Consider the following 57,671-nt stretch of genomic DNA (forward strand, 5'->3'; position numbering starts at 1 on the left):
GCCCAACCACCTAATTGTTTTGTCCATAAGTCTTGTTGTATACATTCGCTTTAGTAAGAAATAATCCCTTTTTCTAGCTATATTTTCTATTTAATATGCTACTCTTTTTCTCAATAATAATAAAAGAAGGAAGTCATTTGGACTTCCTTCCTTTATTATACTAATTCTTGTTGCTTTGTTTCCTGTCCAAGCACAACCACTGCAAGCACCCCTATTAAAATGGAGCTGCAAAAGATTGTAAAGATTAAAGAAAGAGAAGCTTGCGAGGCAACAAGGTAACCTACTAATAACGGACCGAGAATACCGCCAATACGACCAAATGCGGCAGCCATACCTGCCCCAGTACCGCGAATTACTGTCGGATACTGCTCAGGTGTATATGCATATAACGCTCCCCATGCTCCTAAATTAAAGAAGGACAATAGCATTCCTGCCACCAGCAATATCGTAAGCGATTCAGCTACTCCAAAGACGTAAGCACTACATGCTGTACCAATTAAATACGTAACTAATACAAACTTACGGCCAAGTCGTTCAATAAACCATGCAGCAGTAAAATATCCTGGTAGCTGCGCTAATGTCATAATTAATACGTACTGGAAACTTTTTATTAAACTAAATCCTTTTAATACCATTACACTTGGTAACCAAAGAAACATGCCATAATAAGAAAAGACAACACAGAACCATAAGATCCATAGCATAATTGTTGCTTTTCGATATTCTCCAGACCAAACTGCTTTTATATTTGTAATAACAGATTGTTGTTTCTCGACTCTCTCAAACCTTGGTGAATCTGGTAAATTCCATCGTAAATATAGTGCATAAAAAGCTGGAACTGCACTTAATACCATCGCTACTTGCCAGCCATACTTAGGAATTACAAAATAAGAAATAAGAGCTGCAATTAACCAGCCACCAGCCCAAAAACTTTCTAATAACACAACAATTTTCCCACGCTCATGCGCCTCGACGCTTTCAGATACAAGTGTCGAAGCAACCGGTAACTCTCCGCCAAGTCCCATGCCGATTAAAAAACGCAATATAAGAAACATGGCTAATGTTGTTGTTAATGCTGTTAAGCCACTACAGATAGAAAATAATAATAATGTCATAATAAAAACGGACTTACGCCCCATCTTATCTGCTAATATTCCAAATACAAGCGCTCCAACTGCCATTCCGATAGAATTTACACTTCCAATCCATCCCATTTCTTGGCTACTTAATCCCCATTCTTTTTGCAATGCAACGATGACAAATGAAAGCATGCCGACATCCATTGCATCAAATAGCCAACCAAGACCCGCTATTCCAAGAAGCTTGCGCTTTGAAATTTCTTTTATATCCCCCACTAAAAATCCTCCTTACACAGGTGTCTTTACACATCATTTTACACATGTGTATTGTATAAGTAAAATACTTTTATTTCTACACTTACTGTAAAGTTTTATTTTAAAATTCCCATAAGACGATGGCTTTATTAGTGAGAAATACTGTATAAAGTGGAAGTTGCTCGTCCAGAATGTGAGGGTGATGGAGCTTCTGACGTAGAGGTGTTTTTTTACCTCGCAGGAAGAAGCGAAGCCACCGAACATTCTAGCCACTGGAACTGGACAATGCTTTCGCTCAATTTTGAGGTGAGAGTATTACTACCCGCAAATAGCGGGATAAATTTTTACAAACAAAAAAGCAGCGATATTTCGCTACTTTTTCGAACGCATTACTTCTTTTAGAAATTCAGCTAATACAAGCTGACGACGCCAACGCGTCGGATTGCTACATAGCCGGTAAAACCATTCGAGATGAATGGCCTGAATCCATTTTGGCGCACGTTTTACTTCCCCTGCCCAAACGTCTAAACTGCCACCTACACCAACAGCTACCTTTGCTTGCAAACGATGCTTATTATTTTGAATAAAATTTTCTTGTCTTGGGAATCCGAGTGCTACAAGTAAAATATCAGGCTTTGCTTCTTGAATACGAGAAATAATATCTTCTTCCTCTTCTTGTTTAAAGTATCCATCTTGAGTCCCCACAATAGATACAGCTGAATATGTTTGTGTTAAATGATCAGCAGCACCTTTCACAACATGTGGTTTTGCCCCAAGTAAGAAAACCGATACAGGTTTATTTTCTTTCGACAACGCTTCAAATAAATCACTCATTAAATCAAAACCTGCTACTCGCTCTTTTAATGGTGTTCCTAGCATACCACTTGCTTTTACAACACCGATACCATCTGGTGTAATTAAATCTGTTTTCAAAAGTGTTTGATAAAAACTTGGGTCTTTTTTCGCACACATTACGATTTCCGGATTTGCTGTTACAACTTGGAATGTATGAGTTCGTTCCGCCTCTAACTGCTTCATGATATATTGAATTGTCTCTTCCATTGTCATCGTAGAAAAAGGGACACCTAAAATATCAACTGTTTGCACTGCCATAATGATAATCCTCTCTATTTCAATAAAAGTTTTTTATATGCTTTATGAGTATCTTCATATAGATTTCGTAATGAGAAACGCGAAGAAGCATGCTCATACAAGCGTTCACCCATCGATGCTAATTCACCATTCTCCCATTTCTTATATCCTTCCTCTAGTGCACTTACTAATGCATGTGTGTCACCAGTCGGTACAATCCATCCATATGTAGGATTAACAATCAACTGTTCCATATCACCAACATTTGTTGCAATAGACGTTAAACGCTGATTTGCGGCTTCTAATAGTACAAGTGGGAAACTTTCACTATAAGAAGTTAATAAATTTATATGAGCGGATGCATATAATTCTTTTACATCCGAACGATGTCCTAAAAATAGTACTTTATCTTCTAAATTTTTCTTCCTTACTACCTCTTTCAACTCTGCTTCAATTGGACCATCGCCAACTAACAACACTTTTATATTTGGGATCGTTATTTTTTGCAAGGCATCAAATAAAATATTATGTCCCTTTACAGGGTGAAGACGAGCCACTTGAATAGCTATAAATGACTCTTCTTGTATACCAAATTTATCTTTCAAATTATAAGGTTTCGCTGGGATACCATCATACTCAATCCCGTTATAAACAGTACAAATTTTATCTTCTGGCACCCCGAGTGCTACAGTATTTTTCTTAAAACGTTCTGTAATCGCAAAAAACAAATCCACTTTCTTATAAGAATGTAAATTTAATTTTGTAAAAACCCAACCTTTTAATCCACGCTTCATAAAATCAAGGGTTGGATCACTATGAACCGTTGTAACCCATTTTGCACGTATTTTCCTTTTTAGAAGAGATAGATAAAAGTTTGCGCGTGCACCATGTGTATGTACAATATCAAAGTATCCTTCATTAATAAACGTACGTATTTTGGAAAGAATCGATATGTCATAACGAGATGATTGGGAAAAAACATGGACCTTAATTCCGAGCTCTCTTGCTTCTCTAGCGATCGCACCTTCTTCAAATACAGCTAGTTCAACTTCATCTTTTGGAAATTGTGACAAAAGTGAAATAATGTGAGTTTTCCCGCCACCTTCTTCTGCTCCAGCATTCATATGCAACACTTTCATCTCTTTCCTCCTCCATCTTTATGTTCTCTTATCGTTTACTATAGCAAAAAATAAAAGCTAACGTGGCGCTAGCTTTTATTTTTCTATCATTCAATTTCTAAATCCACAATTAAATATGCAAAAATTACAGCAAAATAAATACTTACTCCAGGAGCAGTTAATACATGACCTGCTATAAACGCAATACTTAAACCTAATGCTAGCGAGGTTGCTAATAATCCGTATTTTACTGTAAATACCTCTCTAAACCTAGTTATTAGTATGAGGAGAATCTTTATACCAAAGTATAAAAATGGAATTAAAAGCAAAGCAAAACCGATAATTCCAAATGCATAGAACCAATCATGGAAATCTCTTTCAATTAGCTTCGGTTCCCCTTTGAAATTCCCAGAATACCCCATGCCCAATAATTTTTGAGATGTTGGAGCTTCTGCATAGTAGTCTTTATACACTTTCTCAAACAGCTCACGTCCGCTGAAAATAAGCGCTTGTGTTTCCTCTTGTTTCTTTACTTCTTTTTCCTCTTGTGTCACAGGAGGTTTATGTTGTGGTTTATCTTCTTTCTTTTCCTCTGCCTCTTTCATCTCTTGTTTATTCTCAAGAAATTGGAAATGAAATCCTATATTTTTGAGGAATGGAGAAAACGGTGTATACGCCACTACTCCAGCAAAAACAACCGTTGCAATGATACCATTCAGTAAATATGCTTTCTTTTTTCTATCTTTACGCTGTAAAAATGCTTGAACATAACACATAAACACAGCAACAATCATTGTACCAACAATGGCTCCAAATCCTACCTTTGTACCAATAGCAAATAATGAAAAAATCATTAAAAGAGAAGGAATCCAAAAATAACTCTTTGCTATACTTGTTGTTTTTTCAATTGAATATAGAAAAACAATTGGACATATCACTGCTAAAATGGAACCTAATTCATTTCCTGCATAGAACCAACCACGTGAACCGGTTTTTATAGACGTGTAACTATTATAATCCGTTCCTGTCGCAATCGAAATAACCATGATGGCATTTATAATTAATGTTGAATATACGATATAATTACGCATTTTTGAATATGTATTTACTTTATTTTTTAATGATTTAAATACAAAGATGTAACAAGTCAGCATAATGATTGGGTATAAAGATTTTGCTATAAATTTAATTTCTTCTCCCAACATGATAGGACTTTTAACGAATTTATTATTTACAAAACCTGCCGCACAAACAATCCCGACTACTATTAAATATATGATATATTTACGATTTCCTTTTTCTTTTGCTTGCAGCAAAATATAGATTCCACCAAGAGCCATTACAAATAAACGCGTAATAACTCCAATTGTTGTATCAATTTTTAAAACCATAATACAGAATGATGTGAGTAAGTCTAAAATCGGCTGTAACATAATGAAAATCAATAAAAAGTTTTCAAATTTATTACTTAAACTATTATTTTTTACCATCTCAAACCCCCATAAATAACTATCATTACCTTATCTCACTTTATACAATTTACAATGAAACTCTAACTCATCTCAAATATTCATTATAACATAATTTTTGAGTTAAGCTCTTTCAATTTATATAGAGAAAAGATAACAAATCCCCTTCTTATATGTCAGATATTTCGTATCTTCAAACGCTTTCTTTCCCCATTTTTTCTTTTTTTCTACATGTAACGAAAAGTAATTGTTATTTCTAAAACTTTAGTGTATATTTTGCTCTGGAACATCTTTAAAGGGAAGGAATTAGAGCTATGTTATTAATCGAAATATTTACGTTTCTTGGCATTGTTGCCGCTGCCATTTCTGGTACATTAGTGGGTTTAAAGAAAGATTTAGATTTATTTGGTGTCCTTTGTTTAGCTGTAGCTACTGCACTCGGTGGCGGAATTATTCGTGATGTTATGATTGGTAACCTCCCTCCCGTTGCATTTGTACAACCAATTTACTTTTTTGTCAGCGTATTAGCCGCTCTTTTTACTTGTATGTTTTTTGAACGTATTAACAAACTTCAAGTTGTAATTATGCTTTCAGATGCTGTCGGTTTAGGCGTTTTTACTGCTATTGGTGCAAACGCAGCAATGTCGCATCACGTTGATGCTTCATTTTTAGTTGTTTCAATGGGTGTTATTACAGGTATTGGCGGAGGAATTTTGCGTGATATTTGCGCTCAAGATATTCCCTACGTATTCCGTAAAGAAATTTATGCCATTGCTTCTATTTTGGGTGCAATTAGTTTTCTTATTACGCATGAAATGGGTGCACACGTATTAGCCTTTTATATTTGTTTACTAGTAACGTTCACCATACGTGTAGTTACTGTTATATATAATGTACATTTTCCAGTTTTCTTTAAAACACATTCAAAGGCAAATGCTAATAAAAGTCATTAAGAGAATTCAAAGCGAATTCTCTTTATTTTATACTCATTGCCTAAATAAAAAAACTCACCATTTTTATGATGAGTTTTCTTTTCATATATACCTCAGTATGCTCCCGGAAGATATAGGATAAAACGATCCTGTTACGAATGGCTTTATTTTTTGAAAAATAGCTTTTGACAATAGAAAGACAGCATATAAACACCTAAACTTTGTAAAATAAAAATGCTCGGTATAATTAAACTACCGTATACAATATCCTTATTCAAAAGTTTCATTCCAATGTATCCTGTTATAAGTAATAGGAATAACATATAGCTTTCGCTCTTTTGTTTTTGAATAAGGAAATGTAAAAGTGCAATTATCATAAATAAAGTTACAACCATAAAGAGAAGATTTTCACCCTTTAACAGTGCTCCATTCATTCCTTCTGATGATAGTTGATCTATGTTTGACTTAAGAGAAGCTGACCTTTCTGTTTCAAACGCCTTTAATGTTTCATCCATACGTTCTTTCCAACTTTGCGTTTGAACCGTTTCTTGTTTATTGTGCTGTTCCCCAATTAAAACCGATTGCACATATGCATTGTTAGAAATCGTATACTGTTTTATTCCCATTGCTTGAATCCCATAATTCACACTAAAATGTGTCGCATAAAATACAACTAAAATCCCTATTGCCTTTAACAATATATTTTGTTTATCTGCACTTTGGAATATTTCTACTAGTAAAATATACGTAAGTACTAAAATAAGTATAAATACTCCTACTGGATTAATTATATTACTAAAAGCAAATAATACCGCAGCACACACCCATATGTAAGAATGGCTCAATCCTTTATGTAGTAATATATAACTCGCACAGTAAAATAAAAATACAGAGAGTGATTCTCCTGTTAACAATGAGCAAGAGAGAATATTAGGCAAATATAACGCGTAAAATACTGCAGTAATCCGACCACATTCCTCTTGAAATAAAATGGTAGCAATTCGATAAATGAAAAACGCCGTGCCCATGCAATACAAAATATTACATAATTGTAAAACAAATGTAGCATCGCCAAACACACGAATCAATATTGACTCATATATAATGAAAGGTAATTGACTAATCACCGTTATATTACTGCTTCCTAGCGCAACTTGTTTTGCAGTCTCATACATGGCTCTCACATCACCTATAACTGGTGTATCCAAAAAGAGAACTGCCCCAAGTCTAACGAGTACTGTCATACTCATTAGAAAAATGAGAAACTGTTTATCCGTAAATCGATATTGCAAAATAGAAGCGAGAAGTAAAAAGAGTATAACGAAAATGGATAGTACAATCGTTACGCTCGTGGCACTTCCTCCTAATAATTGCTTGCTCCCCTCAAAAGCGTTCCAGCAAGAATAAGCAAAAAAGGCAAGCATAGTTCCAATAATCATTTTACTAAATCCTGTTTGTATGTGATTCATATGTATATTGCACCTCTATTTCCATTTATAACACAACGATTCTATCACGAATAGACACATGACAGTTAGAAAATTTATCTCTCTATTCGCGGGCAGTAATACCCCCGCCCTAAAATTTAAATGGAAATAGAGGGATTAAATGAGAGATAAACTGTCCTTAAAAACCCAATTGAAAAGGATTCATAATCAATTGAGAATGAAAAAATCCTAACTGATTAAAGTTTCACTATATATGACAAAAATAGCACACTCTTTTTTTTACTTGCAATGTAAGCGAAACCTCTTTTACACTACAATCTATACAAAACAAATTTTCTTTCAGTTACCCGCATAGAAATGCAACATTATTCTATTTTAATAAGATCAACTTCTTATCGAATATCGATTGTCTAAATAACAAATAGTATTCAATAGAAGAGATCAATCTTTTTTATACAGGAAATGAGCGTACCACTCTGATTGAAAACGTAAATAGGAGTAGATTATATGGATAAGAAATTTATGAGAGAATCAAAAGCAATTAAAACAACGCGTGTTTTCCCAAATGATTTAAACAATCATCACACCTTATTTGGCGGAAAATTATTAGCAGAAATTGATAGCATTGCATCTATTGCAGCAGCAAGACATAGCAGAAAACATTGCGTAACAGCTTCCATTGATTCTGTTGACTTTTTAACTCCAATCCATCAAACGGATTCCGTTTGTTATGAGGCATTCGTTTGCTATACTGGAAAATCCTCTATGGAAGTGTTTGTGAAAGTCGTTGCAGAAAATTTATTAGAAGGAGAACGTCGTATTGCTGCAACTTGCTTCATCACATTCGTAGCACTAGAAAATGAAAAACCCTCTTCTGTTCCTCAGGTGCTACCAGAAACAGAAGAAGAACATTGGTTATATAAAACAGGCAAAGAACGTGCACAAAACAGAAAAAATAATCGTTTAAAAAGTAAGGAAATGGCTGCCGTATTAACATTGAATAAACCTTGGAATGTATAAAACTTCTTCCCAAAAGACCATGACTCCCTTAGCGAATATAGTTCCACTATATTCGCTATTTTTTTTAACTATATCTATAAACGTTCTGTCTTACAAAAAAACATATAATTCCTCCTAATCTACATCATATATCTTCCTAGCCAATAGTTGATTTACAAAGTTTATGTGCGGTACACTTATATCCGACGTTATGAATTACCAATATTAATTTATTCAATATGGGGGACATTTCTTGAAACTTATACAATGTATTAAAAATCATTCACTTTATAGAAAAGTAAAATCAATCCCTGTTATTCAAAATTATTCTCAGAATAAAACACTTCGTATTAGAAGAGCAAACATGGAGCAGCATGGATTAAAATCACTCATTCTAATGCAAGAAGCATTTAAATCGGCAGGGCATACATTTTGGTTAGATTATGGGACTTTACTAGGTGCTGTACGTGAAAAAGACTTTATTGGACACGACGATGATATTGATGTTGGAACTTTTTACGTAGATGAACAAATGAAACAAGCTATTGAGGATCAAATGAAAAAAAGAGGTTTTATAAAAGAAAGATCATTTGTAATCGACGACAAGACTGTAGAGGAAACATATGTCTATAATGGCGTATACATTGATATCTTCTACTACTTTAAAGAAGAAAGTCATAAAATATGGTGTTATTTCTTTGAAGGTGGTAAAAATGTAAAGTTTGAAAATTCAGGAACCACTCGTATTTCAACTGGTTGGAAAACAAAAAAAGCCATCTCTACATTTACAGGCATGAGAACAATTCCGTTCAAAGGTGAAACGTTTACTGTTCCTAGTAATTATGAAGAATATTTAATAGACAACTATGGTCCAAATTATATGATTAAAAATGCAAATTGGGATTCTTCTAACGCTGCTTCCAACATTGAATTACTTCCAATAGAACATGCAAAAGGAATCTATTTTAATAACTAATATAATTTATTATGAAAGATACTGACGTAACTTTCATGTATGTAGAAAGGTGAAATCATGCAAAAGTCACTTGTCTCAAATATTTTCTATAAAATATTGCTCAATACCTTTAATATCATACTTCCCATTTTAGTTGGTCCATACGCATATCGAACGCTCGGAGTCGATTCAATGGGAACCGTTAATTTTTCTGAAACTATTTTTAATTACTTTTTCATTTTTGCTGTATTTGGTGTATATCAATATGGATTACGTGAAATCAGTTTAGTGAAAAACGATAAGAAGAAAGTTTCACAATTGTTCACGAATCTATATGTGATTAACTTTACAACCAGTATCCTGGCTTTAACAGCCTTTTTATTATTTAGTTATATTGGATACGGGAACCAGGATTTATTCCCTGTACTTCTCATTTTCGGATTCAACTTTATCTCAAATTTATTTTATGTAGAATGGTTTAATGAAGCACATGAAAATTATGATTTCATTACGAAGAAAACCGTTGTTGTTCGTTTGATTTATGTTGTGCTTCTTTTTATTTTTATTCATGGAGCAGACGACTATAAGCAATTTGCCGGTTTATTAGTTCTATCAACATTTTTAAACCATACTATTAGTTTTATATATGTGAAGCGCCAAGTTAAGTTTGATTTTTCCAATTTAACAATTATTCCACATTTAAAGCCTTTATTTTTAGTTGTCATTTTTTCAAATGCTAATATTCTATACACACAACTAGACCGCTTTGTTTTAGGAGAATATGCTGGAAAAGCTGAAGTAGCTTTCTATGTAATGGCCTTTCAAATTATGACCATTATTAATACACTTATGTTAAGTGTTGTACAAGTTACAATTCCAAGACTTTCTTATTTGTCAGGAAACGCAACTGAAGAAGCATATGAATCGCTACTAAATAAAATTTCAAAAGTATATTTTATTACGCTATTTCCTGCAGCAATTGGATTAATGCTTATTGCTCATGAAGCTGTTGTCATTTACGGTGGAAAGGAATATGCTGGAGCTGGTAACACATTAATTATTTTTGCATTTTATATGATTTCAGTAGGGATCGAATCAATTTTATCAAACCAAATTATTTACGTAAAAAAGAAAGAAAGCATTTTAGTGCGCTTTTTATTCATTTGCGGGTTCATAAACCTTGCATCCAATATCGCACTTATATATTTCCACGTACTCACACCAGCAACAGCAATTTTCACAACAACAATCGCTAACTGTTTGTTAATTACACTTGAGTATATTTATGTGAAAAAGAAATTAAAAGTCAATTACACATTGTTCGATATACAGAAACTAAAATACATGTTCTATTCACTGACATTTTTACCAATAGCGTTCTTAGTTGATACGGTAATTTCGGAACAAATTCTACAAGTTATCATTACAATATTAGGATGTGCATTAGCTTATGCACTTATCCTATTCATAGTGAAAGATGAAATTCTCTATATGCTATTAAACAAAATGAAGACAAGATTTAAAAGAGCTTAATGTAGATGAAATAAGAAAACAAACTATTTTTCTTCATATGAACAAATGAACCTTCTTGAAGGAGCTGTTATAATTGAAATTCTCTTTAATCATGGCCACTTGTGGCAGACGTGATGATATTCTTGACTTACTAAAATCGTTAGAAAAACAAACTTATAAAAACTTCGAGCTCATTGTAGTTGACCAAAACGATACACCAATTTCTGATCTCTTTGAAGATTATAAGGAAAAGTTCGCAATCAATTATATTTACACCCCTATTAAAGGATTATCTCGTGCCCGTAATACAGGGTTAAAAGTGACTGATGGCGATATTATTGCTTTTCCAGATGATGACTGTGTTTATGAAACAAACGTGTTAGAAAGTATACTCGAAACATTTGATGCTAATAAAAATATTCAGTTTGTCTCGACAAACACTACAAATGTTGAAAAAACCGGATCATTAATACATGCTCCAAAAACAAATATTATGTTAAATAATAAATATGGATTCATAGGTCCTTCTTTTGCACTATTCTTTACGAAACAATTTGTACAAGATGTTGGTACATTTGATGAAGACTTAGGTGTTGGATCTGGAACAATTTATGGAGCTGGTGAAGAAACCGACTTCGTACTGCGTGGTATGAAAAATGGATATACCGGACTATTTAGAAAAGACTTATTCGTATACCATCCCGTAAAAGAAGAAGTGATTAATGAGCAATCATTAAAAAGAGCCATTTCCTATGCCGGCGGTTTCGGGAGAGTTATTCGTTTACATTATGGCTTCCCTTACTTTTTACGTGCAGTTGCAGCTGCTGCATTCCGTATAACACAAAACATTTCAAATGATAAACGTAAATTCCATGCAAATCGCTTAAAAGGAATCGTTCGAGGATATTTTAAATAGAAAAAAAGAAGAGCGCCGTTCAATATTAGAACAGTTTACTCTTCTTTTTTTTATCTAGTTTCCCTCTTCAAAAACGAAATAGTCTCCTTTAATCCATCGCAATAAGGTGTCATTGGTATTTTACCAATATAGTTCTCATATTTTTCTCCACTCAATATAACTGGCTCTTCTATCAAATACAGCATTTCTACAAACTCCTTCATTTGTTTATCAAATAGGCCAAGCATTCTAATCATACGTTTTTTTACAGTCATTATAGGCTTTGTGTATCCAGTTAATTCTCTTATATACCCAATCATCTCTTCTCCTGTAATTACGCCACATCCTGGTATATTCCAGTTTTGTCCGTATGCATCATCACATAATGCTAGTTCAACAATAGCATTAGCTCCATCTGGCGTATAAATATATTCCCTTGCAATCCCTTTATCCCCAACAAAGCTAGATATTTTATTTTTAAGAACACTTTGTAGTGTATGATGAACAAGTGTACTTTCCGCATTCGGACCATAAAAATCTGGAAAATGAGCAATAAGTACTGGTACCCCAGCCTGTTTCGCCATCAATTCAAGTTGCAAACGAATTTTCCCCTTCTTTGTATGTGGATTCTTTTCATCCTCTTCCGTTACCTTCTCTCGCCCCTGCCTTCCATACCCATAAATGTTATCTACCATCGCTAATTTAGCACCGTAATATTTCGTTGTTTCTAATATATTCTTTAGTAACTCCGGTTGTTTGGTCTCCCAGTCTGAATATGGAATATTTACAGCATGAAATATAACATTTACACCTTTTGCAGCTTCCATTATATTTGCTCGCTTAAATACATCTCCCGCTATTATGTGTACTCTTTCCTCATCGTAAAACAGCTTTTCTAGTTTCTCCTTATTTCTCGCAAAAGCAACTACATCAATCCCTCTACTACATAACTCCTTTGTAATTGCATACCCCATTGCTCCAGATGCCCCCAATACTAACGCCTTTTTCATCATCATATCCTCCTTTTAATTAACCATTGTTCAATTAATGTTAAAAAGAAAATCACTTACATAAGAAGCGATTTTACAATGAAGTCCACATGTGCATTAGCCAAATTTCGTACATCTTCAAACGTTTGAACATTTCTACAATAATGTGAAACAAACCCATGTAATGATAAAAAAACAGACCATATAGTCATTATACTTACCTTCTCATTACATAAGGAAGATACAACATTAGCAAACTTGTTATAACTGGCATTTGGCTCATTTGCTAGACATTCTTTTAATTCTTCATCTTTAATCAAAAACATAATTTCATAATGACTTTGATTTCGTAGACCAAATTCAATAAAACCCAATAAAACTGCTTTTAATTGTTCTTCTCTCTGTAAATTTTGAGCAATCGTTTCATCCAATTTTTGATCCAATAATTGAAAATCTTGCTCAACCATCGCATAAAAAAGTTCTGCTTTATTTTTAAAATGATAATAAATTGAACCATGGCTATACCCTAGTTCCCCCGCAATCTTACGCATTGAAGTATGCTGATACCCTTGTTTTATAAATAAATCTCTCGCTGCATTTATAATCATTTCTCTTGTTAACTCTTGTTTAACCGCTCTTCTTGGTGACATTTTTTATACCTCACACTTTAATTAACCACTGTTCAATTACATTATATTCCTTTTTTAAAAATATGCAACCCTATTCTTGTAAAAATATACATTTCGAAAGGATAGCATTATATACAAGAATTTAGTATCATGATTCAAGATACTATTTTGAAATGGACGGGGGACAATATGAGCTTATTAACAGTTGAAAATTTAGGTCATACATTTGGTGATCGCACACTATTTAAAGACGTATCAATGCGTTTATTAGCAGGTGAACATGTTGGATTAGTTGGCGCAAATGGCGTTGGTAAATCAACATTTATGAATATTATTACTGGACAACTTATCCATGACCAAGGACGCGTAGAGTGGACACCTGGTACAGATTACGGATATTTAGACCAGCATACAATCTTAACACCTGGCAGAACAATTCGTGATGTTTTAACAGATGCATTCCTACCTTTATTTGAGAAAGAAAAAGAACTCAATATCGTTACAGAAAAAATGGGGACAGCTACACCAGAAGAATTAGAAGAACTTCTTGATCAAATGGCAGAAATTCAAGATGCACTTGAAGCAGGCGGTTTCTATTTACTAGATATTAAAATCGAAGAAGCAGCACGAGGCCTTGGAATTGATGCAATTGGTTTAGATCGTGATGTTTCTGCACTAAGTGGTGGACAACGTACAAAGGTATTGCTTGCAAAACTTTTACTTGAGCAGCCAGAAGTATTATTACTGGATGAGCCGACTAACTATTTAGACGTTGAACACATTCAATGGTTAACAAATTATTTAAAAGAATATCCACATGCGTTCCTTTTAATTTCTCATGATACGGAATTTATGAACAAATGTGTTGATGTTATTTTCCATCTAGAATTCTCAAAAATGACGCGTTATACAGCGACGTATGAGAAGTTTTTAGAGCTTGCAGAAATCAATAAAAATCAACATTTAAACGCTTATCAAAAACAACAAGAATTCATCAAAAAGCAAGAAGATTTCATTGCGAAAAACAAAGCTCGTTATTCTACGACAGGCCGCGCAAAAAGCCGTCAAAAACAGCTTGATCGTATGGAGCGTATTGATCGCCCAGAAACAGCGATTAAACCAGAGTTCTCTTTCAAAGAATCTCGTGCAAGCAGCCGCTTTGTCTTTGAAGGAGAGAACGTAGAAATTGGTTACACACATCCGTTATTACCAAAATTAACAATGACAATTGAACGTGGTGAGAAAATTGCAATTGTTGGATGTAATGGTGTTGGTAAATCAACATTACTAAAAACAATCTTAGGTAAAATTAATCCATTAAGTGGGAAAACAAGCCTTGGTGACTTCTTAACACCAGCCTACTTTGAACAGGAAGTAAAAGCTGATAACATAACGCCTATTGACGCCGTATGGAATACATTCCCAAGTTTAGACCAACATCAAATTCGTGCTATGTTAGCGAAATGTGGTTTAAAAAATGAACATATTACTCGTCCACTAAACCAATTAAGTGGTGGAGAACAAGCCAAAGTTCGTTTATGTAAATTAATGGGTGAAGAAAGTAACTGGCTATTATTTGATGAGCCGACAAACCACCTTGATGTTACAGCGAAAGAAGAATTGAAAAAAGCAATGAAAGCATACAAAGGAACAATCCTTCTTGTATGCCACGAACCAGACTTTTACCAAGATTGGATAACGAAAGTTTGGAACGTAGAAGAATGGGCGCAAGCTAGTAATTAATAAAAAGGTGAACCACAGTGGTTCACCTTTTTATTACTATGGATGGATTTATCCATTTCATGTGATTTTTATATGATAATACCCTGCTAACCTCAACCGAAAATCTTTGAAATTAGCATATGATTTCAAGTTCGCTAGCATTCCTTGAATCACTGGTATTCTTGGATTTGGCAACCTCATTTCGGCTTCCAAAACATCTAGTGTAACTAACAATTCATCATTTTCTAACTGATCTGCCAATGTGCGTTTAAACATAATAATTTCCTGTAAAAAATGTTCCTTTGCTTGCTCTTTAATAAGCTCCGAGTTACAAAAGAATTGTTCTAACTTTTCCTCATTCAAAACAGGTGCATCTGAAGAGTCTATAAGTCCTGTTACAAGATTATCCATTCTCTTTAAAATAAATGATGAAACATAAAATAAATCTATTTCAGTTGCATTTAAAACAATCAACTCTAAATAACCCCTGCATATCCCTTCTACCATAATAACTAGGTCTAAAAGATATGGGGTAACCTGTTCACCATAAATCGATAATAAACTATTTCGATAAAATGCATGTGACTCGAGCTTCACTCTCATCATAAACGCTTCTACTTCTTTATTAAAAGGAATTGCATTTTCCCTCGCGTGCATAATAATGAATTCCTTATGTTTTTGTACATCATTAAATTGACAGTGCAGTTGTTTTTCAAACTTTTCACGTGGTAGTAACGATTCTCCATCAATAGTCATCATCTTGTTGTGGATTTTGTCATAGTAATATCTAAGTGTCGCTAATAACAATTCATCTTTCGACTTGAAATATAAATAAAAAGCCCCTTTTGATATGCCACAAGCTGTTACAATCTCTTGTACTGAAGTTGCGTTTACACCTTTAGTTGCAAATAACTTCATTGCCATCTCTATAATTAAGCGTTCTTTTTCTTTCATAATTTCTCTCCTAATTTAATCTCGCATCTTAAAGTTTTAACTTAAATTTATTATACCATCCCTTTTCATTGACGACTGACCACGCGGTCAGTTATATTATGTATTAGACTGACCATTCGGTCAATACACGTTAAAAAGGGAGCGCAAACATGAACAAGATTATTAACTTTTCGTTAAAAAACAAGTTCGCAGTTTGGCTATTAACCATTCTCGTTACCGTGACAGGGATTTATTCTGGACTTAATATGAAACTAGAAACAATTCCTGACATTACAACACCTGTTGTAACAGTAACAACGGTTTATCCTGGTGCTACACCAGCGGAAGTAGCCGATAAGGTATCGAAACCGATGGAACAGCAACTGCAGAATTTAAGCGGCGTCAATGTTGTCAGTTCTTCCTCTTATCAAAATGCCTCTTCTATTCAAGTAGAATATGACTTTGATAAGAATATGGAGAAAGCTGAAACCGAAATTAAAGAAGCACTTGCGAATATAAAATTACCAGAAGGCGTGCAAGATCCAAAAGTTTCCCGAGTAAACTTTAATGCCTTTCCTGTTATTTCATTAAGCGTAGCAAGTAAAGATGAATCTTTAGCTTCCTTAACTGAAAAGGTTGAAAAAAATATTGTTCCAGGATTAAAAGGACTTGATGGCGTTGCATCTGTTCAAACTTCGGGACAACAAGTAAATGAAGTACAACTTGTCTTTAAAACAGATAAAATGAAAGAATTAGGGTTAAGTGAAGATACTGTTAAGAATATCATTAAAGGCTCTGATGTATCTCTACCACTTGGACTCTATACATTTAAAGATACGGAGAAATCCGTTGTTGTAGATGGTAATATTACAACAATTAAAGCTTTAAAAGAAATGAAGATTCCTGCCGTCCCTTCAGCGGCAAGTGGTCAGGGTAATCCAGGGGCTAGATCTCAAGCACCACAGATGAATCCAGCTACAGCTAATGGGATCCCTACTGTTGCATTAGAAGAAATTGCTGATATTAAGGAAGTCGGAAAAGCCGAATCTATTTCGCGTACAAATGGTAAGGAAGCCATCGGCATTCAAATTGTCAAAGCAGCTGATGCAAATACAGTTGATGTCGTAAATGCCGTAAAAGACAAAGTAAAAGACTTTGAAAAGAAATATAAAGACTTAGAAATTATCTCAACATTTGACCAAGGTGCACCGATTGAGAAATCAGTTGATACAATGCTGAGCAAAGCAATCTTTGGTGCCATCTTTGCTATTGTCATTATTATGTTGTTCTTACGAAACATCCGAACAACATTGATTTCTGTCATTTCTATACCACTTTCTTTATTAATGGCTATTTTAGTACTAAAACAGCTGGATATTACACTTAATATGATGACGCTTGGAGCAATGACCGTTGCCATTGGACGCGTTGTCGATGATTCAATCGTTGTTATTGAAAATATTTACCGACGTATGTCCCTATCAGAGGAGAAATTACGAGGAAAAGACTTAATTCGTGAAGCAACAAAAGAGATGTTTGTTCCAATTATGTCTTCAACAATTGTAACAATTGCTGTCTTCTTACCACTTGGACTTGTAAAAGGTATGATCGGCGAAATGTTCCTACCATTCGCTTTAACAATTGTGTTTGCCTTGTTAGCTTCATTACTTGTAGCGATTACAATTGTGCCGATGTTAGCTCATTCCTTATTTAAAAAGGAAAGCATGAAAGAAAAACAAGCACATCATGAAGAAAAACCAAGCAAATTAGCAAACGGCTATAAACGTGTGCTTGGTTGGGCATTAAACCATAAAATCATTACATCTAGCATCGCTGTTCTTTTATTAGTAGGTAGCCTTGCACTTGTACCAATTATCGGTGTAAGTTTCTTACCATCTGAAGAAGAAAAAATGATTATTGCAACGTATAATCCTGAACCAGGACAAACATTAGAAGACGTTGAAAAGATAGCAACAAAAGCTGAAAAACACTTCCAAGATAAAAAGGATGTAAAAACAATTCAATTCTCATTAGGCGGAGAAAACCCAATGAGTCCTGGTAAAACAAATCAAGCTATGTTCTTCGTCCAGTATGATAATGACACGAAGAACTTTGAAAAAGAGAAAGAACAAGTCATTAAAGACTTGAAAAAGATGACAGGAAAAGGTGAATGGAAAAGCCAAGACTTCGGGACTAGTGGCGGTAGCAATGAAATTAAGCTATACGTATACGGGGATAGTTCAGAAGACATCAAACCTGTCGTTAAAGATATTCAAAGTATCATGAAGAAAGAAAAAGACTTGAAAGATGTCGACTCTAGTATTGCAAAAACATACGCAGAATACACATTAGTCGCAGATCAAGAAAAACTAAGTAAAATGGGGCTAACCGCTGCCCAAATTGGAATAGGACTTTCTAATCAACATGATCGCCCTGTTCTTACAACAATTAAAAAAGATGGTAAAGATATTAACGTTTATGTAGAAGCAGAAAAACATGATTATGAAACAATTAATGATTTAACGGACCGCAAAATTACAACACCACTTGGCAACGAAGTAGCCGTTAAAGATGTTATGACTGTAAAAGAAGGTGAAACTTCCAATACAGTAAAACATCGCGATGGACGTGTTTATGCTGAAGTAAGTGCAAAATTAACATCCGATGACGTTTCAAAAGCATCTGCTGCCATTCAGAAAGAAGTCGATAAAATGGATCTTCCCTCTGGTGTAGATGTTACCATGGGCGGCGTTACAAAGGATATCCAAGAATCATTCCAGCAACTTGGTTTAGCGATTTTAGCTGCGATTGCCATTGTATACTTCGTTCTTGTCGTTACATTTGGCGGTGCCCTTGCACCACTCGCAATTCTATTCTCGCTACCATTTACAATTATCGGTGCCCTTGTTGCACTCTTAATCTCTGGTGAGACATTAAGCGTATCAGCGATGATTGGTGCCCTTATGTTAATCGGTATCGTTGTAACGAATGTTATCGTGCTTATCGACCGTGTTATTCATAAAGAGCGCGAAGGCCTATCAACGCGCGAAGCATTATTAGAAGCTGGCGCAACACGCTTACGTCCAATTCTAATGACTGCAATCGCAACAATTGGCGCCCTTATCCCACTTGCACTAGGATTTGAGGGCAGTGGATTAATTTCTAAAGGCCTTGGAGTAACGGTAATTGGTGGATTAACAAGTTCAACATTATTAACACTCCTTATCGTTCCAATTGTGTATGAAGTACTCAGCAAATTTAAAAAGAAAACTGTAGAATAAAAAAATAACCTCGCGCGCAGCGAGGTTATTTTTTATTTCCAAACAAAATGAGAAAATCTCCATAGCCTTCTTTTTCTAATTCCTCTTTCGAAATAAAGCGAATTGCCGCTGAATTAATACAATAACGGAGACCATTTGGACCTGGTCCATCTGGGAATACATGACCAAGATGAGAATCTCCTTCCTTACTTCTTACTTCCGTACGCGTCATATTGTGACTAACATCCAGTTTCTCTTTTACACTAGCTGACATAACCGGCTTTGTAAAACTTGGCCATCCGCATCCGCTATCAAATTTATCTAAAGAAGTAAATAGTGGTTCACCAGAAACAATATCTACATAAATGCCTTCCTCTTTATGATCCCAATATTCATTTTGAAAAGGCGGTTCTGTACCATTTTCTTGCGTTACATAAAATTGCATATCTGTTAATCGTTCTTTTAAGTGCGCATTATCTTTTGGCCAATGTTTTTTAATAAAAGCATCCCGTCCTGATCCTTGACGGTATAATTCATAACGGAAAGCATTCTTCTTGTGATAATCTTGATGATACTCTTCAGCTGGGAAGAACGTAGTAGCCGGAAGAATTTTTGTAACAATTGGTTTAGAAAAACGACCGCTCTCAGCAAGTGCCGTTTTTGAATCTTCTGCTTGTTCACGTTGCTTCTCACTATGATAAAAAATTACAGTTTCATAAGAATGTCCGCGATCATGAAATTGACCACCGACATCTGTTGGATCAATCTGTCTCCAATACATGTCTAGTAATTTTTCATATGGCATTTTATTTGCATCGAATGTAATTTGTACCGCTTCATAGTGCCCTGTCGTTTCTGAGCATACTTCTTTATATGTTGGATTCTCTTTATGCCCGCCCGTATAACCTGAAACAACCTCAATGATTCCTTCCATCTCTTCAAATGGTGAAACCATACACCAGAAACACCCTCCAGCAAATGTAGCAAGCTCTACTTTTTTATTTATAGTCAATTTGCATCACCTCACTATTTATTCCGCCTTAACGGGCAGTAAGTCCCCACCTCAAGGTTCAGATAGAAATAAGGAAGGTAGGTGGCTGATCAACTGCCCGTAAAGGTCCGATTGGTTCAACTAATAATCAGTGGAGGATGAAGAAAATCCCCACTGATTAAAGTTTCACTTTATTCTTTCTACAGTATGGCATATAAAGGTAGACAATATGAAAGAAAAAGCATCGGCGCCCGATGCTTTTTCTACTTTATTATTCAGCAAGATCCATTTCTTTTTCATCACTCGTTACATCCAACACATCTAATAAAAACATAAAGATTGGGATACCGATGATCAGTCCCCATACACCTAAAAAGTGTTCTGAGAAAATTAATACCATAAATGTATAGAAAATCGGTAAATTAGTTTTTTGCGACATAAATTTAGGATTTAAGACATAACTTTCAAGTGCATGAATAACACCAACAATTATTAAAATATACACTACATAAGTAATGCTACCAATATTATAAGCAATCATACAAAGTGGAACGAGCGAAATGATTACACCAGCTACCGGAATTAAACCAAGTAAGAAAATCATTAGCGCTAATCCGAGTAATTGTGGAAATCCTAAAATCCATAACGCAATCACTGATAAGATACAATTAACAATTGCAATTAGAAATTGCGCTTCAATTACTTTTCCAAATGAACGAGCAAACTTCTTTCCAAAATATTCAATTTCGTTATAGAAAATTGCAAGTCTACTCTCTTTAAATTTCGCAGTAAAAGCTACAATACGAGCTTTTTCAAGTAAGAAGAACAAACTTAAAATGAGTGAAAGTAAAAATTGCAAACCAAATTTCCCGACATTGGCAATGGACTTATAAAGAATATCTACACCTTGCCCCACATATTTGGAAAGCTCCATATGGTTAATAGCATTAATTGAAGCCTTTATAATCTCATTATCAGGTGGATTTTTAAGGAACACATTGAACTGGTAGATCAATTGTGAAATTTGTACCGTTAATACTGGTAGATATTTAAATAATGTAATGGAGATCCCACCAACTAACAGTACATATAAGAATGCTATAATAATTTTCCGATTAATCGGCATAAAGTTATTTAATTTCCGAGAAATAAACTTTTGGAATCGATCCATTAAATACGTAAAAATGAACGTAATTAAAATTAAATTAAACATACTTTTTAGCCCGTATAACATAAGGGCTAGTAAGAGTAATACAAGTAACCTCTGAAATCCTTTGCTTTGAAACAGGTTTTTCATTTGCATAATCGACGAGTGATCTCTCCTGTCCTATAAAGTGAAACTTTAAAAAGTGGGTTTTCTCTATCTTCCCCCTATTATCCTCCCTCATAAATCGGGCTTTCCCAGGCAACTTATTCTCTACTTAAATTTTTTGCTGACGCTAGATTTAAGCTCTAGATATTACTGCCTGTTAACGTGTAATAAATCCTGTTACTTTCTATTTTACAATACAATCATCCTTTTCAGAACGCATTCTATAAAGTATTAATGAAGATTTAAGGAAAATTCTTTTTTTCTCGTATAAAAATAGGTCTTACCATTACTGTAACACAAAAAGCGAGCTATCAATAGAAATCTGTTCTACTAACAACTCGCTTTTATACTTTTTATAAATTATATTCCGTTAACCGATAAATGGCATAACTATCGGAATAACAACTACTGTTACAGCAATGCTTGCCATCGCTGCTTCTTAAATACGAAGCAGCTTTTTGAGTTCCTTTGCATATGTCCGACTTACCGGTACTTTGGAAGTATCTTTCATAATCAGATTATAAGTGGAATTAAACCAAGGCTGTATTTCTGAAATATGATTGATATTCGCAATAAAACTACGATGAACGCGCATAAAACTTGTTTGTGGTAATTTTTTTTCTAAAATAACAAGTGTATCATGTGTTACATATGTTTCTCGAATCGTCTTTACAGTTACTTTCCCATCAACGAGCCCTACATAAACGATGTCTTCAATATTCACAAGTACAATAGATTCCTCTATTGGCAACGCAAGCTTATGCATCTCAGCAGTTACGTCTGGTACCTTCACGTCTTGCTTTTTCTCTGTTTCACTTTGCTTTCGTTTCTTATATTTTTTCAGCGTCTGTGCAATTCGCTCTTCATCAAATGGTTTTAAAATATAGTCTAACGCATCCACTTCGAATGCTTGCAGCGCATATTGATCATACGCTGTTGCAAAAACAATGGCCGGCGGGTTCTTCATTTTCTTTAATATATTTGCAATCTCAAATCCATTATCATCTGAAAGCTGAATATCTAAAAAAACAAGATCCGGTTTGCTACCCATCAGCTGTTCTAATGCATCTTCTACACAATCTGCTTCCTCAATTACGTCAACTTCCTTTGTTCGTTGTAATAGATACTTCAACTCATCTCTTGCTAACATCTCATCATCTACTACTAATACCTTTAACACTACTTCCTTCCTCCCTTACACTTTGAATCGGAATTGCAAAGAAGATCTCTGTTCCTTTTTCTAGTTCACTCTTAATATGAAGTATTGTTCCCTTCCCAAATAACCCTATTAATCGCTCATTGATGTTATATAAAGCTGTTCCCGTTCCTTTTTTTGATGGTACAACAGCTTTTCCTAATTGCTCTAAGCGCTCTTGTTCAATTCCCTGACCATTATCTTTCACTGTAAAGTGAACCATGTTCCCTTTAGCATGAGCATAAATCTCTACCTGACAAATAGGTTGTTTTTTCGGAAAGGCGTGACGAAGTGCATTTTCCACTAATAACTGTAATACAAATGGTGGCAATAAAACTGTCTGTAATCCTTCTTCAATATACGTTTTCACCTCATATTTATTTGGGAACCGTGCTTGTTCTAATGATAAATATGCATGTACATGATTCAGCTCTTGCTCTAATGGAATAAGTAACTGACGTGCTCCCTGTAAATTACAGCGAAAATAAACGCTAAGTTGTAATAACAGCTTCCTTGCCTTTTCTACATCTGTGCGGCATAAAGCTGATACTGTATTAATCGCATTAAATAAAAAGTGCGGATTGATTTGTGCTTGCAATGCCTTTATTTCTGCATCTTGAAGTAATTTACTTTGTAGTTCTGCCTCGCCTAACTCAAGCTGTGTAGAGAAAATCTTTGCTAATCCTTCTGCTAATTCCTCTTCTACACGACTTAATCGGTTCGGGTTTTTAAAATACAGCTTTAATGTCCCAATTGTATTCCCATGTGACGTTAACGGAATAACCACCGCTGCTTGTAATGGGCAACCTTCATGCTGACACTTAATAGCCACCCTCGATTTCGCTTTCATTATTTTCCCTGTGTTTAACACTTCTTTTGATAGTCCTGTAATTAGACTATGAGAAGGAATATGATGATCGGATGCTAGCCCAATATGCGCTAATATTTTTTCAGTATCGGTTAAAGATACCGCATCTGTCCCTGTAAAGCGATGGATAATTTGTGCCACATGTTTACACGATTCCTCCGTTAAGCCTTGCCGAAAATAAGGAAGGGTCTTATCTGCGATACGTAGTACTTTATGTGTTTGCAACGCTCTCGCATTTTCTTCTTGGCGCAAAATAGCTTGTACCATCGAAAGTAAAATATAACTACCGAAACTGTTTACAAGAATCATAGGTAATGCAATCGTTTTTACAACATTAAAACCATCTTCTACAATAAACAAAATCATAACCATTTCTAAAGTAACAATAAAAACACTTAAAATAGCTGACATTTTAGGTGTAATGACACGATTATATTTTTGGAAAATATATCCAATATAACCAGTAATAATTCCTGCCAAAATAGATGAAATTGCACAGCTAAGAGCTGTCGTTCCCCCAAGCATATAACGATGAATACCAGCAATAAATCCGACGCCTATTCCGATAATCGGGCCGCCTAATAATCCACTAATTCCAACACCCATAATACGCGTATTGGCAATCGTACTTGATGAAGAAACACCTTGCAGCCAATTTTCATTCATAATTGTATTCCCTGCAATCTCAATTCCCGTGTAATTGCTTAGAATTGCAAATAACGAAAAAATACAAATAAGCATCAGCTTGTCTTTATATCCATCCTGTTTATGAAGAATGCGCCGAAATGTTTTAATATGTGAAAGTAAAAAACCCAATATAACAATTAATCCAACGCGCTCAATCATCATAAGTACTAAATCTAGCATCCGTAATTCATCCTCTGTTTGTTTAGTTAGTTTTATTATCGGAAAATAGTGAAGGTACCGTCAAGGAGAACACCGTATATTTCATGTAATTTTATAATATAAGGCATTTAAAATAACACATATTATTTATCTGACAACAAAACTCAAGAATACTAAAACTAAAGCAATATAATTACAGTCCTTTAACACAGCCCCGTGAGGTTGAGAAGGAAGTCGGAATATAAGAAAGAACTACTCCAAAAGGAACGAAAGGGCACTTTAACAGTTGCTGAATTTGAAACACTGAAGCATATAAAAAAGTTCCCACTTTGCAAATTATTTTCAAATAACAAAGTAACAATGACAACATTCGGGCTCATTATTATGTCATTTATTCAATTGGGCTTATCACAATGCTAGTATGTGTACCGGAGGCAAAAGGAAAAGTACTAGACTAAACCTAATCAAAAAAGCATTGAAATTCTTCATTTCAATGCTTTTTTATTATTTATGAAAAAAATTTGGAGTTAGAATATCATTGGGATAAGGTTTGTGATAAATATGAGTTGTAGCCGGCGATAATGGTGGAATGAGCCAGACCCAGTTTCCCGTCACAACGCGTCCACAAGCAGCTTCTTGCTTTTCAAATTGTGCAAATTGCTGCGCTGCTGTATGGTGATCAACAATACTTACTCCCTGTTTCTTGAACGAATGTAAAACAGCTATATTTAACTCTACTAACGCTTTATCTTTCCATAGTGTACCGTTTCTAGATGTATCCAGGTTCATCATTTCTGCAACAGCAGGTAGTAAATTATAACGATCATGATCTGCCAAATTACGTGCACCAATTTCTGTTCCCATATACCAGCCATTAAAAGGAGCAGCGGTATAAGAAATACCCCCAATCTCTAGACGCATATCTGAAATCATTGGTACTCCATACCATTTTGCCCCTAAAGATGCAAATGGATATTCCGGATGCTCAATCTCAACCTCTTTGACCTCTTCTTTAGGAATTCCTCTATATACAGGTTCTCGTCCATCAATAGAAAATACGAGTGGCAATACATCAAAACCTGTATCTTCCCCATGCCAACCCAGCTCCTGACAAAACGCAGTAAATGGAACTGAATGGGAATCACCAATCACTCCCATTTCTGTTTCATATCCCGCATAACGAATCAACTGATGATTATAAATTCGAATATTATTTTGTTCGCCATTATACTGCTTAAAAATTGTAATTGTTGGTTTAATTTTCCCGTTATTCGTTGCATATCGAATATGATGAATAAGTGCATTATATACACCTTCCTCATCATTCACTTCACGGGCATCTAATATATGCATTTTATTCCAAAACAATCTTCCAATACATCGATTACTATTTCTCCATGCCATACGTGCACCATGGACAAGTTCCTCAAAAGTATGCTCATACGTTCCTGTCGCTTCTACTTCCGATGCAATTTGAGTGAGACGTTCTTCTATTTGCCGCTCTCTACCTAACTCTTCATAACAAGTCGTAATAAACTTCCTTGCCTCATCTATTAATTCTTTCACTTTATTCATAAGCAATCTCCTTCTATTTCAACAAGACACTATTACTTTACAGTATAAGCAAAAAGAAGTGTAGTAACAAACCAAATCAAGCTACACCTCTAGAAGATTTAACAGCACTATTAAATGAATCTTTCGTAAGTCCCCGCGTTACAATTGTCACATCATATCCACCTCGCAAGAGGGTTTCTACTAATCTTTTCCAAAAATCCTTGTTTCGCCTAATACTAATATCTTTTTCACATTCATCATTCCTCAGTTATTTTCATTTCTATGGCGACTGAATAAATGATTATACTTAAATTTATTACCACATAAAAAAAGAAGAGAATCCGTATAAATTCTCCTCTTAGTGTAAAACAATTATTGTACTCTATATTTAAAAATGCAATAACAAAAATATAAAATGGAAAGCACTGAAACATAAATCCATACCTGATATACAAGTTGCGTTCCCCATACTCCCATAAAATAAAGAAGAGACGGAAACGTAAGTGTTACCCAAGATTGTACAAATGCTATTCTTCCAAGGTATTGATTTATATTCTTTTTTTGTACGTTTAATACAAAAAATAAATACCAAAGAAGTGCCCACATAAACCAAGTTAGTGCATTAACGATGTCTTGAAATTGAACAAACGATACAACCATATAGAATAATGCAACAATTGCTACCCATAAGGAAAACCATCCTAGCCCATTACCACTCATACCTGTAATAAATGTGATACCTACATATAAATAAGTCAATCCAAATAAGAAAGTGGCTGCATATGAATACACAGTCCAATTACTTTGATCAGAGATCATAATAAGATAAAACGGAATTACAATTTGTAGCACTCCTACAAATAAATTAAAAACCCCTGCACTTTTTTCCTCTGCTTTTCCTAATATAACGAGACTATTTAAAAACAACACCGCACCCGAAAGTAATAATCCAACGTACCCCATATATATTCGTGTGAAAATCATATTTTTCCACACCTTAACCTCCTTATAACGTAAAATCCTACTAGTGATATTGTCCTACCCATTTCAAATTGCATACACAGGACACAACTATTATTTCATGTGTACTAACTTTTTTTATCTAAAAATAAGTCAGACTTCCTACCTTAAAACAGAAAGAAAGCCAAGGAATGCAATCACTGTATCATATAATTAAAACGTTTTCAAAATAGTATATTTCTTTCTAACAGTAACTAAAATCCAGTTCATATAACACACTCTGAAAACAATAACATCATCATAACAGCATTACCTCTAAAAATAAATGTCAAAGACACTGGAATAAAATTCAAAAACCTATATTATTCTCCGCCCATTTCTTTTAGAAATAAGTAGAATCAATCATTTTCCTTATAGCAAACTAACATCTCTATCATAAAATATCGTAAGCTAAAAATTTATGTTTTATGAAAGGGGAGATCATATGCCTAAACAAGTAGTCCACTCAACAGGTGTATTAACACGTGAACCACAAACAGCTTCTATCCAAATAAATATTGTAAACTTGGATAGAAATTATGCACATTCTATTAATGTAGAGATATTAGATTGGTCCAACCATTCTAATCCAGTACAACTACCAATTCTAGTTGGAGAAAATAAAGTGGTAACTTTCCCATACTACTTGGATTGTGGAAATTTAGCAGTTTTATATGCAGATTTAGATGATAAAATTAATCTTTATGAAATTCGTATCACTCACTTCGATCATTCCAATATTATTACAAATTGCTTCGGACGCAGCTCATCTTCATCTACAGGTCAAGAAGGTGATAAAGTATATCATAAGCAACTCGTTCGAGTTCATCAAGGATATATTCCTCATCAAATCCTGTAATGAACGCGCACTTAATTGAGCAAACTTAGCATCACCTTATCTTCGGTTGATTCTAAGTTTGCCGTCCCCCATACCCTTCCTACTAAAAAGGCCACATACCTCTCGATATGTAACCTTTACATAAATAAAATTTATTAATTCAACTAAATAACATAACAATATACACATATAAAGTGGGCAAGACTACCTAATAGCACAAAAACATGAAAAATTTCATGATGCCCCATATATTTAAATTCTAGCCATTTTGGTTTTGCTCCGTAAATAAATCCACCAATCGTATAAAAAACGCCACCAATTACTAAAAACAACATACCCTCTATACTTAGATTTTCCGATAGCGGTGCAAAGAATAAAACGATTAACCATCCCATCATAAGATAAATTGCTGTTGATAACCACCTTGGACAATTAAACCAAAACATTTTAAAAACGATACCACACACAGCGGTTACATAAACTAAGACGAATAATAGCAAACCATTTGCAGTTTCTAATGTAATTAAACAAAAAGGTGCATATGTGCCTGCAATTAAGATGAAAATCATAGAATGATCCAGTTTTCTAAAGAAATAAATAACACGTTCACTTGCTACAACACTGTGATACACGGTCGAAGCTGCGTAAAGAATCATCATCCCTACTCCAAATAGAATCACCGCTGAAATTGTAGAAACAGATGGCATTTTTACAGAGACTTTTACAAGCATAGCTAGTAAAGCAACAAATGATAAAACGGCACCCCCTAGATGGGTAAACGCATTAATCGGCTCCCTCACATAAGTATTCACATTAACAACTCCTCATATAATTACATGTAGTTTTGATAACTACATGTAATTATATACACAATATATATAAAGGTCAACATTTACAATTCATTTGTTTCGTAATACCATATTAAAAGATAAAGTGTACATTATTCCTACAAAAGTGAGGGTTTATATGGAAAACATAAAGAACTTACTCGAAACATTACATTTAGAAAAAAACATTACGCTTGAAGATATCCCTAATGTGGATTTATATGTAGATCAAGTGGTCCAACTATTTGAAAACAGCTACGGTAATACAACACGAACAGAAGATGAAAAAGTGCTTACAAAAACGATGATTAATAACTACGCAAAAGGAAAATTGTTCATCCCCATAAAAAATAAAAAATACTCAAAAGAACATATGATTTTAATTAGTTTAATTTATCAATTAAAAGGCGCCCTCTCAATTAATGATATTAAAAGTGCTTTGGCAAATCTCAACGAGAAAATAATAAACGAAGATACTTTTGAACTAGACACCCTCTATAAAGATTATCTTGAACTTACAAAAATAAATGTTGAAAACTTTAAAAAAGACGTAGATAACCGATTAGCTGAGTTAAAAGCTACTACTCCATTTGAAGATAAAGAGTTGGAAAAATTCTTACTGCTAACCTCATTTGTAACAATGAGCAATATGTATAGACGCTTAGCAGAGAAATTAGTTGATGATTTAAAGAACTCTTAAACATAAAGAAGAGCCATCTATTTCGATGGCTCTTCTTCATAGAATTTTTACTGATAGCGATCTAAAAATTCAGATACATGACGATGCACATACATTTCATTTTCTTTCTTTGTAAATCCTTTTTAATGGTCTCTTTTCGAATGGATCTCTCTATCAAAATACTTAGCTATAACATCTCTATCTGAGTTATTAATAACCATATTAATTCTTCCTTGTAAATACCCATACAACATCCAGCTCGAACATTCTCTTAATTGATTATACTTGTCCTTTTTAGCTTTAAAACATAATACCGTATAGTCTTTTCTTATTTTGTAATAGTATTTAAAGATATCATCATAATCAATAATATATGCCCTTTGAATTTGATAAAGCTCCTTTACTTCATAAATCATAATTTTATGTCTTGTTCCAAAAACGACGAATCGACTTCCTACATCCATAAGCGCTAATGGCATTACAGCGTAGTCTGCTGAACACATAATTGCGCCCAAATGATGGCCGCCTGTAGCTTGTGCTTGAAATTGTAATTCGATAAATTCGTTTTCTTCTAATTCATTATTTGCCTTTTCTTCTATCTCTTTAAAATTTTCTCTAGCAATTCGTTTTCTAATATCTTTTTTCTTATTCTCCAAATTCCCAATAAGGCGCTCCCCTATTGCTTCAAATTGGGATATTTCTTGTTCATCCCACTGCTCGAAAACAATTTGATCGATACTATAGTTTTCACAATTCATAATACCCCTCCATTACTCTTTTTAATTTTTGCTTTCCCCTTGATAATCTTGTATACACTGCACTTGTACTCATATGTAGTTCTTTTGAAATATCCTCTATACTCTCATCAGCAATATACCTTCGATAAAAAATATTATGGTCTACATCATCTAGCTGATGAATTGCTTGTAAAACAAACTCTTTTTCCTCTTCTTTGAGTAATACTTTTTCTACATCTCCATCATCTTGTAGAATCAGTTGCTCTATTGTTTGTTCAATATGCTTTTGCTTAAGTTTCCTTTTATAATCTAGCGCCTTAAACTTTGCAATAGAAATAATCCAGTTCTTAAGCTGTCCTTTTTTAATTTGAAAGCTGTCTATTTTATACCAAAGTATGAGGAGAACATCGTTATAGCACTCTTCAATTTCTACTCTTTCATGGCGCTCCCCTAATACACTTCCAATTACTCCATAAATCAACTTACTATATTGAAGAATCAATTGATCCAATGCTTCTGTATTTTGTTTTTTTATTTCATCTACTAATTCCCTATCATCCATATTCGCTCCCCCTTCACTTATATATACGAATGTAATAAATATATTCTTACATGATTTCCTTATTTTTCATAAAAAAACTACCCACCTGTTAGATGGGTAGTTCCATTTACTTAATCGCCTCGTGAACTTTTAACTGCTTACCTTTTATCGTCGTATTCTTCATCACTTTTAAGACAAGAGGACCTTTACCATTTAATATATCAACATAAGAAACATTATCTTGTATTGTAATAATTCCTATATCATCTGCTGTGACACCTGGGATTTTAGCAATTGTACCGACAAAATCTATCGCTCGAATCTTCTTTTTCTTCCCACCGTTAAAGTACAGCTTCATAATATCTTTATTTAATCCTACATTCTTCTCTTTTTTCATAATTGGTTTAGCATTTATTTTTTCTTCAAAAGCTATCTTTCCTTTTGTAACATCCTCTTTTGATGGAGCATCTATTTGTAGAATCTCAAAACCAATATATTCTTCAATTTCAGTCAAGAATCTATCTTCATAAGGCGTTACGAATGTAATTGCTTTTCCACTATTACCAGCACGTCCTGTTCTTCCTGTCCGGTGTACATAACTTTCTTTTTCTAATGGAATATCATAATTAATAACATGAGTAATATTCTCAATATCAATTCCTCGCGCCGCTACATCTGTCGCAACTAAATAACGGAATTTCCCTCTTTTAAAGTCATCCATTACTGCAAAGCGATCTTCTTGTACCATGCCGCCATGAATCTTATCACAAGGGTATCCAGAGCGTTTTAACTGTCTAAATACATGGTCTACGTTTTCTTGTGTACGACAGAAAACAATACAGCTATCTGGATTTTCAACTATAGTTATATCTTTTAAAAGTGAAAACTTTTCTTCCTCTCTCACATTCAAAAGACTATGTTCAATTTTATCTGTCGTAATACCAGATGCTTTAATCTCAATGTTAATTGGCGACTTCATATATGTACGAGATAAATTTTCAACGTCTTCTGGTAATGTAGCAGAAAATAGCATTGTCATTCGATTTATAGGTAATTCATCAATGATTGCTTCTACTTGATCGATAAATCCCATATTTAGCATCTCATCTGCCTCATCAATCACTAAATATTTCAGACGCTCTAAAGAAAAAGTTCCCTTTTCAATATGATCTAACACACGTCCAGGAGTTCCAACAACAATATGTGTTTTCTGCTTTAATTCTAATTTTTGACGTGCAAAAGGTGATTTTCCATAAACAGCTGTTGCCTTAATCCTTTTAAACCTTCCTATATTCGTGATATCCCCTTTTACTTGCACAGCAAGTTCCCTCGTTGGTGTAAGTATTAATGCTTGCGGCTTATTTTCTTCCCATTTGACCATTTCACAAAGTGGGATACCAAAAGAAGCTGTCTTCCCGCTTCCCGTTTGTGATTTCACAACAAGATCTTTCTTTTCTAGTGCAACTGGGATGACTTTCCCTTGAACTTCTGTTGGTTGCTCATATTTCAAGCTAGTAAGTGCTCTTACAATTTCCTTACTTAATGCGTAATCTTTAAAACTTCTTTTACTCATGTACTAACCTCATTTTGTTATATAGTATATTCTTTTATGTATTTTTCACCATTGTGTAAATATCATATGCATTATTTCATTATACTTGAATCCACCCTCAAATCGGGATTAATATATATTTCAAAATAAAAAGCAGACTTATTATTAAGTCTGCCTTCCTATCCTATACAGCTTCCTTCGTCTCCTTCAATACTTTCATATCAGAAATTGCCTCTGCATGCCTTGTTTCATCAAATTCATTTTCACTTTTTGCCACAACGATTGTAGCAATTCCATTCCCAATTAAGTTTACAATCGCTCTTCCCTCACTCATAAAACGATCGACACCAAGAAGTAATGCCAATCCTTCTAAAGGAATAACCTTTAGTGCCGCTAAAGTAGATGCTAACACAATAAATCCACTTCCTGTTACACCAGCAGCGCCTTTAGACGTTAACATAAGTACTAAAATAATAGTGATTTGCTGCCCAATTGTTAAATCGACACCAAATACTTGTGCTAAAAAGACAACTGCCATGGATAAATAAATAGACGTACCATCCAAGTTAAAAGAATAACCAGTCGGAATAACAAGGCCAACAACAGATTTTGAACAGCCATATCGCTCCATCTTATTCATCATTCTAGGAAGTACAGATTCCGAAGAACTTGTTCCTAATACAATTAATATTTCATCTCGAATAAATTTCAAATAATTCCATAAGCTAAAACCATATATCTTACAAATAATATTTAAGACAACAAACACGAATAGAAACATCGTTATATATACTGACATCATTAATTTCCCCAGTGGCACAAGCGAAGCTAGCCCAAAGTGACCGATTGTATATGCCATAGCACCAAATGCCCCAATTGGTGCTGCCTTCATTACATAGCCAATAATGTTAAAAAATACGTGGGAAAGCTTGTCTAGGAAATCAATCACCGATTTTCCCTTTTCTCCAAGTGCAGCTAGCCCAACACCAAATAAAATCGAAAAGAATAATACCTGTAAAATATCACCCTTAGCAAACGCATCAACCATATTCGAAGGAACAATATGAGTAATAAAATCAATCCAATTAATACCCTGTCCCCCGCCTTGTGTATATTTAGATACGTCTCCTTTTGCAAGTTCATTAAAGTTAAGGCCTGAACCTGGCTTCATAACATTTACAACGATTAATCCAACAATAAGTGCAAATGTTGTCACAACCTCAAAATAAATAAAAGCTTTTCCCCCAACCTTACCAACCTTCTTCATATCTCCCATTTTGGCAATACCAAGTACAATTGTTAAGAAAATAATTGGCGCAATTACCATTTTTACAGCATTAATAAACGTATCGCCTATCGGCTTCATTTCCTTCCCAACACTTGGCCATATAAGCCCAACTAATACACCGAGTGCAATCGCTGTTAATACTTGAAATGTTAAATTTTTAAATAGTCGTTTCACCTTTAACTCTCCTCCCCTTCTTCACGTTTAAAAACTTTCCCATCCTTATGTTTTACATAATGATAGCGTTTCCAATAAAAGGTGAGAAGTTTATGGTCATAACGAATATTTTGGTCATTTTGGTCTCACTTTTCTACATCACGATACACATAACGATTGACTGGTCTCCCAATCCCTCCATATTGAACTGCTAAATGAATCAAACCTCTTTTTTCTAAATAATCCAAGTAGCGCCGAGCAGTAACTCTAGCTATTCCAATTGCACTTGCTACCTCCTCTGCAGAACGAGGTTCATCTTGTTTTTTTACATATTCTTCGATTTCATTCAATGTAAACTCGTTTAATCCCTTTGGCAAATTACTTGCTGTTTTCTTAGAACGTCCAGAATATAATAATAAATCCAGCTGTTCCTGCGAAATCGCCCCAGTTTCCTTCAAACTCATTCTATATCGTCGATATTTTTCTAATGCTTGTTGAATTCGGTATAGCTTAAAAGGCTTAATAATATAATCCATTGCCCCATTTTGAAGCATAAGTTTAATCGTTTCCCTATCTTTTGCAGCAGAAACAACGATTACATCTGTTTCTAACTCAAGTTTTCTAAATTCCTGTAATACCTTAATACCATCCTTTTTCGGCATAAAAATATCTAAAATAACGAGATCTGGATTCACTTTTTGAACGATGTTAATCCCCTCCTCGCCATTATTAGCAACAGCCACTACTTGAAACCCCTTTACACTTCTAATAAATTCTTTATTTACTTCCTGAACCATCGGATCGTCTTCAACCAATAGTACTTTGATTTCCTCTTTATATTTCATACAATTCCGCCCCCATCTCCATTGGAAAAGTAATGATAAAAGAAGTTCCTTCACCTTGAAAAGATGAAATGTTAATCTCTCCTCTTCCCTTTTCAACAATTTGCTTTACTAGAAAAAGCCCATAGCCTGTTCCACCAATCTTATTCACAGTAAATCCTTTCTCATACACTTTTGGTAAATGCTCCTCTTTTATTCCGCATCCATTGTCCTCAATTAATATTGCACATACATCTTCAGACTGTTCAATACTAATATCAATTCTTTTATTCTCTACCTCAGTTTGCTCAAATGATCCAAAGGCATTTTCGATTAAGTTACCTAGTAATACAACGAAATCATGTTGATCCAGTTGATAAGGAAATACTTCTAAATAACTATTTTGGTCAATTACGACCTGTATCCCTAATTCCTTTCCCCGACTTACTTTGCTCAAGAGGAGACCAGCAATAGCATCATTTTTAATCGTTTCATTTAAAAAGTTTGTTACACTTCCTTGTTCTTCTGAAGTGTGGAAAGCAAGTTGTAATGCCTTATCGGCTTTGCCAAGTTGAATTAAACCTGCTATTGTATGAAGCTTATTCATATGCTCATGACTTTGTACTCGAAGTGCCTCAACAAAGGTTTTCACTCCTGTTAATTCCTCTGCAAGCTTCGTAACTTCAGTGCGATCTTGAAAGATTGCCACAGCCCCAATCAGTTCATTATCTTTCTTGATTGGTATGCGATTACTTAGAATTACCTTTCCACTTACTTTTATCTCTTCATTGTATACTGCCTGATTCCTCTCAACGATTTCTGGAAGTCTTGTATCCTTTAAGACTGTACGAATGGGCTTCCCTACAACATTTCCATCTACATGAAAAACCTGCTTTGCTTTTTCATTAAAAATAGTAATAATCTCTTGATTATCAATTGCAATCACACCCTCATTAATCGAATGAAAGGTTGCTGTTCGTTCTTCTAACATCCGTTTAATTTCATAAGGCTCTAACTGAAACATCTGTTTTTTAATATGATTAGCAAGCATCAATGAACCCATCAATCCAAATATTAAAGTTAATATGACAATAAAAGTAATTTCTTCTGCTAATCCCAGCATAATCTCCCAGAAATTCGGGATTTTATTTCCAACAACAACAACACCAATTTGATTTAAATTTTGATCCTTAATAGGCATAAAAGCACGAATTACAGTACCTATCTCTCCTTTTGCTTTTGAAAAGTAAATATGCTCCGCAAATGCCGCTTCTTCATCCGTCCCTTTTGATGGCCTTCCAATCATTTCTTTTACAGGATGCGAATATCGAATTCGCTCCATATTCATTACTACTATATAGTCTGTTTCATTAATTACTCGTATATTTTCAATAGCCGGGTTCAGTGTAAACCACCCCGTTGCTTCCTGAAGTGATTTCTTTACATCTGATAATTCCGCCACTGTCCGCGCCGTATTCATTGATCTAATTCTTAATTCTTTCTCTTCCTTTTGTTGAATATTTGCGATGATAACAATTCCACCAATGAGTAATGAAAAAATAACTACTGCATAGGATAAAATTGTAATTTTCCAGCGGATAGGCAATTGTTTCACTGTTCGTTCCCCTTTCCCCTAAAAGCACCTTTACGAATAAAAATCTTCTCGGTATGCTTACAATAACGACCCACGAGGAGGTTTAAAATGAAAAAAATAGCTACTTTTATACTCCTTTTTATTGTTTTAATTACTAGCGCGTTATTTGTAAAGTTTCAAAGTCCTTTTTCCCAAGGGAAACTTGCATATGATGATGACCAAGAAGGACTAAACAAACAAATTGTTTTCAAATTTAGTCATGTTGTAGCAGAAAATACACCTAAAGGACTTGCAGCTAGTAAATTTGCTGAGCTTGTTAACGAAAAATCAAATGGTAATATAAAAATAGAAATTTTTCCAAACGGAAGTCTCTATTCTGATATAGAAGAAATTCGCGCTTTAAAAGCTGGACAAGTTCATTTTATTGCCCCTTCTACCTCAAAACTTGGAATGTTATCTCACGAATGGGGCGTGCTAGACTTGCCATTTGCCTTTCCAAGTTATGAGGCCATTCAAGAAGGCTTAAACGGAAAAATTGGAGAGCAATTACTTCAATCCTTACAAAAAGATAAGATTAAGGGGCTTGCCCATTGGTCGAATGGCTTTAAACAAATTACTTCAAATAAAGGACCTATTTATACCCCTAAAGATATACAAGGACAATCCTTTCGCATTATGCAAAGTGATGTTATCCAATCTCAATTTGATTTATTAAAAGTTGATGCACATCAAGATTCATTTAACTCTACATATAAATTAATTGAAACTGGTAAAGTTGATGGTGAAGAAAATACAATTTCAAATATCTACTCTAAAAAATTTTATAACGTTCAAAACTATTTGACAATTAGTGATCATGGTTATTTAGGCTATGTTGTAATGATGGATCAAAAAACGTGGAATCAACAAACGGAAAAAACGAAGCAAATATTACTTGAAGCAATGAAAGAAACAACCGAATGGAACAACCATCAATCCATCCGAATGAATGAAAAACAACTTGAACTTATTAAACAAAACTCATCCATCCAAATTCATACACTAACTGATGTAGAAAGAAAAGAATGGGAAAAAGCATTATCTCCTATATACGAAGATCTTGCTCCTACAATTGGAGAGCAATTGGTAAATGATTTAAAAGAATTAAAAGAAAAATATCAAGTTCTTGAAGATAATAAATAACAAAAAAAGAAGGAGATTTTAAGCACCCTTCTTTTTTTGTTATTCCATTATTATATTTCAAAATATTATTTGACATTATCAATTAAACTTTAGTCATATATCTTTCAAAAACGAACAATATAAAGATAAAACAACATATTAATTCGGTATTATTTATGATATTTTAAAATTTCACCCCTATATTTGATAAATAAACACTAAAATCTTTGACTTAATAAAAAAAATAATGTACATTATTTTTTGGACGAACATTTTCTTTTACTAAAGAATAAAATATTCGTATTTAGGGGTGTAATCTATGGAAAAAGTATTCGACTATGAAGATATTCAATTAATTCCTGCAAAATGCATAGTAAATAGCCGTTCTGAGTGTGATACAAGTGTGACTTTAGGAAAACATACATTTAAATTACCTGTCGTACCTGCAAATATGCAAACAATTATAGATGAAAAAATCGCTGTATATTTAGCGGAAAATAGATATTTCTATATCATGCATCGTTTTGAGCCAGAGAAGCGTATCTCTTTCATTAAAGATATGCACTCTCGTGGATTAATCGCATCTATTAGTGTTGGCGTTAAGGAAGAAGAGTACGAATTTGTACAACAATTAGCAGCTGAACAGCTTTCTCCTGAATATATTACAATCGATATAGCACACGGGCATTCCAATGCGGTAATAAAAATGATTCAACACATTAAAACACATTTACCTGAGAGCTTTGTTATCGCAGGAAATGTGGGGACTCCAGAAGCAGTAAGAGAACTAGAAAACGCTGGTGCTGATGCAACAAAAGTAGGAATCGGACCTGGTAAAGTATGTATTACAAAAATTAAAACAGGCTTTGGAACTGGTGGCTGGCAATTGGCTGCACTTCGCTGGTGTGCAAAAGCAGCTAGCAAACCAATTATTGCTGACGGCGGTATTCGTACTCATGGTGATATAGCTAAATCAATTAAATTTGGTGCAACTATGGTTATGATTGGTTCATTATTTGCTGGACATGAAGAATCTCCAGGAGAAACAATTGAAAAGGATGGGAAGCTCTACAAAGAATACTTTGGTTCAGCTTCAGAATTCCAAAAAGGTGAAAAGAAAAACGTAGAAGGTAAAAAAATGTTTGTCGAGCATAAAGGATCTTTAGAAGCTACATTGATTGAAATGGAACAAGATCTTCAGTCGTCTATTTCTTATGCTGGTGGAACGAAATTAGATGCAATCCGTACTGTAGATTATGTTGTCGTAAAAAACTCAATCTTTAATGGTGATAAAGTATATTAAGCTCTATTTGCCCTTTAAGGGGAATAAATATTGATTATTATAGAAAAAAATGAGCAAGTACCTTATTTCGTACTTGCTCATTTTTCTTATGCGATCTCATTTCTTATTTTCCAAACCTTTTACGATATCCACATTTTCTACATAATTCCTCTACAGCCACTCTACGCGAAAATCCATCTACAATATTTTTTGCTCTATCCCCTTCGATAATCTCAGAGAATGAGGCCTTATTAATATTTCCAAGATTAATGATTCCCTCACCATCTAAGCAACAAGGAATGACAGTTCCGTTTGCTAAAATACCAGCTTGATTTCGAAGACCATGACAGAAGCCCTTTCCATCATCCTCTTCTTCATGCAAGGCCGGCCATTGAAATTCGTAATCTTGATTAATAAAAATGCGATCTGCAATTTTCACGCCACTTCCTGGTGTGATCTTCTCTTCAATTTTGTATGGTAAATCAAATTCTTTCTCAATAATTTCTAACAATTGTCTGTTTCTTTGTATTTCAAGATTCGTCTTATTGTCTTGTGTCAGGTTCCATAGTCTCAGCGAAACAATTAATTCTGATTGACTCGTTGCTTCTTTAATAAAGGAAAGGATGCTTCTTACATATCCTTCTTTATCTTCAGATCCTGGATGCCCATCAAAACTATGAAGTGAAAAATTCATTTGTCTTAATGCAGGTTTATTTAATAATTTATGTCTCTTTTTATGAATTAACGTTCCATTTGTTGTAATATTAACTTTAAACCCTTTTTCATGACTTAAGTCCAGCAATTGGTCTATTTTAGGATGGAGCAATGGCTCTCCCTTTACATGTAAATAAATGTAGTCTGTGTGAGGTTTAATTTGGTCTAATCTCTTAGAAAAATCCTCCACAGAAAGAAATTGCTTCTGCCGTTCTGTTGGCGGACAAAAGCTACATGCGAGATTACATACACTTGTAATCTCTAAGTAAAACTTCTTAAACTTTTTCAACCTCAATTCCCCACTTCTTTAACTACTTAGAACAAAATGAAATATTGTTCTATCAATATTACAGCACAATTTTTTATAAATAGAAACATACTTATTCAAGGAAACTAATTTTACCATTTTCTCTGTTTGAAAGCATATGATTTTACTTATCTCACTATAATCTAAACAAATAATTCTTCTAATTATTATAAAATATTAAAAAGGCCATCTGGGATTTTTAATTAGGAAGGTTCCTTTGGAGAATCTAGCTTTTATTTGTTGAACATTTACGATGTGAGCACGAAATATAATGGGCACAAAAAAAGAGTCTGGATTCAGGCTCTTTTTTAAACTATTGTTTAACTTTTTTAAATTTAGATATAACAAAACTAATGATACTGATAGTTAAAAATGCATAACCCATTGGTAGTAAATAAAACGGTTCTACAAGAACACCATTTGCTGCAACTGCAGATTCAGCACTAAGAATGTTATAACTAATTAAACATCCCATTCCTAAGATCAGTGGTATTAAAGTTACAATATATTTTTTCATTGTGAAACCTCCTTGGGTAAGAATTGTTTGATATAAAATAAGTACTTTATGGTTAGAATTATAATCTTCACATACAGTTAGTACTATTTAAAAACATGACAAAGAGCTTACAAATTTGTAAGCAAGGAGGTTTATGCGGGGGGCGTGACAGAGTCATCATAAGCCGCACAATATAATCCAACAAAAATATAAAAAGTATAGTCACAATGAAAGATCATTCAACGAGGTTGAGAATGTACTGTTCACTTACGACCATTCTTCGCTGGTATCACACGTAGATAAAACATTGGAATTTTTAAGGATTTATAAAGCAACCCAAATACTTTAAATAAACGATAGAAAACAATATATAGAACAAAAATTACAAGAACCTGCTATCAAAGAAGTTTTGTTTAATAAAGTTTTTGATACTCTTTCTGCTTTTTCAAAATTTCCACCTACACTGCCTGTAGAAAAACAAAAATATTTCACACACACATTCGTATATCATTCTGACAAAATAGAAAAAAGAAGCACCGAAGATATTGTTTTATTCTTTGATACTTCTTCCTCAAATAACTATGTGCTTATTTATGATACGGTTCTCCACGATTAATCCGGAATGCCCGATACACTTGCTCTAAAAGTACCAATCTCATCAGCTGATGCGGCAATGTCATTTTCGAAAATGAAAGTGATTCATTAGAACGCTTCATCACTTCTGAACTAAGTCCAAGTGATCCCCCAATGACAAATGCTACTTTACTTTTTCCATATGTAGCAAGACGATCCAGATTCGCTGCAAATTCTTCTGATGACTTTTGTTTTCCTTCAATTGCTAATGCAATAACATGTGTATCATCTGAAATTTTATCTAGTATACGTATCCCTTCTTTTTCTTTTACAATTAACATTTCTGCTTCACTTAAGTTTTCTGGCGCTTTTTCATCCGGCAATTCAATAACTTCTACTTTTGCGTACGCAGAGAGTCGTTTTAGGTATTCTGCAATACCTTGTTTTAAATATTTTTCTTTTAATTTTCCAATTGAAATAATCGAGATATTCACACGTATTCCCCACCTTACAAACACGTTATCCACAAAACTTATCCACATATCCACACCTGTTACCCACATATTGTGTGGGAATCTGTGTTCGATACAACATATGTCGCCTTGTTTTGACAAAATTCACATGTTTTTTGATCTTTTTCTGAGTTATCCACACTGTTGATAACTGGCGCTACTTCACATTCATCCACAATGATATCTAACGCTAATTCTACATGTTCTAAACAACAAGGTAGCTTCATATTTTTCACCTCACTATTTCACAATAGAAAACAGGAGGACGCCCTCCTGTTTTCTTAATAGTTTTGACTGCCTAATTTAACCGTTGTTGTTGCTCGTTTTGTACCACGATAAAACGTCAGAGTCATCTTATCGTCAATCTTTTTATTATATAATACCGTTCGGAAACCGATAATATCATGTATTGTCTTTCCATCAACAGCTACAATTACATCATGTTCCCTGAGTCCTGCATTTGCACCAGGCGATGGGCTTTTCACATCCAAAATACAAACACCCTCCGTTACACTACTTGGTAAATGCAATGTTTCAGACCAGTAATAATTCGGAATTTCATTTAAAGATCTAAGTTCAACCCCAACATAAGGTCTCCTTACTTTCCCATGCTTTTCAAGCTCATTCATAACAGGAACTGCTCTTGTAACTGGGATGGCAAGTCCGATCCCTTCTACTTCTTTTGCTGCAATTTTCATCGAGTTGATTCCAATTAGTTGCCCTGCCGCATTTACAAGTGCACCACCACTATTCCCTGGGTTGATAGCTGCATCTGTTTGCAATACTTCTACTTGCCAATCATAATGCCCATCTTGATCTAAGTCTACAGGAACAATTCGCTCATTTGCAGAAATAATCCCTTGCGTTACTGTTCCAGAAAACTGTAATCCAAGTGGGTTTCCAATTGCAATTACCGCTTCTCCACGACGAACCGTATTAGAATCCCCTATTTCAATAACTTTCTTTACAGGTTTTGCATCTATCTCTAAAACCGCTAAATCTGTAACTACATCACTACCTAATACTTTACCAGGAACCTTTTTACCATCGCTTAAGCTCACTTCAATACGATTCGCCCCTGCGACAACATGATGATTTGTCACAATGTAAGCATGACCATTTGTTTTCTTATAAATTACACCTGATCCTGTCCCAGCTTCCGCATCTGCTTCTGAAAAATTATCACGTTGTATATTAATAACACCAACAACAGCTTCCGATGCACGATCAACAGCATCTACAAAACCAGAGTGGCTCACTGTTTGTGATTGCTTTCCTACCATGTTCCCTTCACTGGCCTCAGCTTGCTCTAAGGGACCGGTTTCAGATTCAGAAAATAAAGGGGCTCCAAATGCAAACAATGAAGCCCCTACAATTGTTCCCGCTATACTAGAAATAACGATACTTTTGCGCTTCTTTTTCCCTGTTCGTTTCATACGGAATTCTTCTTCATCAATAAAGGACATACTTGTTCACCAATCCTTCCGAAAACAACTATATTCTCCTTTATTGTTTACTAAAACCAAGAATTATACGTATTGAATTTTCGTTGGTGCCTTTGGATCTGTATCATGTATCTCAAATGCTTCTCCAACTGCGAAACCTTTTTCCTCTAACACCTGCGCAACAGACATACGTGCTAATTCTTTCATATTATTATCTAAACTCAAATGGGCTAAATAAATGTGTTTCGTTTCATCTGTGATAACATCCGTCATTGCAAGCGCGGCATCTTCATTAGAAACGTGACCCACATCGCTTAAAATGCGTCGTTTTATACTCCATGGATAACGTCCCATACGAAGCATTTCCACATCATGATTACTTTCAAACACAAATGCATTTGCTCCTTTAATGATACCTTTCATACGATCACTCACATAACCCGTATCTGTAATAAGAGCCAGTTTTCTACCATTATGATGAAATGCATAAAACATTGGCTCTGCAGCGTCATGAGAAACGCCAAATGATTCCACTTCAATATCTCCAAATGTTTTTACATCACCAATTGAGAAAACAAATTTTTGATCGGTTGGAATGTTACCAATTAAATGCTCCATAGCACTCCACGTTTTTTCATTTGCATACACAGGTAACTGATATTTACGTGCTAAAACGCCGAGACCTTTAATATGGTCACTATGCTCATGCGTGACAAGAATACCCGATATATCTTGTATGTCTAGTTCAGCTTGCCTAAATAAAGCTTCTGTCGCTTTTCCACTCAAGCCTGCGTCAATGAGCAATTTTTGTTTCTCGGTCCCTACATATAGCGCATTTCCTGTACTGCCGCTTGCAAGCACACTAAAATGCAAACTCATTTCTGCTCACTCCATTATTTTTTCATTTTCCTTTTCTTTCCCTAACTTAATAACTTGTCCTTCAATAGCATTCACAAAATAATCTACTTTTCGATCTGTTTTTAAATTCCATGTCGGAGCAAGCACTTGCATATTAGAAGCAGAAGATGTAACGAGAGTCGCATATCCAATCTGCGCTTCTTTAAAATGCGTATTTTGTTTTATTTCATTCTTAAAGAATAAATTTTCTAAAGCTGTTTGAGCTGTAATAATCTCTTGCTCTTTTGCTTTCTCATTCTCACCCATCTCTTTCAAATCAGTTAGCATTGTTTGTGTATATGAAACAAATTCACCTTTCTCATTTATATCCACAACAATCATCCCATGATCATTATAGAAAATAGGCTTATCTTTATACTTTTGAAAGAAATAGATTTTCGTTGCTTCTGCTTTACCAAACTCATATTTCTGACCATCTAATACATAGCTTTTCAAAAACTCACTATATTTATCTTTAGACAGTGTTTTTGCGTTTAACAATGGTTCCTTTAATTTACTTACAATTGTGTTGGCATCTTGTAAAGTAACTGTTTGATTTTTTAAGGAACGTATATCCTCTTCTTTAAATTCCTTATTTTTCGCTGTAATAAAAGAATCTTTCTTTGGTTCTTTTGGCAAATCACCAACTGTAATGTTATCATCTTTTAATTGTTGATCTACCCTTGTTTCTGCCATTAAGTCTAATTGATTACTATCCTGCTTTGAAATGAATTGAAAAACGAGAAAGAGGTCTAAAATAAAAAAGGTAACAATAAATATTGTTTTAATCCGATTCCAGTCCAATTAGCTCTCCCTCCTTTTCTTCACTCCACTCAAGCACTTGATGATTTTCACCATAAACGACATACCAAATCGGCTTTAAGTTTCCACTTGCAACTTGTCCATTTGGCCCATTTGGTCCATTTTCTGTTACTAATTTATAACCAATTCCTATATCTTGAATTAACTTTTTATCTAGATTCGATTTTTTTTGTAATGATTCTATAACAGTCCATCCAGATGGAAGTACCGTCTTTTTATCCTCACCCTTATCGATTAACAAATTAAATAATGGTCGCTTATAGCTAATTAATTCTTCCGATCCCCATACTTGTGTTAATGTAGTCATTCCTTCGCTATTAAATACGGGTAAATCTTCTTCATATAAACGGAACTTTGTTTTCCCCTTGGAATTTAGATAATCAAATCTATATGCATCTGTTAAGCCGCTATGACTATTAACAAATTCGAAACTTTTTTGCATAAGGAGATTTCCATACATGCGCGCACCGCTAGCCACAGATGGATTCGTATACGTTAGCATTCGGTTCGCCTTATTCACTTGCATAAGGCGAATACCATCCGTATAAGTTTCCTCTAATTCATTAGAAATAGGAGTTACATAACGCGGATCACTAAATAGTGCATTTTTGAATGATTCTACTCCCATGTCTGTCGCAAAATACATTAAATCTTGCATTTCTGTTGAACCATCTGGTAAAAATATTCTTTTCGTATCACTTATGTCATACGCAAAATATGGTCTTGCCAAAGCTAAAAATTGATTTTGTGCATTTATAACGTCTCTTAGATTCACACCTGTTAATGTCATTTTATACACTTTATGATTGTTATAAGAAACAAAATTCACATCAATATTTTGATCACGACTTTTAGAAGGATCAACAATAATACGATCAAAATTAAACATATCTAATTTCTTATCTTTAATTGTTAATACGCCCCTAATCGCATCAAACGGAACTTCTGTTGGAAAGACAATTTCAATCTTGCCTTCCTCGTGCACATAAGAGAGGAAATCACCTTTAGGGATAGAGTTCGTAATATCCTTAAAATCGTGCAATTCCCCTCTCTCGATAATTGTATATAACAAGTCGATATTATCTTTCTTTTCACTTACAAAATGCTTCTTATCCTTATGAACAATTATAGAAGATGGCACAATTACATTTGAAACATCTTGTTTTAATGCATCTGCATTTCCTTGAACAAACTTTGTGCTTTGCATCGAATTAGAATCAGGTACATACGTCCATAAATTAAAAGTAAGAAACAGACTAATGACAACTAAGTTAATAAGGACAATAGTTTTAAAGTTTTCCATATTCATTCCCAATCGTCCTCTTCTTCCTTCGCCATTGGAAGTGTGAAGTAAATCGTTGTCCCTTTTCCTTCCTCACTTTTTGCCCAGATAGATCCACCATGCGCCTCAATCATTTCCTTAGCAATAGCTAAACCTAAGCCTGTTCCACCCATCTGTCTTGAACGAGCCTTATCTACACGATAAAAACGTTCGAAAATCTTCTCTACATTTTCTTTTGGAATACCCATTCCTTGGTCACTTACACTAATTTCTAACATATCCTCTCGATCACGCAGGCGATACGTTACTGTTCCACCTTCAGGAGAATATTTTAAAGCATTCGAAATAATGTTATATAAAACTTGTGTAATTTTATCAGCATCCATATCAATAAATCTAGATTTCTTAGAGAATGAACGTTTAAAGATTACATTTTGTTCTTTTGACATTTCAAAACGATCAATAACATTATTAAAGAAATCCGTAAAGTCTACCCACTCTTTCATTAAACGATGTTCTGTACTATCTAACTTTGATAATTGCAACAAGGCATTCACAAGTCGAATCATTCTTTCTGTTTCTTCTTGTGTAACTGTTAAAAATTGCGGTGCAATATTCGGATCTTGCCATGCACCATCACTAAGTGCCTCTAAATAGCTCCGCATCGTTGTTAATGGTGTCCGCAGTTCATGTGATACATTCGCCACAAACTCACGGCGCTCACGGTCAATACGCTCTTGTTCGGTCACATCATATAATACAGCGATTAAACCATTTGCTTTACCCGTCTCCTTTTGAATAACGGAAAAACTAGCTCGCAAGATGTATGGTTCATTTCGTGTACTAAAATCTAATAAAACAGAATCTGGCTCTTCATATAGATGATCGAGCGTAAATTCCTCTTGAATACCTAATACGTCTAAAACTGACTGATCTAATGCCGTCTCACGCGAAACATTTAGCATCTTCTCTGCAGGGTCATTTAGTAAGATAATATCCCCTTTTCGATCAGTAGCAATTACACCATCTGTCATATGAGATAAAACGGACGAAAGTTTACGTCTCTCACTTTCAGTTGAAGAACGTGCTTGTTGTAATTTTTTAGATAAATTATTAAATGCTAATGCTAATTGACCAATTTCATCATGACTATTTACCTTTACTTTACGGGAATAATTTCCCTTCGCCATTTCAATTGCTTGTCTTCGCATATCTGAAATTGGTCGTGTAATTGTTTGAGCTAATAAAATCCCTAGAACCGCTGTTACTAATAAAGCAATCACTGTCCCAGTCGCAAAAATTTGATTGATATCCTTCATCTGTTTATAGACATCTTCCATCGAAGCAACGATATGAATGACACCAATTATTTTCCCCTTATCGTTTTCAATTGGGGTAGCCATAACTTGAACACGATGGCCCGTATTTCCATCTTTCTCAATCTTACCTTCAGCCTTTTTTTGTACAATAGCCCTTTGCACTGTTATGTCTGTTATTGTTTTACCTACCATACCTTGCTTAGATTGATTAGATATTGCTAATAGACGCCTATTTGGATCAATAACACGTACTTCTTGGATATCTTTTTTACGGTCTGCAGTAAATTCAGTGATTGATGTTTTAAGCGCCTCTTCTAAAGTTGGATCTGTTTTTTCACGCTCTTTTGCAAACTCTTGCTTCAAATTATAAGACAGTAAGTTGGTTTGCTGCGTTAATGAATCCTTAAAACTTTGTACGAGACTTTTCTCCAGTTCACGAACAAAATATACACCAATAACCTGCATTGCTATCAAAATTAATAGCATATATATGAGCACAAACTTTAAATGAATCGATTGAAAAAAACCAACTTTCTTCATATACTATTCCTGCTCTGGATCACGCAAGTAATACCCTACTCCACGTCTTGTTACAATTAAAGTTGGATGACTTGGGTTATCTTCGATTTTCTCACGTAAACGACGTACTGTTACATCTACTGTACGTACATCTCCAAAATAATCGTATCCCCAAACTGTTTGTAATAAATGTTCACGTGTCATAACTTGTCCTAAATGCTTCGCCAAATAGTGAAGTAATTCAAATTCACGATGCGTAAGTTCGATGCTTTCATCTCTTTTTGTTACGCTGTACGCATTTGGATTAATTATAATTGGTCCAATAACCATTTCTGTATTTTCTTCTTTTTCGGCTGAGCCACCTTGTTGATGACGACGCAAGTTTGCTTTTACACGTGCCAATAATTCACGTGTACTAAATGGTTTTGTTACATAATCATCTGCACCAAGCTCTAATCCCAACACTTTATCGATTTCAGAGTCTTTTGCAGTTAACATAATAATTGGCATTTCAGAACTTTTTCGTATTTCACGACAAACTTCTAATCCATCTTTCCCCGGTAACATAATATCCAGTAAAACCATATCTGGTTGTTCTTCGTTTGCCTTTTCAATAGCTTCGTCACCATCATGTGCCATGACAATTTCAAAACCTTCTTTTTCTAAATTGAATTTTAAAATATCCGCAATCGGTTTCTCATCATCAACGACTAAGATTTTCTTTCCCATCATTGTGTAGTTCCTCCTAATAAAAATATGGTCATTCATCCTCAAACATGCACAATTCTTTACATAGTATATATCTATACAACTTTATCCCTTGTTTGAGTATTTTATCCTCTATTCTCATAGAATCATGTATGGTTCCCTTACATATGGAACGCTGTATAATCTATAGAAAAACCTCTAGCTTCAACTGCTAGAGGCTTCTCATTCTATTGTAAAATAACTACTCTCATTTGTAAAATTGAACAATATAAAAAGGATATTAAGTGGGCCCACTTAATATCCTGAGAGTGGCTCGGGACGGAATCGAACCGCCGACACGAGGATTTTCAGTCCTCTGCTCTACCGACTGAGCTACCGAGCCAAAACATATATATAAAACCACTAATGGTGGTATAAACAAAAGTGGCGGTCCCGACCGGGGTCGAACCGGCGATCTCCTGCGTGACAGGCAGGCATGTTAACCACTACACCACGGGACCACAAAACATATATATATAACATGACCCGTACGGGATTCGAACCCGTGTTACCGCCGTGAAAGGGCGGTGTCTTAACCACTTGACCAACGGGCCACGAAAAATAAAATGGTGAGCCATGAAGGACTCGAACCTTCGACCCTCTGATTAAAAGTCAGATGCTCTACCAACTGAGCTAATGGCTCATACTCACCAACGTCATATTTTCGTGACGACAAGAGTTATCTTACCATAAGAACTTTTATGTTTGCAATACTTTTTTATATTTTTTTTACAAAAGATAAGAAAAAACTCATGTAAGCATGAGTTTTTTCTTAAATAAATCCATTTTATCTTAATTAACCACCGTATACGTTACGAACGATGTTTGTTTGATTACGATCTGGACCAACTGAGAACATAGATAATTGAATTCCTGTTAATTCAGAAACACGCTCTACATATTTTCTTGCATTTTCAGGAAGCTCATCTAATGATCTTACACCCGTAATATCTTCCGTCCAACCTGGAAGCTCTTCGTAAACAGGCTCACATTTTGCTAAAATGTTTAAGTTTGCTGGAACTTCATCTAAAACTTCTCCGTTGTATTTGTAAGCAACACAGATTTTAACAGTTGGAATACCCGTTAATACATCGATAGAGTTTAATGATAAATCCGTTAAACCACTAACACGACGTGCATGTCTTACAACAACACTATCAAACCAACCTACGCGGCGTGGACGACCTGTTGTTGTACCATATTCACGACCAACTTCACGAATTTGATGACCAATTTCATCATGAAGTTCAGTAGGGAATGGACCGTCACCAACACGGCTTGTATATGCTTTACACACACCTACTACACGATTAACTTTTGAAGGACCAACACCAGATCCGATTGTCACACCACCAGCAACTGGGTTAGAAGATGTAACGAATGGGTACGTACCATGGTCAATATCAAGCATAACACCTTGTGCGCCTTCAAATAATACGCGACGGTTGTCATCTAATGCATCATTTAATACGACAGATGTATCGCATACATACTGTGCGATTTGTTGTCCATATTCGAAGTACTCCTCAAAGATTTCTTCTACATTGAAACCTTCTGTATCGTACATTTTTTCAAATAAACGATTTTTCTCTGCTAAACTGCGTTCAAGCTTTTCTTTAAATGCTTCACGATCTAATAAATCAGCCATACGGATACCAATACGAGCAGCTTTATCCATATATGCAGGACCGATACCTTTTTTCGTAGTACCGATTTTGTTATCGCCTTTACTCTCTTCTTCTAACTCATCTTGTTTTAAGTGATAAGGTAAGATAACGTGTGCACGGTTACTAATACGTAAGTTATCAGTGCTTACACCACGATCGTGTAAGTATTTTAACTCTACAAGTAATGCTTTCGGATCTACTACCATACCGTTTCCGATTACACAAATTTTTTCTTTATAGAAAATACCAGATGGAATTAAGTGTAATTTATATTTAACTCCGCCAAAAACAATTGTATGCCCAGCGTTATTTCCACCTTGATATCTTGCAACTACTTCCGCATGCTCAGAAAGAAAATCAGTAATTTTACCTTTTCCTTCATCGCCCCACTGTGTTCCTACAACTACTACTGAAGACATTATTAAAGCACCTCCGCAATTTTCAAACGAACTTTTCAAACAATATAATTGTACCAAAATGAAAAAAGAAGTCAATTTAAAAACGAACATTTTTTTACCTTTTATCGGTTTCGTTCGTAAGAATTCTTTATTCACACGATAAAAGCCCTATCTTATATAAAAAAAAAAAGAAACACATCTTATTATAAGAAATGCGTTTCTTTTTTATACTTCTACTATGCCGGTGGCGCATGTCCATCATCGAAACGTCGCTCTAAGTTTACGAATTTGTTAAATTCCTTCACGAATGCAAGCTCTACAGATCCTACCGGACCATTACGTTGCTTGGCAATAATAATTTCAATCGTGTTTTTATTTTCCGTTTCGCGATCATAGTAATCCTCACGATACAAGAAAGCCACAATATCGGCATCCTGCTCAATACTTCCTGATTCACGAATATCAGACATCATCGGACGTTTATCTTGACGAGATTCAACACCACGAGAAAGCTGAGATAAGGCAATAACAGGAACTTGTAGCTCACGCGCAATTCCTTTTAATGTACGGGAAATTTCAGACACTTCCTGCTGACGGTTTTCACCAGATTTCCCACTACCTTGAATAAGCTGTAAGTAATCGATTAAAATCATTCCAAGTCCCTGTTCTTGCTTTAATCTGCGGCATTTCGCACGAATTTCACTAACTCGAATTCCTGGCGTATCATCAATATATATCCCAGCATTCGAAAGACTTCCCATTGCCATTGTCAACTTTGCCCAATCATCCGAAGTTAACGAGCCAGTACGAAGTCTTTGCGCATCAATATTTCCTTCTGCACAAAGCATACGCATAACAAGTTGATCAGCACCCATCTCTAAACTAAAAATTGCTACATTTTCATCTGTTTTAGTTGCCACATTCTGTGCGATATTCAGTGAAAATGCCGTTTTTCCCACCGAAGGACGGGCTGCCACAATGATTAAATCGTTACGCTGAAATCCTGCTGTCATCTTATCTAATTCAGTAAACCCAGTTGGTATCCCTGTAACTTCACCTTTTTGATTATGCAAAAGTTCAATTTTATCATAAGCATCTACAAGAACATCCTTAATATTTTGGAATGCTTTTGCATTTGTTTGATGTGATACTTCTAATATTTTTTTCTCCGCTTCATTTAGCAAGCCCTCTACATCATCTTCACGTTCATAACCATCTGATACAATGTGAGTTGCTGTTCGGATCAAACGACGCAAAAGTGCTTTTTCTGCAATAATACGTGCATAATACTCTACGTTAGCAGCTGTCGGAACAGCCTCTGCTAATTCAGCTAAATAGGAAACACCACCAACCTCTTCTAGCAAACCTTGGTCAGCAAGTGCTGCTGTTGCAGTAACTAAATCAATTGGTTCTCCTTTATCAGATAGTTCAAGCATAACTCCAAAAATCTTTTGGTGTGCTGTCCGATAAAAAGATTCAGATAGCAGCAGTTCTGAAGCCGACGTTAACGCATCTTGATCGAGGAAAATCGCCCCTAAAACCGCTTGCTCGGCCTCTATATTATGCGGAGGGGTACGATCAGCAAGCACGTCACTCATACGCAATCCTCCTTGCCTAACTTATTTTTATTGTTCACGAACATGAACTTTTACTGTTGCTGTTACTTGTGGATGTAATTTCACAGTTACATTTGTATATCCTAATGCACGAATTGCATCATCCATTTCGAACTTGCGTTTATCAAGTTTAATATTGTGTGCCTTTTGCAACGCATCTACAATTTGTTTACTTGTAATAGAACCAAACAAACGGCCACCTTCGCCTGATTTTGCTTTTAATTCTACTGTTAATTTTTCTAAAGTTTCTTTTTGTTTTTTCGCGTTTTCAAGCTCAGCTGCTGCATCTTTTTCTTCTTTACGCTTTTGCGCCTCTAATGTTTTCATGCTACTATTTGTTGCTTCTGCAGCTAATCCTTGTTTTAATAAGAAGTTATTTGCATAACCGTCTGGTACGTTTTTTACTTCTCCTTTTTTACCTTTACCTTTTACGTCTTTTAGAAAAATTACTTTCATGATTGTGTGCCTCCCTGTAAATAATCATCAATAACACTTTGAAGTTTTTCTTCAGCTTCATCGACCTTTATATTTTGCATTTGTGTAGCAGCATTTGTTAAATGTCCGCCACCACCTAGGTTTTCCATAATTAGTTGCACATTCACTTCACCTAAAGAACGCCCACTAATTCCAATGAAGGTTTCCCCACGTTTCGCAATGACAAAAGAAGCAATTACTCCTGTCATTGTTAGCAAAGTATCGGCTGATTGTGCGATTAATATTTGATCATAATATTCATCGCCTTCTGCTTTTGCAATTGCAATTCCATTTTTATAAATGTAAGCATTTTGAATCGTTTTTGCAACTCGTAAATACTGCTGCATGTCTTCTTTTAATAATTCTTGTACAAGAACTGTATCCGCTCCGTGTGAACGTAGATAAGAAGCTGCATCAAATGTACGGGCACCTGTCCGGAATGTAAAGCTTTTCGTATCCACTATAATCCCTGCAAGTAATGCTGTTGCTTCTAACATCGTCATTTTCAAACGTTTTGGCTGATATTCAAGAAGCTCAGTTACAAGCTCAGCTGTCGAAGACGCATATGGCTCCATGTACACAAGAAGAGGACCCTCAATAAATTCTTCACCACGGCGATGATGGTCGATTACAACTACGTTTTCAATCTTATGCAAAAGTTTTTCCTCCATCACCATTGAAGGTTTGTGAGTATCAACAACGACAAGTAATGAATCATCCGTTGCAAATTCCATAGCCTGCTGTGGCGTAATAAAATGAGACCATAATTCCTCATTTTGCTTCACTTTATCCATTAAGCGTTTAATACCTTTATCAGAATCATTCTCGTCTAATACAATGTATCCTTCACGCTCATTTAACTGTGCTACTTTTAAAATTCCGATGGCTGCTCCAATCGCATCCATATCAGGAGCCCGATGGCCCATTATAATAACATTACTGCTCTCTAACACTAAATCTTTTAACGCATGCGAGATAACTCTCGCACGTACACGTGTGCGTTTTTCAACCGGATTTGTTTTGCCACCGTAAAATTTCACTTTTCCTGTTGCCTGTTTAATCGCAACTTGATCTCCACCTCGTCCTAAAGCAAGATCTAAGCCAGATTGAGCCATAGCCCCAAGCTCTGATAAAGATAAGTCGCCCGATCCTACACCAACACTTAGTGTAAGTGAAATATTTCGTTTTGATGTTTCCTCACGTACTTGATCTAAAATATCAAACTTTCCTTTCTCCATTTGTGCCAAAATACTTTCATTTAACACAACGAAGAAGCGTTCTGAAGAAGCTCGTTTTAAATATGCGCCGTATTTGAGAGCCCACTCATTTAGACGTGATGTCACCAAACTCGTGATGTTCGTACGTAATTGATCATCCAATCCTTGTGTAACTTCATCATAGTTGTCTAAATAAATAATCGCGAGAACTGTACGTTGATCCTCGTACATTTTTTCAATTTCCGTTTGCTCTGTTACATCAAAGAAGTAAATTAATTTTTCTTCTTTTCTTACAAACACACGAAACTTACGTTTATTTAAAGATACAATATCATCAGCTGTTTCTCCTTTAATAAAGAGAAGTAACGTTTCTGACACATCATACAAATGCCATCCCGCTAAAGAGTGTTGCCCCAAACAAGAAGACAAATAAGGATTTGCCCAATCAATTCCATAATCCTTATTGTATAACAAAATACCAATTGGCATTTGATTAAACGCTTCATTGCTCACTTTCTTTACTCTTGTAATCATTTCTGTTGTGTACTTTTCGAAACTCCTCTGAAAGGCCAACTCAAATCGAATTACCAAAAAGAGAACAATACAAAAAATAAAAAAAGCGGCCATTCCCATTATCCAGTGAAAATAACCTAGAATGGTAATAAGCACAAACATAAAAAATGCCAATACATAAACAGGATATAAAAACCGCTGGCTCTTATAAAATTCAGGCATGTACCCAACTCCTATAAAGTAAAACTAACACAAATAGGAAATTATTCAATTTCCATCAGTAGCTAGTTGAACAAATTAAACGCCCTAAGTTAAACTTCCACTAAAAGCTTACGTCACATAATAAACTTTATATAAATACAAATTGAAAAACCGATATAAAACCTTACTTTTCAGGTATGAGAAAGCCTCCAACTATGCATAGAAACGGTCAGATTCTCTTCCCACCCATGCCAAGTGAAAACAGAGTGAGAAAATCAGTACGGTCTCCTTTCATTTCATTGCAGTGATTTATATGCAAAAAAACGAAAAGCACGATTGGTAATGAGAGTTTCACCGAGCTGGTTTCATTTCTCGTTCTCGCTTATTTTGATTGTATTTTAAAACGTAACGAAAAGCCTAAATCAATTATACCTAAGATTGTGACTAGAGGAAACAACATTGGAATAATCATACATACGATAAAGCTGAGAATAGGAATAGCTTTTGCATAACCTTTTGCATGCGCGAAGAAGGCTATAAATGAAAAACCTTGGAATAAAAGTAGCAATGAAAAGATGGCATATAGATTAGAAAATGCCATATATACATATGAATCTGATTCAACCTTCATAAATGTTGAAAGTAAAATGAATACAACATAATACCAAACAATGCTTTTTGGCAATTGCATATCCTTAAACTTAGGCCACGGTGCTATAGTATACTTCAATCTCTTTAAAACATTACCTGCTATTAATACTGTGATCCAAGAATATATTAAAGAAACCATTACAAACAAACTTGGCAAAAGAATTCGTAGCATATCACTGAATTGCCCTAACAACTCTTTTTGCTCTTGGCTAATTGGCACACCCGCTGCCTTCATTATTTCTTCACTTTGTTCCATTCCTTGTTTGAACATATCTTGCATTTCCTTAAGAAAATCTATGTTAAAAAATTGTATACTCGCTACATAGACTAGTACAAAATTAAGCAAATATACAAGCGTCCCTACCAATAATATCTCCGCTGGCTCTTTTTTCTTCTTATACATATATCCTAAAGAGATGCCTATTATGCCTGACATAAATGTATTCACAAGACTAAGTGGTGAACTAACAATAATAGTAATAAGAATTGCCGCCCCAAGAAGCATGCATGTATTAGAAAACGGGTATCTTACCATAAACAATAAAAAAGGTAATGGCAGTGCAAATATCGCAACCATACTTATAACGGGTACATACAAGAACGTTAAAAGTAAAACTGCATATACAGCTAACAAAACTGCCCCTTCTGTAATAAGCCTTGTACGTTTCATCTTTTACCTCCTCTTTCTAAAAAGAAAAGCATAGCAAAATGCACAGTAGAGTCCGACTCTACTGTGCATTTCATACGCTATTATTCACCAACATATGGTAAAAGTGCCATTTGACGAGCACGTTTAATTGCAACTGTAAGTTTGCGTTGGTATTTTGCGCTTGTTCCTGTTACACGACGAGGTAAAATTTTACCACGCTCAGAAACGAAACGTTTTAATAAATCAACATCTTTATAGTCAATGCGAGTAATACCGTTAGATGTGAAGAAACACACCTTACGACGTTTCGCACGTCCACCTTTGCGTCCTGCCATGTCTATTTCCCTCCATTCTTTGTTAAAAATAACCGATTCATACCATTAAAATGGTAAATCGTCGTCCGAAATATCAATCGGTTGACCTACATTTGAAAATGGATCGTCATTCTTCGTAAATCCAGAGTTACCTGAATTACTAGATTGACCAAATGGGTTAGAGCCTTGGTTACCGTAACCAGCTCCTGATGGTTGCTGATTGAATGAACCACGTTGCTCCCCGCCGCTATTACGCGGCTCTAAAAATTGTACGCTCTCCGCAAGAACCTCTGTTACATATACACGTTTACCATCTTGTCCCTCATAATTACGAGTTTGAAGACGTCCATCTACGCCTGCTAAGCTACCTTTTTTCAAATAATTCGCCACGTTTTCTGCTTGTTTACGCCATATTACACAATTAATAAAGTCAGCTTCACGCTCACCTTGTTGATTCGCAAATGCGCGATTTACAGCTAACGTGAAAGTAGCTACCGCAACACCATTGGGCGTGTAACGTAAGTCAGGGTCCTTAGTTAAACGACCAACGAGGATAACACGATTCATCAATCGAACCACTCTCCCTATATATCTTAATTATTTTTCTTCTTCTTTAACAACGATGTGACGAAGGATATCTTCGTTGATCTTAGCTAAACGATCGAATTCTTTAACAGCTTCTGCGTTAGAATTTACGTTTAAGATCATGTAGAAACCGTCACGTAAGTCGTTGATTTCGTAAGCTAAACGACGCTTACCCCACTCTTTCGTGTTAATGATTTCTGCACCATTGTTAGTTAAAACGCCTGCAAAGCGCTCAACTAAAGCTTTTTGAGCTTCTTCCTCCATGTTTGGACGGATGATGTACATGATTTCGTACTTTTTCATTACACTTTCACCTCCTTTTGGTCTAAACGGCCCATAATGGGCAAGGAGCAATTAATTATATAGTAATTACTCACGAGTTTAGATTATATCATAGTAAGTTAGATGAATCAACTCACCAATAAATAAAAAACTTGGCAAACATATGATATGTTCACCAAGTTTTTATCCCTATTTTTCCTAGGAAATATAGAATTAAACGTTAAAGCGGAAGTGCATAACATCTCCATCTTTTACGATATACTCTTTTCCTTCTAAACGTACTTTTCCAGCTTCCTTAGCCGCTGTCATAGAGCCGTTCTCCATTAAATCAGCATAAGAAACTGTTTCAGCACGAATAAATCCACGTTCAAAGTCTGTATGAATAACACCAGCACATTGAGGTGCCTTCATACCTTTTTTGAATGTCCACGCACGCACTTCTTGTACACCAGCTGTGAAATAAGTAGCTAATCCTAATAAATCGTATGCGGCACGAATTAACTGGTCTAGGCCTGATTCTTCAATACCTAACTCCTCGAGGAATACCTTTTTCTCTTCCTCGTCTAGCTCAGCAATTTCCGATTCAATTTTTGCACAAACAACGATTACTTGTGAATTTTCATTCGCTGCAAATTCTTTTACCATCTGCACATATTTATTCTCAGATGGATCCATAATATCATCTTCACTCACGTTCGCTACATATAACATTTCTTTCGTTGTAAGCAAATGAAGACCTTTAACAATTTTCATTTGTTCTTCTGTAAATTCAACAGTACGAGCTGGTTTTCCCTCTTCAAACGCCTCTTTTAAACGAACTAAAATTTCATGTTCATATACGGCTTCTTTATCCTTTTGTCTTGCTAATTTTGCTACACGTTCAATACGCTTATCAACAGATTCTAAATCAGCTAAGATTAACTCTAAGTTAATCGTTTCAATATCA

51 protein-coding genes, 4 tRNA genes and 2 pseudogenes (1 of these 57 cut by a window edge) are annotated in these 57,671 nt (G+C 34.9%); 12 read left to right on the forward strand and 45 right to left on the reverse strand.

Going from position 1 to position 57,671, the window contains the following annotated elements:
- Positions 1–155: 155 nt before the first annotated feature.
- The 4 genes from QRY57_RS26595 to QRY57_RS26610 form a co-directional block, all read right to left on the reverse strand.
- Positions 156–1,355: an MFS transporter gene (locus tag QRY57_RS26595; RefSeq protein ID WP_286016538.1), complete on the reverse strand. Its 1,200-nt coding sequence runs from the start codon at positions 1,353–1,355 to the stop codon at positions 156–158.
- A 351-nt stretch (positions 1,356–1,706) separates the two neighbouring features.
- Positions 1,707–2,447 (reverse strand): WecB/TagA/CpsF family glycosyltransferase, encoded by a 741-nt coding sequence (locus QRY57_RS26600; RefSeq protein WP_286016539.1) that lies wholly within the window; start codon positions 2,445–2,447, stop codon positions 1,707–1,709.
- A 14-nt stretch (positions 2,448–2,461) separates the two neighbouring features.
- A complete protein-coding gene (locus QRY57_RS26605) occupies positions 2,462–3,565 on the reverse strand; it encodes a glycosyltransferase (RefSeq protein WP_026592112.1) in 1,104 nt (367 codons plus the stop codon).
- 86 nt (positions 3,566–3,651) lie between these two features.
- The gene (locus tag QRY57_RS26610) at positions 3,652–5,034 is read right to left on the reverse strand and encodes an O-antigen ligase family protein (protein ID WP_286016540.1); all 1,383 of its coding nucleotides are present in this window, start codon (positions 5,032–5,034) and stop codon (positions 3,652–3,654) included.
- Between the two features lie 293 nt (positions 5,035–5,327).
- Between QRY57_RS26610 and QRY57_RS26615 the strand changes: the two genes are divergently transcribed.
- The gene (locus QRY57_RS26615; RefSeq protein ID WP_026592114.1) at positions 5,328–5,966 is read left to right on the forward strand and encodes a trimeric intracellular cation channel family protein; all 639 of its coding nucleotides are present in this window, start codon (positions 5,328–5,330) and stop codon (positions 5,964–5,966) included.
- 143 nt (positions 5,967–6,109) lie between these two features.
- On the opposite strand, the gene QRY57_RS26620 is transcribed toward QRY57_RS26615, so the two are convergent.
- Positions 6,110–7,414 (reverse strand): hypothetical protein, encoded by a 1,305-nt coding sequence (locus QRY57_RS26620; protein WP_286016541.1) that lies wholly within the window; start codon positions 7,412–7,414, stop codon positions 6,110–6,112.
- A 486-nt stretch (positions 7,415–7,900) separates the two neighbouring features.
- Between QRY57_RS26620 and QRY57_RS26625 the strand changes: the two genes are divergently transcribed.
- The 4 genes from QRY57_RS26625 (at position 7,901) to QRY57_RS26640 (ending at position 11,775) form a co-directional block, all read left to right on the forward strand.
- Positions 7,901–8,413, forward strand: a complete 513-nt coding sequence (locus tag QRY57_RS26625; protein ID WP_026592116.1) for an acyl-CoA thioesterase — start codon at positions 7,901–7,903, stop codon at positions 8,411–8,413.
- 232 nt (positions 8,414–8,645) lie between these two features.
- Positions 8,646–9,368, forward strand: coding sequence for a LicD family protein (locus tag QRY57_RS26630; RefSeq protein ID WP_208016667.1), 723 nt, complete (start codon positions 8,646–8,648; stop codon positions 9,366–9,368).
- Between the two features lie 57 nt (positions 9,369–9,425).
- The gene (locus QRY57_RS26635) at positions 9,426–10,880 is read left to right on the forward strand and encodes an oligosaccharide flippase family protein (RefSeq protein WP_286016542.1); all 1,455 of its coding nucleotides are present in this window, start codon (positions 9,426–9,428) and stop codon (positions 10,878–10,880) included.
- 73 nt (positions 10,881–10,953) lie between these two features.
- Complete coding sequence (locus QRY57_RS26640; RefSeq protein WP_026592119.1) at positions 10,954–11,775, forward strand: glycosyltransferase family 2 protein; 822 nt, start codon at positions 10,954–10,956, stop codon at positions 11,773–11,775.
- Between the two features lie 50 nt (positions 11,776–11,825).
- On the opposite strand, the gene QRY57_RS26645 is transcribed toward QRY57_RS26640, so the two are convergent.
- Positions 11,826–12,764, reverse strand: coding sequence for an SDR family NAD(P)-dependent oxidoreductase (locus tag QRY57_RS26645; RefSeq protein WP_286017942.1), 939 nt, complete (start codon positions 12,762–12,764; stop codon positions 11,826–11,828).
- 56 nt (positions 12,765–12,820) lie between these two features.
- Positions 12,821–13,393 carry a TetR/AcrR family transcriptional regulator gene (locus QRY57_RS26650; RefSeq protein ID WP_026592121.1) on the reverse strand — a complete coding sequence of 191 codons (573 nt, stop codon included), beginning with the start codon at positions 13,391–13,393 and terminating at the stop codon, positions 12,821–12,823.
- Between the two features lie 129 nt (positions 13,394–13,522).
- Between QRY57_RS26650 and abc-f the strand changes: the two genes are divergently transcribed.
- A complete protein-coding gene (gene abc-f / locus QRY57_RS26655; protein ID WP_081811029.1) occupies positions 13,523–15,115 on the forward strand; it encodes a ribosomal protection-like ABC-F family protein in 1,593 nt (530 codons plus the stop codon).
- Positions 15,116–15,172: 57 nt separating this feature from the next.
- On the opposite strand, the gene QRY57_RS26660 is transcribed toward abc-f, so the two are convergent.
- Complete coding sequence (locus QRY57_RS26660; protein ID WP_286016543.1) at positions 15,173–16,048, reverse strand: TetR/AcrR family transcriptional regulator; 876 nt, start codon at positions 16,046–16,048, stop codon at positions 15,173–15,175.
- A 149-nt stretch (positions 16,049–16,197) separates the two neighbouring features.
- Between QRY57_RS26660 and QRY57_RS26665 the strand changes: the two genes are divergently transcribed.
- The gene (locus tag QRY57_RS26665; RefSeq protein ID WP_286016544.1) at positions 16,198–19,308 is read left to right on the forward strand and encodes an efflux RND transporter permease subunit; all 3,111 of its coding nucleotides are present in this window, start codon (positions 16,198–16,200) and stop codon (positions 19,306–19,308) included.
- A 25-nt stretch (positions 19,309–19,333) separates the two neighbouring features.
- Here the strand turns inward: QRY57_RS26665 and msrB are convergent, their stop codons facing one another.
- The 5 genes and pseudogenes from msrB to QRY57_RS26685 form a co-directional block, all read right to left on the reverse strand.
- The gene (msrB, locus tag QRY57_RS27270) at positions 19,334–19,786 is read right to left on the reverse strand and encodes a peptide-methionine (R)-S-oxide reductase MsrB (RefSeq protein ID WP_372440484.1); all 453 of its coding nucleotides are present in this window, start codon (positions 19,784–19,786) and stop codon (positions 19,334–19,336) included.
- Positions 19,775–20,299 (reverse strand): annotated as a pseudogene (msrA, locus tag QRY57_RS27275) (peptide-methionine (S)-S-oxide reductase MsrA); the annotation flags it as partial. The gene msrB and the pseudogene msrA, both read right to left, overlap by 12 nt.
- Before the next feature lie 250 nt (positions 20,300–20,549).
- Entirely contained in the window at positions 20,550–21,581 is a 1,032-nt protein-coding gene (locus tag QRY57_RS26675; RefSeq protein ID WP_026592126.1) for an AI-2E family transporter, read from the reverse strand.
- 448 nt (positions 21,582–22,029) lie between these two features.
- Entirely contained in the window at positions 22,030–22,770 is a 741-nt protein-coding gene (locus QRY57_RS26680; RefSeq protein ID WP_026592127.1) for a LytR/AlgR family response regulator transcription factor, read from the reverse strand.
- The gene (locus QRY57_RS26685; RefSeq protein ID WP_286016546.1) at positions 22,745–24,520 is read right to left on the reverse strand and encodes a sensor histidine kinase; all 1,776 of its coding nucleotides are present in this window, start codon (positions 24,518–24,520) and stop codon (positions 22,745–22,747) included. The genes QRY57_RS26680 and QRY57_RS26685 overlap by 26 nt, the downstream gene beginning before the upstream one ends.
- A gap of 207 nt (positions 24,521–24,727) precedes the next feature.
- Here QRY57_RS26685 and QRY57_RS26690 point away from each other — a divergent pair.
- Positions 24,728–24,898 (forward strand): annotated as a pseudogene (locus QRY57_RS26690) (MFS transporter); the annotation flags it as partial.
- Positions 24,899–25,003: 105 nt separating this feature from the next.
- Here the strand turns inward: QRY57_RS26690 and QRY57_RS26695 are convergent.
- On the reverse strand, positions 25,004–26,074 hold the full coding sequence (locus QRY57_RS26695) for a nitric oxide synthase oxygenase (protein ID WP_098962580.1): 1,071 nt from the start codon (positions 26,072–26,074) through the stop codon (positions 25,004–25,006).
- 351 nt (positions 26,075–26,425) lie between these two features.
- Positions 26,426–27,016, reverse strand: coding sequence for an AmiS/UreI family transporter (locus QRY57_RS26705; protein ID WP_026592130.1), 591 nt, complete (start codon positions 27,014–27,016; stop codon positions 26,426–26,428).
- Positions 27,017–27,497: 481 nt separating this feature from the next.
- Between QRY57_RS26705 and QRY57_RS26710 the strand changes: the two genes are divergently transcribed.
- Positions 27,498–27,911 carry a hypothetical protein gene (locus QRY57_RS26710; protein ID WP_286016547.1) on the forward strand — a complete coding sequence of 138 codons (414 nt, stop codon included), beginning with the start codon at positions 27,498–27,500 and terminating at the stop codon, positions 27,909–27,911.
- Between the two features lie 143 nt (positions 27,912–28,054).
- On the opposite strand, the gene trhA is transcribed toward QRY57_RS26710, so the two are convergent.
- Positions 28,055–28,702 (reverse strand): PAQR family membrane homeostasis protein TrhA, encoded by a 648-nt coding sequence (trhA, locus tag QRY57_RS26715; protein WP_208016676.1) that lies wholly within the window; start codon positions 28,700–28,702, stop codon positions 28,055–28,057.
- A gap of 154 nt (positions 28,703–28,856) precedes the next feature.
- Between trhA and QRY57_RS26720 the strand changes: the two genes are divergently transcribed.
- Complete coding sequence (locus QRY57_RS26720) at positions 28,857–29,417, forward strand: DUF1836 domain-containing protein (protein ID WP_026592133.1); 561 nt, start codon at positions 28,857–28,859, stop codon at positions 29,415–29,417.
- A 122-nt stretch (positions 29,418–29,539) separates the two neighbouring features.
- Here the strand turns inward: QRY57_RS26720 and QRY57_RS26725 are convergent, their stop codons facing one another.
- From QRY57_RS26725 to QRY57_RS26750, 6 genes are all read right to left on the reverse strand, one after another.
- Positions 29,540–30,154: a hypothetical protein gene (locus tag QRY57_RS26725; protein WP_090692791.1), complete on the reverse strand. Its 615-nt coding sequence runs from the start codon at positions 30,152–30,154 to the stop codon at positions 29,540–29,542.
- Positions 30,144–30,695: a sigma-70 family RNA polymerase sigma factor gene (locus QRY57_RS26730; RefSeq protein ID WP_286016548.1), complete on the reverse strand. Its 552-nt coding sequence runs from the start codon at positions 30,693–30,695 to the stop codon at positions 30,144–30,146. Before QRY57_RS26730 ends, QRY57_RS26725 begins: the two co-directional genes overlap by 11 nt.
- 106 nt (positions 30,696–30,801) lie before the next feature.
- On the reverse strand, positions 30,802–32,247 hold the full coding sequence (locus QRY57_RS26735) for a DEAD/DEAH box helicase (RefSeq protein ID WP_286016549.1): 1,446 nt from the start codon (positions 32,245–32,247) through the stop codon (positions 30,802–30,804).
- 163 nt (positions 32,248–32,410) lie between these two features.
- Entirely contained in the window at positions 32,411–33,688 is a 1,278-nt protein-coding gene (gene dctP, locus QRY57_RS26740) for a C4-dicarboxylate transporter DctP (RefSeq protein ID WP_026592137.1), read from the reverse strand.
- Positions 33,689–33,813: 125 nt separating this feature from the next.
- Positions 33,814–34,512 (reverse strand): response regulator, encoded by a 699-nt coding sequence (locus QRY57_RS26745; protein ID WP_026592138.1) that lies wholly within the window; start codon positions 34,510–34,512, stop codon positions 33,814–33,816.
- The gene (locus tag QRY57_RS26750) at positions 34,502–36,103 is read right to left on the reverse strand and encodes an ATP-binding protein (protein WP_026592139.1); all 1,602 of its coding nucleotides are present in this window, start codon (positions 36,101–36,103) and stop codon (positions 34,502–34,504) included. The genes QRY57_RS26745 and QRY57_RS26750 overlap by 11 nt, the downstream gene beginning before the upstream one ends.
- 87 nt (positions 36,104–36,190) lie before the next feature.
- Between QRY57_RS26750 and QRY57_RS26755 the strand changes: the two genes are divergently transcribed.
- On the forward strand, positions 36,191–37,264 hold the full coding sequence (locus QRY57_RS26755) for a DctP family TRAP transporter solute-binding subunit (protein ID WP_286016550.1): 1,074 nt from the start codon (positions 36,191–36,193) through the stop codon (positions 37,262–37,264).
- A gap of 298 nt (positions 37,265–37,562) precedes the next feature.
- Complete coding sequence (gene guaC, locus QRY57_RS26760) at positions 37,563–38,546, forward strand: GMP reductase (protein ID WP_208016680.1); 984 nt, start codon at positions 37,563–37,565, stop codon at positions 38,544–38,546.
- A gap of 103 nt (positions 38,547–38,649) precedes the next feature.
- Here guaC and QRY57_RS26765 read toward each other — a convergent pair whose 3' ends face one another.
- The 23 genes from QRY57_RS26765 to ychF form a co-directional block, all read right to left on the reverse strand.
- Positions 38,650–39,528, reverse strand: coding sequence for a radical SAM/SPASM domain-containing protein (locus QRY57_RS26765; protein WP_286016551.1), 879 nt, complete (start codon positions 39,526–39,528; stop codon positions 38,650–38,652).
- Positions 39,529–39,859: 331 nt separating this feature from the next.
- A complete protein-coding gene (locus tag QRY57_RS26770; RefSeq protein WP_286016552.1) occupies positions 39,860–40,063 on the reverse strand; it encodes a DUF3955 domain-containing protein in 204 nt (67 codons plus the stop codon).
- 566 nt (positions 40,064–40,629) lie between these two features.
- The gene (gene rlmH, locus QRY57_RS26775) at positions 40,630–41,109 is read right to left on the reverse strand and encodes a 23S rRNA (pseudouridine(1915)-N(3))-methyltransferase RlmH (protein WP_001026999.1); all 480 of its coding nucleotides are present in this window, start codon (positions 41,107–41,109) and stop codon (positions 40,630–40,632) included.
- A gap of 59 nt (positions 41,110–41,168) precedes the next feature.
- Entirely contained in the window at positions 41,169–41,354 is a 186-nt protein-coding gene (locus QRY57_RS26780; RefSeq protein ID WP_098302962.1) for a CxxH/CxxC protein, read from the reverse strand.
- A 54-nt stretch (positions 41,355–41,408) separates the two neighbouring features.
- The gene (locus tag QRY57_RS26785; protein WP_090692814.1) at positions 41,409–42,593 is read right to left on the reverse strand and encodes a S1C family serine protease; all 1,185 of its coding nucleotides are present in this window, start codon (positions 42,591–42,593) and stop codon (positions 41,409–41,411) included.
- 63 nt (positions 42,594–42,656) lie between these two features.
- On the reverse strand, positions 42,657–43,451 hold the full coding sequence (locus tag QRY57_RS26790) for an MBL fold metallo-hydrolase (RefSeq protein ID WP_026592147.1): 795 nt from the start codon (positions 43,449–43,451) through the stop codon (positions 42,657–42,659).
- A 6-nt stretch (positions 43,452–43,457) separates the two neighbouring features.
- On the reverse strand, positions 43,458–44,273 hold the full coding sequence (locus QRY57_RS26795) for a two-component system regulatory protein YycI (protein WP_026592148.1): 816 nt from the start codon (positions 44,271–44,273) through the stop codon (positions 43,458–43,460).
- Positions 44,254–45,600 carry a YycH family regulatory protein gene (locus QRY57_RS26800; protein ID WP_286016553.1) on the reverse strand — a complete coding sequence of 449 codons (1,347 nt, stop codon included), beginning with the start codon at positions 45,598–45,600 and terminating at the stop codon, positions 44,254–44,256. Before QRY57_RS26800 ends, QRY57_RS26795 begins: the two co-directional genes overlap by 20 nt.
- A complete protein-coding gene (walK, locus tag QRY57_RS26805; protein ID WP_208016684.1) occupies positions 45,597–47,432 on the reverse strand; it encodes a cell wall metabolism sensor histidine kinase WalK in 1,836 nt (611 codons plus the stop codon). Before walK ends, QRY57_RS26800 begins: the two co-directional genes overlap by 4 nt.
- A 3-nt stretch (positions 47,433–47,435) precedes the next feature.
- Complete coding sequence (walR, locus tag QRY57_RS26810) at positions 47,436–48,143, reverse strand: cell wall metabolism DNA-binding response regulator WalR (RefSeq protein WP_026592151.1); 708 nt, start codon at positions 48,141–48,143, stop codon at positions 47,436–47,438.
- Between the two features lie 285 nt (positions 48,144–48,428).
- Positions 48,429–48,501: transfer RNA gene (locus tag QRY57_RS26815), tRNA-Phe, on the reverse strand.
- 42 nt (positions 48,502–48,543) lie between these two features.
- Positions 48,544–48,619, reverse strand: a tRNA-Asp gene (locus QRY57_RS26820).
- Between the two features lie 21 nt (positions 48,620–48,640).
- A tRNA-Glu gene (locus QRY57_RS26825) sits at positions 48,641–48,712 on the reverse strand.
- 13 nt (positions 48,713–48,725) lie between these two features.
- Positions 48,726–48,801: transfer RNA gene (locus tag QRY57_RS26830), tRNA-Lys, on the reverse strand.
- 153 nt (positions 48,802–48,954) lie between these two features.
- Positions 48,955–50,244: an adenylosuccinate synthase gene (locus QRY57_RS26835; RefSeq protein WP_286016554.1), complete on the reverse strand. Its 1,290-nt coding sequence runs from the start codon at positions 50,242–50,244 to the stop codon at positions 48,955–48,957.
- A gap of 215 nt (positions 50,245–50,459) precedes the next feature.
- Entirely contained in the window at positions 50,460–51,821 is a 1,362-nt protein-coding gene (dnaB, locus tag QRY57_RS26840; protein WP_026592153.1) for a replicative DNA helicase, read from the reverse strand.
- Positions 51,822–51,848: 27 nt separating this feature from the next.
- Positions 51,849–52,295 carry a 50S ribosomal protein L9 gene (gene rplI / locus QRY57_RS26845; RefSeq protein ID WP_026592154.1) on the reverse strand — a complete coding sequence of 149 codons (447 nt, stop codon included), beginning with the start codon at positions 52,293–52,295 and terminating at the stop codon, positions 51,849–51,851.
- Positions 52,292–54,265 carry a DHH family phosphoesterase gene (locus QRY57_RS26850; protein WP_208016686.1) on the reverse strand — a complete coding sequence of 658 codons (1,974 nt, stop codon included), beginning with the start codon at positions 54,263–54,265 and terminating at the stop codon, positions 52,292–52,294. Before QRY57_RS26850 ends, rplI begins: the two co-directional genes overlap by 4 nt.
- 361 nt (positions 54,266–54,626) lie before the next feature.
- On the reverse strand, positions 54,627–55,565 hold the full coding sequence (locus QRY57_RS26855; RefSeq protein WP_286016555.1) for a YybS family protein: 939 nt from the start codon (positions 55,563–55,565) through the stop codon (positions 54,627–54,629).
- A gap of 80 nt (positions 55,566–55,645) precedes the next feature.
- Positions 55,646–55,879, reverse strand: a complete 234-nt coding sequence (rpsR, locus tag QRY57_RS26860; RefSeq protein ID WP_000918874.1) for a 30S ribosomal protein S18 — start codon at positions 55,877–55,879, stop codon at positions 55,646–55,648.
- A gap of 45 nt (positions 55,880–55,924) precedes the next feature.
- Positions 55,925–56,428: a single-stranded DNA-binding protein gene (ssb, locus tag QRY57_RS26865; RefSeq protein ID WP_026592157.1), complete on the reverse strand. Its 504-nt coding sequence runs from the start codon at positions 56,426–56,428 to the stop codon at positions 55,925–55,927.
- 27 nt (positions 56,429–56,455) lie between these two features.
- Positions 56,456–56,746, reverse strand: a complete 291-nt coding sequence (gene rpsF, locus QRY57_RS26870) for a 30S ribosomal protein S6 (protein WP_026592158.1) — start codon at positions 56,744–56,746, stop codon at positions 56,456–56,458.
- A 192-nt stretch (positions 56,747–56,938) separates the two neighbouring features.
- Positions 56,939–57,671, reverse strand: partial view of a redox-regulated ATPase YchF gene (gene ychF / locus QRY57_RS26875; protein WP_026592159.1) — the 3' portion only. It continues 368 nt past the right edge of the window; the window shows 733 of its 1,101 coding nt (coding positions 369–1,101); the start codon falls outside the window, past its right edge; it ends in the stop codon at positions 56,939–56,941.

Origin of the sequence: Bacillus arachidis, assembly GCF_030285945.1 — a bacterium.
GTDB lineage: Bacteria > Bacillota > Bacilli > Bacillales > Bacillaceae_G > Bacillus_A > Bacillus_A arachidis.

Coding starts and splice junctions, on each gene's coding strand:
- walK (WP_208016684.1), bottom strand. CDS start 47,432: ATGAAGAAAGTTGGTTTTTTTCAATCGATTCATTTAAAGTTTGTGCTC.
- QRY57_RS26770 (WP_286016552.1), bottom strand. CDS start 40,063: ATGAAAAAATATATTGTAACTTTAATACCACTGATCTTAGGAATGGGA.
- QRY57_RS26620 (WP_286016541.1), bottom strand. CDS start 7,414: ATGAATCACATACAAACAGGATTTAGTAAAATGATTATTGGAACTATG.
- dnaB (WP_026592153.1), bottom strand. CDS start 51,821: ATGAGTGACGTGCTTGCTGATCGTACCCCTCCGCATAATATAGAGGCC.
- guaC (WP_208016680.1), top strand. CDS start 37,563: ATGGAAAAAGTATTCGACTATGAAGATATTCAATTAATTCCTGCAAAA.
- QRY57_RS26780 (WP_098302962.1), bottom strand. CDS start 41,354: ATGAAGCTACCTTGTTGTTTAGAACATGTAGAATTAGCGTTAGATATC.
- QRY57_RS26650 (WP_026592121.1), bottom strand. CDS start 13,393: ATGTCACCAAGAAGAGCGGTTAAACAAGAGTTAACAAGAGAAATGATT.
- QRY57_RS26785 (WP_090692814.1), bottom strand. CDS start 42,593: ATGTCCTTTATTGATGAAGAAGAATTCCGTATGAAACGAACAGGGAAA.
- QRY57_RS26730 (WP_286016548.1), bottom strand. CDS start 30,695: ATGGATGATAGGGAATTAGTAGATGAAATAAAAAAACAAAATACAGAA.
- QRY57_RS26605 (WP_026592112.1), bottom strand. CDS start 3,565: ATGAAAGTGTTGCATATGAATGCTGGAGCAGAAGAAGGTGGCGGGAAA.
- QRY57_RS26755 (WP_286016550.1), top strand. CDS start 36,191: ATGAAAAAAATAGCTACTTTTATACTCCTTTTTATTGTTTTAATTACT.
- QRY57_RS26720 (WP_026592133.1), top strand. CDS start 28,857: ATGGAAAACATAAAGAACTTACTCGAAACATTACATTTAGAAAAAAAC.
- QRY57_RS26635 (WP_286016542.1), top strand. CDS start 9,426: ATGCAAAAGTCACTTGTCTCAAATATTTTCTATAAAATATTGCTCAAT.
- QRY57_RS26745 (WP_026592138.1), bottom strand. CDS start 34,512: ATGAAATATAAAGAGGAAATCAAAGTACTATTGGTTGAAGACGATCCG.
- QRY57_RS26645 (WP_286017942.1), bottom strand. CDS start 12,764: ATGAAAAAGGCGTTAGTATTGGGGGCATCTGGAGCAATGGGGTATGCA.
- rplI (WP_026592154.1), bottom strand. CDS start 52,295: ATGAAAGTAATTTTTCTAAAAGACGTAAAAGGTAAAGGTAAAAAAGGA.
- walR (WP_026592151.1), bottom strand. CDS start 48,143: ATGATGGGAAAGAAAATCTTAGTCGTTGATGATGAGAAACCGATTGCG.
- QRY57_RS26615 (WP_026592114.1), top strand. CDS start 5,328: ATGTTATTAATCGAAATATTTACGTTTCTTGGCATTGTTGCCGCTGCC.
- QRY57_RS26725 (WP_090692791.1), bottom strand. CDS start 30,154: ATGAATTGTGAAAACTATAGTATCGATCAAATTGTTTTCGAGCAGTGG.
- QRY57_RS26600 (WP_286016539.1), bottom strand. CDS start 2,447: ATGGCAGTGCAAACAGTTGATATTTTAGGTGTCCCTTTTTCTACGATG.
- QRY57_RS26800 (WP_286016553.1), bottom strand. CDS start 45,600: ATGAATATGGAAAACTTTAAAACTATTGTCCTTATTAACTTAGTTGTC.
- QRY57_RS26625 (WP_026592116.1), top strand. CDS start 7,901: ATGGATAAGAAATTTATGAGAGAATCAAAAGCAATTAAAACAACGCGT.
- rpsF (WP_026592158.1), bottom strand. CDS start 56,746: ATGAAAAAGTACGAAATCATGTACATCATCCGTCCAAACATGGAGGAA.
- QRY57_RS26710 (WP_286016547.1), top strand. CDS start 27,498: ATGCCTAAACAAGTAGTCCACTCAACAGGTGTATTAACACGTGAACCA.
- QRY57_RS26855 (WP_286016555.1), bottom strand. CDS start 55,565: ATGAAACGTACAAGGCTTATTACAGAAGGGGCAGTTTTGTTAGCTGTA.
- QRY57_RS26850 (WP_208016686.1), bottom strand. CDS start 54,265: ATGCCTGAATTTTATAAGAGCCAGCGGTTTTTATATCCTGTTTATGTA.
- QRY57_RS26790 (WP_026592147.1), bottom strand. CDS start 43,451: ATGAGTTTGCATTTTAGTGTGCTTGCAAGCGGCAGTACAGGAAATGCG.
- QRY57_RS26675 (WP_026592126.1), bottom strand. CDS start 21,581: ATGCAAATGAAAAACCTGTTTCAAAGCAAAGGATTTCAGAGGTTACTT.
- QRY57_RS26660 (WP_286016543.1), bottom strand. CDS start 16,048: ATGAAAGAAAAAGAACGCTTAATTATAGAGATGGCAATGAAGTTATTT.
- QRY57_RS26835 (WP_286016554.1), bottom strand. CDS start 50,244: ATGTCTTCAGTAGTAGTTGTAGGAACACAGTGGGGCGATGAAGGAAAA.
- abc-f (WP_081811029.1), top strand. CDS start 13,523: ATGATTCAAGATACTATTTTGAAATGGACGGGGGACAATATGAGCTTA.
- QRY57_RS26610 (WP_286016540.1), bottom strand. CDS start 5,034: ATGGTAAAAAATAATAGTTTAAGTAATAAATTTGAAAACTTTTTATTG.
- QRY57_RS26665 (WP_286016544.1), top strand. CDS start 16,198: ATGAACAAGATTATTAACTTTTCGTTAAAAAACAAGTTCGCAGTTTGG.
- QRY57_RS26735 (WP_286016549.1), bottom strand. CDS start 32,247: ATGAGTAAAAGAAGTTTTAAAGATTACGCATTAAGTAAGGAAATTGTA.
- rpsR (WP_000918874.1), bottom strand. CDS start 55,879: ATGGCAGGACGCAAAGGTGGACGTGCGAAACGTCGTAAGGTGTGTTTC.
- QRY57_RS26705 (WP_026592130.1), bottom strand. CDS start 27,016: ATGGGGTACGTTGGATTATTACTTTCGGGTGCGGTGTTGTTTTTAAAT.
- QRY57_RS26695 (WP_098962580.1), bottom strand. CDS start 26,074: ATGAATAAAGTGAAAGAATTAATAGATGAGGCAAGGAAGTTTATTACG.
- QRY57_RS26685 (WP_286016546.1), bottom strand. CDS start 24,520: ATGCTAGATTTAGTACTTATGATGATTGAGCGCGTTGGATTAATTGTT.